Raw genomic sequence first — 41,593 nt, forward strand, 5'->3', positions numbered from 1 at the left:
ACCCCTTCTTATTCCGCATTCATCAAGAACATACCCGAAAACGTCAGTCCGGGATACCACAGCAGCGCCACTCCGATTCTCTGGGTGGACGGTCATACGACAATGTGGAAAAAACCTCATGAGACACTGTGGATCACTCAAAGATGGGATCCTTATTATCTGATCGGGTACAGTAAGTAATCCTGCTTTTTTCAACTTATAACAAGGAATTTTCTATGTCGCAGATTCATTCCGCATCGGCCGGCACCAGACTTATCACGGGCACTTTCCTGCAATTGGATCATTGGGATGACCAGGAGGGTCGACGCTTTCAAGAACAGTTGCGGTCACTTACCCCGGACCATTGGCGACAGATGCTTCATGATATGGCTGCCATCGGGATTGATACGCTGATCTTCCAACAAGGTACGGACGCCCGGGAGGGAGTTGAAAACACCCGGGCGTATTATCCGAGCGCGAATTGGCCGAATCCCGATTGGATGCGGGGAAAGGAGAGATTGTATTCTGAAATCATCGAAGAGGCGGATGCCTTGGGCATGAAGGTCTTTCACGCGATTTACTCGATGTATTGGCCCGATCCGACCACCCGGACGGCAGAGGCGATCACGCTTGCGGAACGGTTGCTTCTGGAGCTTCAGGAACTTTATGCGGCCCATCCGAGCTTTGCAGGCTGGTATTGGACTTATGAGTATCCGCCGTCCTCACCTGCCGGGCGCGATGCTTTACAGAAAATCGTTCCGGCTGTCCGGAAACTTTCAGAAGCTCCGTTTCTGATCGCACCGAATGCGGACCGATCCATGTGTGCAACGATATTGCAGGATATCGACGTCGACATCATTGCGTATCAGGACTCGGTTGGACTGGGAGTCGAACCGGATATTTTCAATCGGTATGCGCGTGCGGACCGGTTCCGCAGTCTGGCGCGGCTGCCGTTTCTGTACGAGGAACTGCGATATGCTCACAATGCGTGGAATGCTCCCAATGCGTGGAATTCCTACCGGCGGGCCCGGGGAAGGACCCGGCTTTGGAACGATTTGGAAATTTGGGAGTTTGATTGCCACAAGGAGCTGATTCCAACAGAGTTGTCACGCATTGCGGCACAATTGGAGCTGACAGCGCCGTTCGTTGATAAACAGATCATCTACCAATATCCGGGATTGATGCACCATCCGGATCATCCGGTGAAAGTCGGTGGCGAGCGCGCTGCGACACTTTACGAAAATTACGCCTTATACCGGGAGGCTGTGTTGGCCGGACGAAAATGACAACACGCCAACCAATACAGAGTGCAAGTTCCCAATACCGGGAATTCCGGTGCAGTTCGTTGTGAGCTGTACCGAAATCCCCGGTGCCGGGGCGGCCGGGTTATTTTGCGTCAGGGGCGGCCTGTTCGTCGCGCTTGTCAGTCTTGACTTTGCCGAGATAATCGGGCAGGTCGAGACCGGCCATGCCGGCGACGTCGTGCAGCGGAGGCAGGCTCTGCAGCATGCCGGAGAGGAAGTTCGCGGTCGTGGTCTTGCCGTCCGCGCCCTTGTTGCCGCCATCCCAGACGGTGACCTTGTCGATCTTGATGCCCTTGATCGCTTCGGTCTGCAGCGATACGATCTCCTGAAGTTTTTCGATCAGCAGCATCTTGCTGGCCGCATTGGAGTCGTTTTCGCAGGCTTCGATGATCGCCTTGTAGCCTTCGCCCTTGGCCTTGAGGATTTCAAAGTTGCCTCGCGCCTGGGCTTCGAGCTTGGCGTAGATCGCGTCGGCGGCGCCTTTGGCCTCGCGGCGGATTTTTTCGGCTTCGGCGTCGGCGGCGATTTCGACCTGGCGCTTGTTGATTTCGGCCGGGACGATCACTTCGGCATTCTGGCGCTCCATCTCCATCTTGGCGCGGGAGATCTGGGCTTCTGCCTCGGCTTCGAACTGCGCCTTTTCGATCTGGGCGGCCGCGATTTTGCGGGCGGCTTCGGCGCGCCGGTAGGCTTCGGCTTCCTGCTCCTGACGGGTCGCGTTGGACTGGGCGATTTCGATCATGGAGACGTTCTCACCCTGCGTTGCGGTCGAATCCGCCTGTTTGACCGCGATACGGCGGTCGCGCTCGGCGTTCGCTTCACCGGCGGCGGCTTCTGCTTCGGCCTTTTTCACCGCGATGCGCTGGTCGCGCTCGGCTTCGGCTTCGCCGGAAGCGGCGGTCGCTTCGGCGTGCTTGACCGCGATACGGCGGTCGCGCTCGGCGTTCGCTTCGCCTGACGCGGCTTCTGCTTCGGCCTGCGACACGGCGATGCGTTCGAGCTTCTTGGCCTCGGCGGAACCGATGCTTCCCTTGCGCTGTTCTTCGGCCACGTCGACGCGGGCCTTGTTGATGGCTCCGGCGGCGGCGCGCTGTCCGATCGCGGCGATGTAGCCGGATTCGTCGGTGATGTCGGTGATGTTCACGTTCAGGAGTTCGAGGCCGAGCTTTTTGAGCTCTTCGGCCACGTTGGCTTCGACGGCGCGCAGGAAGGTTTCACGGTCGGCGTTGATCTCTTCGATCAGCATCGACGCGATGACCAGGCGCAACTGGCCGAAGATGATGTCCTTGGCGAGCTCCGCGATCGCTTCCGGGGTCTGGCCGAACAGACGTTCGGCGGCGTTGCCCATGATTTCCGGGCTGGTGCTGACGCCGACGGTGAAGATCGACGGCACGTTGATGCGGATGTTCTGTTTGCAGAGGGCGTTGTCGAGGTTCACCGGAATCTGCAGCGGGCGCAGCGAAATGTAGCCGTAGTCCTGAATGATCGGCCATACGAATTTGGCGCCGCCGTGGATGCAGCGCGCCGCCTGGTTGCCGCCGGTTTTACCGTAGATGATCATGATCCGGTCGGACGGACACTTGCGGTACCAGGTGACCACCGAGATGAAGATCATCAGCAGTACAAAGGCTGCCAGAGCGCCAAGAACGGCAATAATCATGTTGGGTTATCTCCTATTTGGTTGTTGGGTTGTGGAAAAAAAGGTTGTGAAATCGGATGGATTCAATCGAGGCGCCGGACGAGGAACAGGCCGCCGCCCAGATCGCTTTCGATCACCACTTCGGTTCCCGTTTTCAGTTCTTCATCGCTGCGGGCGCTGATCTGCCGGGTCCGGTCGGGGAGGGTGACCGTCACAAGGCCGCCCGGACCGCGTTCGGCGGGAAGCGTCAGGTAGACCACGCCGCGTCTGCCGATCATATCCTGCGTGCTGACATTGCCGGACTGCTGCATCTTGAGCAGCAGCCAGAGCACCAGCGAAGTCAGCGCCATCATCACGGCGCCGGAGAGGAAGGCGATGCCCAGCCCGCCCCAGCCGCGGTCGGCGAAGAAATAGCCGGCCCAGCCGAAGAAGGTGATGAAAGCGACGATGCTTTTGATCGAGAAGAAGTTCAGGCCGTGAATGTCCGATACATCGTGCGCATCGACCTGAAAGTCGGCATCGAAATCCGTTTCGCCATGCAGTCCGGCCAGGCTGAGGATGAATTGCAGAATGAAAATCACGCTGCCGAAAATGGCGAGAAACAGGTAAATATTGCTGCTGTTGGCAAGAAATTCACCGATGTTTTCGATCATCAGTTCCCCCTCCATTCGTTGAAAGTTGAATGCACCCCACTGCATCTGCATTTAGAATAGTACAATCGGGGGTGATTTCAAATGAAAATCGGACGGGAAGGGGAAAAAAATCCGTATTTTTTCCGCAACGGTTGTTTTTCGGAGTGAAAACCGTTGCGGATACGGACAAAGTTCAGACGGTTTTCCCGGAGCGTATTCCGGCCTGGTCAATTGTTTCGGCGGGGTCGGGGAAGAACTCCCGGCGCAGCGCGGAATCCGGTTTCAGATGGAAATCGCGCTTTTCCGGCGACACGAAGCCGGGATCGAGAAATTTCGAGTGGCGGTCGAAGCCTCTGGCGCGCCATTCGGAGCAGGTGAGAAAGGCCTCCCCCACTTGGGCGAACTTCCGGCGGCTGCCGCCGTGGAAAAAGTTGCAGTCGGAGGAGAACTGCTCCGGATCGACCGCGAGCGGAGCCGCCGCCCGGAAAAACGGATGCCCCGGTGCCTGCAGAAACACATTGCCGAGCAGGTTCAGGTTGTTCTGGTAGTTCGTTCCCGGCAGTTCATAGAGTTCGCGGCGGTCGTTCCCTGAAGTGATTGCGAGGGCGGAGTTCGCGTTGAATGCGAAGATGTTGTAACGCACGATATTCTCGCGCCCGTAGTGCTGGTGGTAGCCGTCGCGGGTGCAGTTGAAGCAGACATTGCGCTCCAGCACCATGTGCGCCGAGCCTTCGTCGGTGTAGAGCGCCCAACCGCCGTAAAAGCGGCAGCTTACGTCGTGGATCAGGTTGTTGTAAACCCGGGTGCCGGGCTGGATGCCGAGCAGATAGACGCCGCCCATGTCGCAGAGCAGCTGTTGGCCGAGGTCGTGGATGTGGTTGAAGCCGATCCGGTTTTCGCGGGCGGCCTGCTCGGCGTAGCCCCAGCTCCAGCCGCAGGAGATCCCGGTGTAGTAGAGGTCGTGGATGTGGTTGTGTTCGATCAGGTTGCCGAAGGCGTGCCCGATCAGGATTCCGGCGGCGCTGTGCTGAAGGCGGCCCGCATGGGCGATTTCGCAGTCGGCGACCGTGACGCGCCCGGTGCGCCGCCGGACGGTGTCGGCGGAGGGCGCGCCGGAGATCACGATTCCGCCGCCGCCGAGGTCGGAAAAGCGGCAGCGCCGGACGGCGATGTCCGAGGAACCCGGACCGATGTTGAGCCCGTACCAGCCGCAGTGTTCGATCACGCAACCGGAAAGCTCCGCATTGCGCACTCCGCGCGCCATCAGCACCGCCGGGAACTGCACCGCCGCCTGTCCCGCGTTGGCGGCGTCGAGGCCGTCGAACGGGGACTGGTCGGCACGGTGGAAGGTGTTGCTCCAATCCGCGAGCCGCCCGTCGCCGAGGTCGTAGCAGGAGCCGCTGCGGGAGAAACCGGCGCCGCCGTAGCGGAACGTCAGGTTTTCCAGCCGGACGCCGGAGAGCAGGCCCGGTTCGCACGCTTCGCCGCCGCCGTCCAGCGCCAGCAGCGCGCCGACCGCCGGGACGACCGTATCGGCGCTGTCCGGCTCCACGCCCTCCGGCGGAATCCACCAGAGCTGCCGGGCGGTGCGGTCGAACCAGTATTCGCCCGGCCTGCGGAGCGCCTCCTTCACGTTTTCAAAGTGGAACCGGGCGTATTCCGGATCGGCCGGAAAGCGGGAGTAACGGCGGAAGGCGAGAACGTTTTCCCGCGCGTCGAAGCTCTCCACCGGCAGCCGCGATTCCACCCATTTGGTGAACAGCACCGTTTCGATTCCGGCTGGTTCGCTCCACGCCGGATCGAAATCACCGGCTTTCACCCGGAAGCTGCGGGTCGGCACGAAAAGCCGCCCCTCCGAAGCCGGAAAGGTTTCAGCCGGCGTCAGGTCGCCGTTTTCCGGCCACCGGCTCCGTTTCTGGCGGATTCCATCCGCGAAAAACTGGTTGACCGTGCCGTCGGAAACCGCCTGTTCCGGCACGGCGGCGCGCCAGGCGGCACGTCCGTTGATCCTGTCCCTGACCCAGCCGGTGAGGCGGCAGCCGCCATCCAGCACCGTGCTGCCGTCCGCCGCGCCGCGCACCGTCAGGCCGCGGCGGGAAGCGGGAATCACCAGAGGGCGGTCGAGGCGGTAAACTCCGGAAGCAAGTTCCAGTTCCAGCGGTTCGTCGATCAGGGCGGAATCGATGGCGGCGGCGATGTCGTCGGATGCGGTCAGTCGGATCAGCATGAAATTTCCTCCCGGCTAAGAGTTTATTCAGGGATAAGCTCTAAGTTGCACTTTCTTTCAACATATCGGAAGATTTCGGAATTGCAAGCTGCATTTCCGCATTTTCGGGGAATGCCCCGGAAAGCCATGCCGCTTTCGCGGCAGGCGGGTCTGCAACCCTGCGGTTTGCAGACCTTGTGCGCTACGCGGCCTGATTTGCAATCAGGCACCGGTAGCTGGGCGCTGTAGCGCACAAATTACCTCCGGTGGCAAGTGCGCTTCGCCCCTTGACCCCGACCGGGTAGCACCCGGTGGCGTATACCGCTGATAGACCTCTCGCTACCCATTATTAATCCTCCGGTTTTGAGATTTTTGCGCAGCAAAAAACTCGAAACCGTACTCGGCGCCGGCACCTTGCCGGTCGGGGGGACCGGGGGGCGAAGCGCCCCCGGCCGCCGGAGGCATCACTTGACGAAGCGGGTGAGATCGCGCTGAATCTGGAAGAGTTCGGCTTTGTTTTCGTTGTAGAAGGGGTCGAGCGAGGGCAGGGGATTGTCGTTGCCGTCGGTCAGCTTCTGGGTCGCGAAAGCGATGGAGTTGCTGGGGAGCAGGGTCTTGTATTTGGGACTGGCGTAGAAGACCTGCGACCAGTTCGCGATGATGGTGTAGGTGCGCTTCTGGGCGGGATCGAGCAGGTTGTAGCCGAGGGAATAGTCCGCGATCGGATTGGTGACGCCGAAGTAGGGGGCGAGGATCGGGACCACGTCGAGATGGCTGCTCATGCCGGTGTAGACCTGAGGCTTCATGCCGGGGATGTGGATGACCAGCGGGGTGCGGACCTGTTCCTGGACGAAAGTGGAGTTGTGGCCGAGGCGGCCTTTTTCGTAAAATTCCTCGCCGTGGTCGCCGACGAGCACGACGATGGTGTTTTCCCAGAGGTTGCCGTCGTCGAGTGCCTTGAAAACTTCGGCGAGGCGCATGTCGAGGTGGTGATTGGAGTTGATGTAGCGGTTTTTGATCATGGTGCCGTCGCCGCTGGAAACCTTGGCGTAGTTCAGCTCCTGGGCGTACTCCTTGCGGATGACCGCTTCCTCGGGGAATTCATACGGGGCGTGGGGGGATTCAAAGAACATGAAGGCCATGAAAGGGCGGCTGCGGTCGGCGTTGCGGATGAATTCGGTCAGCAGCTTCACGTTGCGCTGGTCGCGGGTGTAGGTCGGGCCGTGGTCGTCGCTGTGGAGCGCTTCGGAGGGGACGCGGCAGAAAACGGTCTGGTCGAATTCGGGATAGCTGAATTTGGCCGAGGTGATGCACTTGAAGTTGTAGTTGTCTTCGATCAGCCAGTCGATGAAGACGGGGCCGCGGCGGCTCTTGAGGAAGCTGTCCCAATAGTTGCCGTAGATGCTGTAGAACATCGTGAAGATGCCCTGCCGGGTGCCGTTGCCGCCGGAGTAGTTGTTCTTGAAATTCACAGATTTTTCGGCGAATTTGCTGGCGTTGGGCATGATTTCCGGGGTGAGCATGTCGGCGCGCCAGGATTCGCAGGCGAGCCAGACCACGTTGTATTTCGGCCGGTCGGCGCTGCGCTCGATCGGATGGGCGGGATAATTCAGGTTCTTGTATTTTCCGGCGTTGGCCTTGACCTGCATCACCTCGCGGTTCGGCGGGCGCACGCCGAGGCCGGAAAGGAACCGGGACATCGTCGCTCCCTGAAACAGCGGGATCGTGGCGGTCGCGACCAGCGGAGTCGAACGCAGCATGTAATGCTCGTATCCGTAGGCGAACATCGAAAAGAGCAGACAGACAAGGCACAGCCCCCCCAGCGCGTACTTGCGCCACGACTTCAGCACGGCGGCGATCACGCGCAGCTTCGGCAGCCAGACGAAGGCGGCCATGATTCCGGCATGGACCAGAAGCAGCAGCACGATGCCGCCGACCAGCGTCAGGATCGTCCCGGCGCGCAATCCCATCGAAGCGAAACCGCCGGGAGTGGTCAGCAGATTCCAGACCAGGAAGTTGAAGTGAAAACCGAAACCGTGGTACAAACCCGCATCCATCAACAGCAGCAGGTGCGACAGGAACATGGTGCCGACCGCGCATCCGGTCACCAGCCGCCGTCGCCACGCGGCTTCGCCCGCTTTCACGGTCGCGACGGAGACAAGCGCGGTCAGGAGCAGGCCGGGAACCATATACAAAAAGGAGTAGGAGAGGGCCGCGGCAGCCATGATGGCCACCGTGATGCCGTTCCACTCAGTCACGCGCGAAACGAAGAAACCGACGACGGCGAGCATCAGTACATAAACGACCATCAGGTACGGGGCGATCGCGTCCCAGCCGGGAAACCACAACTTTTTTTGCTTATCCATTCAATATGCTCCGGAAAATAAATGTGTATGCGAAACAAAACCCTAATATATCAGTGATTCGGAGATATTCCAGAGAAAATGACAAAAAGGTAATCACATCATCATTTCGCAACGGAAGGAGGCAATTTGAATAAAACTGAGAATCCGCGGTTGGCGCGCTTGCATTTCTCCGGTTTCCGGTTTAATTTGTGCAGGGGGGAAGAGTGGAGGAAGTATGAAACGAATTTGGTGTGGTATCGGCGGAGCAGTGCTGTTGAGTGTTTTGGCAGGGTGTCACTGGGGAGAAAAACAGGATACCGGGCGGCCGGAGGGATTTTTACCTCCCGAAGTGGTCACGAAGGACTGGTCCGCTTATAAAAAACGAACCGAAAAACTGGTCGTTGAAAAACGTTACGCCGAGGCGTTGGAGCATTATCAGTGGTTCATCGATCATATCCCCGGAGATATGGACATGGCCGGGGAGCGCCGGATCTGGGGACTGGGCGGCTGGGCCCGGCTCGGCAAGCTCTATCCGCCGGCCCGGACGGCTCTCGCGGAATTGCGCGACCGCAAGGAAGCAGGTCTGCGTTCACAGAAACCTGTGTCATCGGCTGAAACTGTAACTGTCCTCCCCGACCTGCAGGACATCGGTTCCATTAACCGCTATCTCGGCGAAGAGGAGCGTACTCTTGCCTTGTTCCGCCGGCTGGACGCTGAACAACCGGTATTGGCTCAACTCTACTGGCCCCACGTCGAAGGCTGGATGATCGATCACGATCAGATGGAGTTGGCAGAAAAGTACATTCCCGATATCAACGAACGCTGGGAAGCCCTGAAAGGGCATATCGGAAAAAATCCGGGATATCACGCCCGGATGATCGAAGAGGACGCCGTCCGGCTGGCCAAAGTCGCCCGTTCCGCCGGTCAAAAGGGGTTGGCCGACCGGATCAGGCGTGAGTTGAAAGAACAGCTTCAGAATACGGTTCCAACCGTTCCGAGTGAATAATTCTCCTCGCGCCTGTTCGCATCGGTGATTTCGCTCCTTTCGGAGCGACCAAGGCGCTTCGCCCTTGGAACCCGACCGGCAAGGTGCCGGCGCCGGGTACGAGAGCCGGGAAAGGCGGCACGCCTTTCCCTCCGGGAGGGGGAGGCTCCGGTAGAGACAGGCAAGGTTGTACAGGAGCGGCACACCGCTCCGGTCGGCGACCGCGTCGGCTTTTTTGCCGACGCCGGGCACTCCCTGCGGTGAGCTGCCGCCGGAGGTCACGCGCGGAACAGCCAGATGCTGACCATCTGATGTGAAGTTACCCTTATGGAGGCTGAACTCTGCCTATCCTCATAATACAGGCAAGGTTCAGTAAGGCTCGTACTCAAAGATATGCTTGCCTGTGATATGGCAATTGTATTGTTGCCTGACCGCGCTTTGCGTATACCGGCAGATAAATTCTTATCAGCCTCCATCAGGGTATCTTTCTATTACCCGGTCAGCATCTGGTTGTTCCGCGCGTGACCTCCGGCGGCAGCAGGCGCAGGGAGTGCCTAAAGCCCGCAAAAAAGCGGGCTTTGCGCCGACCGGAGCGGTGTGCCGCTCCTGTACAACCATGCCTGTCGCCATCAGGGCTCCCCCCACCCGGAGGGAAAACCGGAACGGTTTTCCCGGATCTCAAGTATTCGGCACCGGCACCTTGCCGGTCGGGTTCCAAGGGCGAAGCGCCTTGGTCGCTCCGAAAGGAGCGAAATCCCTGCTGCTACTGTTTGACGTTGACGCCGTTGGCGCGCAGATAGCTTTTGAGTTCGGGGATGTCGATCAGGTGGAAATGGAAGACGGAGGCGGCCAGCAGGACGCCCGCCCCGGCCTGGGCGGCTTCGAGAAAGTGTTCCATCTTGCCCGCGCCGCCGGAGGCGACCACGGCGGCATCCGGGCAGGCTTCGTGAATGGCGCGGATCACAGGCAGGTCGTAGCCGGTGCGGGCGCCGTCTCCCGCTTTGCTGGTCGGCAGAATGGTTTCCACGCCGAAGCCGCGCACTTTTTTCGCCCATTCGACCGCGTCGGCTCCGGTGGCGGTGCGGCCGCCGTCGATGTAGACCTCATAGCCGGAGGGCAGGGCGGGATTCACGTCGACGTCGATTGCGACGGTGACCCGGCCGGGGCCGAATTCACGGATCATTTCGGCGATCACTTCCGGGCGGCGGAAGGCGGCGGAGCTGGTGGAAACCTTGTCGGCTCCGGCTTCGAGCACGGCCGCCGCCGAGGCGACGTCGCGGATGCCTCCGCCGACGGTGAAAGGCACGGTGCAGGCCGCGGCGACCCGGCGGACCACATCGTGCAGCGTCGCGCGGTTTTCTACGGTCGCGGTGATGTCGAGCAGCGCGAGTTCATCGGCGCCGGCGGCGCAGTAGGCGCGGGCGCACTCCACCGGATCCCCGGCGTCGGCGATATCGACGAAGTGAACACCTTTGACGACCCGTCCATCCCGCATATCCAGACACGGCATGATCGAAACAATCTGATCCATAATTCAGCCTTTCCTGTACATCGTAAGATAAAATTATAAAAAAATAGTGCCGGAATCACTCTTTTTCAAGCGGATGAACCAGTTTTTTCAGGAGGAAACGGGTCGGAACGGAAAAAAGCTCCGTTCCCCCTGGGAGAAGGGGGAGCGGAGCCGGGAAAACAGCCGGAACCGCGGGGACGGCGCCGGCCTTGGGCATGGGGCGTGTTTCAAAATTCGCGAATCGCCAGATTGGAGTCCCGCCACTGCTTGACGCAGGGATTGCAGTATTTGGCGCGTTCTTCGGTCAGCTGCTGATAGCTGAGCGGCTCGGCATGGCCGTCGAACATCACCACGTTGGCGCGATCCGCATGACGGACATAGGCCGGATAGTAGGCTTTCGCCGAATCCTTCGGGGCGACCGGCGAAGTCGATTCGTAGTAGGCGGCCTGTCCGGCCCGGTTGCGGATCTTGCCGTTGTAGGCGTCGCAGACCGGCGGGGTGTCGATGAACATGATCAGCTGCGCGTCGCGCCCGAACTTGCTGATCTCATCGACCCGGTGCGGCACTTTCTTCTGGCCGTTGCCGAACGTTTCGCCGAAGGTCAGCACGTTCAGTCCGTAATTGAGTTGTTTGGAGTTGAACGCATAGTTCGTTTCGGCCGGACACTGGAACGCCTTTTTGTCCACCTGATAGTTCTTTTCAAATACCGCGAACCAGTTGCCGATGCCGCGGCCGAGGTAGCCGGTGACCGCCCAGCCGTCGGAATCTGTCGCATACTGTGCGGCTGCTTTGCCCATGCGGGAGAGATTGTCCCGGCAGCCGACCTCTTCCGCCGCCTCGCGGGCGGCAGCCAGCATCGGGTGAATCATTGCCGCCAGCAGCGCCACCACTGCAACGATAATCACCAACTCAACAAGCGTAAATTTCTTCATAAGTCCTTGCCTTCAATCCAAATACTTTTACTTTTTCCACTGGGCCCAGAAATAATTGGGATCCTTTTTCTGTTCACCGATTCCGGTTTGGGTGTCGCCGGGAATATCGTGATATCCCATCATTTTGGTATGACCGTCGACAAAAACGACATTCATACCTTTATTTTCCATATGCCGCCAGAGATCCAGCGGGGCAATGGAACTGCGTTGACCGACTTCCGGGCTGTCAGCATCTGCTCCGGCGGCTTTGCCCGTGTCCATGACGATCATACGGGAGGACGGAGTCTTTACCCGTGCAATCAGAAAACCATTGGGTTCATTTTGGCTCCAGCCATTTTTTCCGGCAGCATAATCGGAATTGCCATGGTGGGAATTCATGCTGTAATGCTGGGCAATTCCCTTATTGTAAGGAGCGACCAGCGGTTGGGAAGGGCAGGCAAAAAACGCTTTGGGGCGGTTGTTTCCCTTGATTTTATCCCGAGTTTCCTCCGGCCGGTCGTAGTGCATCAGGTCGAATGGAGTGAGATTGGGTTTGGAAAGGGCGTAAAGCATGTCCTGCCACTTTCCCTGGCCGTGCCATTCATAACTGGAGAGGTTGCCGTTGTATTTCGGGAACCTGCCGTTATTGTTGTCGGTGTAGATCACCATGTAATTGCCGATCTGCTTGAGATTGTTGGTGCAGGAGATGTCTTTCGCCCGGTTGCGGGCCTTGTTCAGGGCCGGCAGCAGCATGGCGGCGAGGATCGCGATGATCGCTATCACGACCAACAGCTCAATTAGGGTGAAGTTCTTAGTTTTCATAATTCTCTCTCCTGTTGTAAAACGCATTTGGGGTATCCATAATATAAGGGGTAAATTGTCTATTGGGCGACGGTTCCGGTAGCTCCCTGCTGATAGGGCTCATGGGCGTTGAAAGCGGTATTGTTGATACCGGAATTTCCGCTGTTCATCCAATGGCTCTGGCTGATTCCGCCCGCGTGTCCATCTACGAACAGCGTGCCGTTGGAAGTGCCGTGCGCGCCTTTCCGGTCCGCTTTGAAACTGGAACTGGTACTGGCGTTCTGCGGACGGAAGTACAGCTTATCGTTGATATTGCCTTTTACGGTATCCAGCGAATCGAACATCAGGATTTTGCTAGACGGATCTTTGGTTTGGGAAAGCATCCGGCTGCTTTTGGCATCCTTGGTGTAGAAAAGGTATCCGTTCAGCCATCTGCCGCAATAGAATTTGGTGCCCCATGTGGCGGTATAAGGAAGCCGCGGACATTCCCAGAGTTTGTCCACTTCCTCATTGCCGGAAATCATGAATTTTTTGGCTACGTAAGGAGCGACGGATTTGGGAATGGAGCCTTTGCTGTTGGCAAACAGCTGTTCCGAACCGCTGCCGTTTCCGGCAATATAGGGAAGCAGGCCCCGGTAGTCATCGGTATACATCTGGATGCCGGTTCCCAACTGCTTGTAACGACTGATGCAGTCGATGTCCTTGGCGCGGTCGCGGGCCTTGTTCAGGGCCGGCAGCAACATTCCCGCAAGGATCGCGATGATCGCTATCACGACCAACAGCTCAATGAGGGTAAAATGCCTGTTCGTTTTCATTTTTCGACTCCTTTTCTGCTTTGAATGGAAACTTTCGATCATTCTGCCAAAGGACCTTTTATTTTAATGAAATTACGGAGTTGCGCTCAATCAGCCGATTCGATAATCTTACTTTCTTCAAGGTGTCGGAGTCGTCGCTCAACACGATCTCCACCGCTTTCTCCGCGGCTTCGTGCAGCGGGCTGGCGATCGTGGTCAGGGAGGGACGCTGGAATTCGGAAATCCCCGGATTCTCAAAACCCATCAGCGAAATTTCCTCCGGGACACGCTTGCCGGCCAGCTCCTGGATCAGCCAGTTGACCTCCAGCACCTTCATATCTTCGCCGGTTACCCAGACCGCGGTGCACCCGGCATCGATCAACTGCTTCACCGCCAGGTGCAACGGCATTTTGTTGCTGATCTTCAGCAGGTTGGCCGCAGGATCGCAACCGCAGCTCCGCAACGCTTCCGCCACGCCGTCAACCCGGCCGAGCCCGGTGTAGTCGGACTCATGGATCACCGCGATTTTCCGGTGTCCCTTGCGGGTCAGGTAGTCCCCGGCCAGGCGGCCGGTTTCGTGGCAATCCACATAGATCGTGTGGAAAAATTCACTGAAATTGTCGCTCAGCCACACGATCGGGATATTGCGGATCGATTTGAGAATATCGATGGTTTCCGGTTCCCACGCGATACCGATGATGCCGTCGAACCAGCAGTCGGTCAGATTGCCGATCCGGTCTTCGGTGATCATCGTGATTCCGGCATCGGCACGGGAGAGCGCAAAACAGATATGCTGGGTCAGCGTGTTCACGTAGCCGCCCATCACGGTTTTGTGCGGCGGCTCGGTGACCAGCGCAATCTGTTTGCTGCGGACCCCGACGCGCGGCCGGAAGCCGAGTTCCCGCGCCGCCGACAATACCCGGCAACGGGTTTCCGACGGGATCAGAGAGCTGTTGTTGAAGACCCGGCTGACTGTCCCGGCGGAAACTTTGGCACGGTGCGCCACTTGCGCCAACACCCCTGAGGTTCCCGTTCCGTTTTGTGTTCTTACTTCCGCCATTTTTCCGAATCCTGTTTAATTAGTTCCGAGCTTTCACTAATATTATACCAAATTCTTATGCAAATGTCAAGAGTGAAAAACAAAATTTTTAAAGATTATGCAATTTTTGCACAGATATGGCAAGAAAAAACGGAGCAATGCCCCGTTTCCTCACTGTAATGTCAGCGTCTGCAGTGTTTCTGATCAGATGCGGCGCAGCCGGAACAACAGGCGCAACCGCCTTGTTTCACCTTGCGCCGGAAGTTCCAGATCATGCCGCCGATTGCGGCGGCGAGCACCAGAATTGCGACGGCGGTGCCGAGCCGGTCGGAATCGCCCTGCGCCCCGGCTGCGGGGGCGGCTTTTTCCGCCATCGCCGCCAAAGCCGCCGGAACCGTCAGAATAAAACCGGTTATTTTCGTATGATTCATAGGTTTGACTCCTGAAAAAAAACTTGTTAGCCTTTTCTAATAATATAGGCGGTTCCGACGTTTTTTCAAGTGGCGCCCCGGAATTTTACCGGGACGCAGGTGTGCCGCGCAGGATCACGGTGCCGAAAGGAGGGATGCCGAGCCTCCCGGCGGCGGACGTGCAGCCGGGCGAGGTGTAGACCGGCTCGAACCGCCCCGGTTCGGCTTCGGTGAATCCGCCCGCGTTGAACAGGAAACGGTATTCGCAGGACTCCGAATAGCGGGAGCAGCGCCACAGCAGGCTGTCGCATGCTTCCAATCCGGCGAGTTCCATCGCCAGCGTGCAGGCGGGCGGGATGGCGCTGCGGTCGGGCTGCCGGAAGAACGCCATCGCAAAGTTCCCGCCGCAGGTGACCACCTGTCCGTTGCCGAAGGCGTGCCGGACCGCCGCGGGGGAGCCGTCTTCCCAGCGCCCGACCACGTCGGCATCCTCGGCGGGGGCCAGAATCACCTGCCAGCCGGCGGCGGCCTGCATGGCGCCGTTTTCCCAGCGGATATTCCGGATTTCTCCGGCCGGAAGCGCGATGCGGAGGGTTTCGCGACAGCCGGTCAGGGCCTCCAGTCCCCGCGCGGGGCGCTGCGGCGTGACCCAGGTGCGTTCGTCGCGGCAGGCGAACGGGTAACCGATCAGCAGCGTCCCGCCGTCCCGGACGAATCCGGTCAGCCACGCCGCCGCCGCTTCGTCGACCAGCTCGACCGCGTCGGCCACCAGCAGCCGGCAGCCGGAGAGGTCGTCGCCGCTGACCACGAAATCGGCGGTGACGCCGAGCCTGCGCAGGATCGTATGGTCGGCCGCCGCGGCCTGCTTGCAGGAGTAGTCGGTCGAAGCGCGGATTTCCTCAATATGATTCAGTTCGCTGCGCATTTCCTCGATCCGCATCAGCAGGTCGTTGCGCAGGTCGAACCAGATCGCCGCCTTGCTCCGGGCCGGACGGCTGGCGGCGAAATCCGCGCCAAGCTCCTTCAGCACGCCGGCGATCCGGTCGCACCGCTCGCTGCGGCGGGTCGGGGAGCCGTCGATTTCGCGCATTCCCCAGCCATTTGACTCCTCGCCGAAGCGTTCGGATTTGTACTGCCAGAAGGTCAGGCCGCGGCAGCCGGAGGCGATCGCCATCCAGATGGCCTGCTCGATGAAATCCGGCTCCGGCTCTTTGTGCCAGTTCGCGTAGTTGGTGTAGAACTCCTGGCACCAGTAACCGGGATCGACCCGGCGCAGCCAGCTCGACTGGTAGAGCGGCGCATTGCGGTCGATCAGGTTCGCCGGATGCAGTTCGATCGGGAATGAACAGCCGTAGCGGTCGACCTCGGCGGCATTCAGGAAATCGTTGCTGGTATCGCAGGCCGGATCCTGGACCAGGCTTGAACAGCCGACGTGGCACATCACGGTCCGTTCCGGGTCCGCCGCGCGGAAGCCGCGCACCGAGAGCGCCACCTGTTCCGCCACCGCTTCGGCCGCCCACTGCCGCCACAGGAAAAGCTCCGCGTAGTCGGAGTGCGAGTGGGGCGGAAACACCGTGTCGAACGCGGTCCACGCCTTGCCGAATGCGGCGTTCAGCGCCTCAATGGTGCCGTAGCGTCCGCGCAGCCAGTCGCGGTAGGAGGCGACGGAGTGTTCACACCGGCACTGGCCGAGCGGACGGCTGCGCGGTTCGTTCCATGCGTTGTAGAACCAGAGCGCCGGGTGTCCTTTATAGCGTTCCGCCAGTTGCCGGGTGAATTCGGTCGCCGCTTCGGCCACGCGCGGATTGTCGAAGCAGGGCCACCAGCCGCCGACGTAGAAGGCGGCGTGGGCGATCGGGTCGAGCGGCTGGTTGTGGAAACCGATCCGGGTGCCGCCGAGCTCGGTGAAAACCCAGTCGGGCGCGTTTTCGAGCTGCGCCTTGAGGATGACCCGCAGCCGGTTCCGGGCGGCGAGGTCGAACAGCCGGTCGAGGTCGTCCCAGACGAATTCGCCGCGCCGCCGCTCATGGCACCGCCACTGCGGGCGGAACTGCACGTGGGTGTAGCCGGCCCGGGCGATCTCGGCGAGGTCGTCCTCCCATTCCTCGCGCGGCGGAGTCGGTGCGCGGTGGTACTGGCAGCCGTAGGGAAAGAAGTCGAAGGTTTCGGTTTTCATAAGATGGATTCTCCGGAGGTTGATGATACCGGATTGTGCCGCGACAGGCGGCGGTTTCCGGCGGTTTCGGTAAAATTACGGGAAAAAACAGGAAGCCCTGTGGACTTTTTCATTCTTTGTGTTATGGTAAAATCATGTATTATCAAGGATACCTGATTCGCATTGCACGGGAGGGCCGCACCATGTTTGAAGCATTTTCCGTCCGCCTGACGGACGACAAATCCTATCCGAAGTATATCCAGCTGCGCGACCAGCTCGCCGAATTCATCAAGGCCAACGACATCGCTTCGGGCGAACAGCTGCCGGACATCGTCAGCATGTGCCGGATCGCCGGGCTGAGCAACCGGTCGGTCGAACGCGCCTATATGATGCTGATCAACGACGGCATCTGCTTCCGCCGCCCCAAAAAGGGGACGTTCGTGCGCGGGGCGGTGTCGCCGCACCACGGCGGCGTGCGGCCGCGCATCTGCGCGATCTTCTCCCGGTACGACCCGATGCGCTTTGAAAAGGACGACGTGACCGGGCGCATCTACGCCGGAATTCAGGGCGAGGCGCGCCGCGCCGGAATCGACCTGCTGATCCTCTCCGAGCGCAGTCTGCCCTTCTATCTGGATAACGGCAGCTTCGACCTGGTCGGGATCGTGATGCTGTCGTGGTATGATTTCAAGGAGGCGCACGCGGTCGTCTCCCGGTATCCGGGCGTGCGTTTTTTGTTTGTGAACTATCATTTCGCCGGTTTTGAGAACATGCCGCCGAATGCGGGCGGCATCTTCAACGATGATTTCGCGGGCGGGTTTGAAGCCGCCGAATACCTGATCGGCCGCGGCTGCCGCAAGCCGCGCGCGATCACCGTCCGGCTCGACAGCGACGACAACTACCAGCGCCGTCTCGACGGCTTCCTGCTCTCCGCCCGGCTCAACCGCCTCGACGTGACCGAACGGGACATCTGTGTCTGCAACCGGGGAGCCAACCCCGCAAAGGAGGATCAGATTGCGATGGGGCATGAGTTTCTGCGACAGATTCTCGACGACGCGCCCGACACCGACGCGGTCTTCTGCACCAACGACCTGCTGGCCGCCGGAGCCGCTTCGGCGCTCGATAAACTCGGGCGCCGCGACCGGGTTGAAGTGACCGGTTACGACAACATCCTGCCGCACCTGAGCGCCGACGGCCGCTTCACCACCGTTTCGATCAATCTCGAACAGATGGGAAGCCGGGCGATCACTCAGTTGCTCGACGGCGGAGCAGTCTACCCGCGCGTGGTCAACGTCGCGCCGCAGCTGCTGCCGCGCCGCCCGTCGCCGGAAGCGTGAAGCGATCCTTCGCATGGAGGTTCATCCTTTGAGTCGGGTGAGGCGCGCCGAGGAGACGTTGCGGAATACGGCGGTCGCACCCCGTTCATCAAGCTTCACCTCGGCTTCCGGCGGCTCGCAGCCGACCGGGGCCGGGGCTTCCCCCGCGTAAAAAGGCAGCGTCAGCGTCAGCTCTTCGACCGGTGCTTCGGCTGTGAATTCGAGCTCGTGCGCGTCGAGCCGGAAGCCTCCGGCGACGCGGCGGCCGCGGTGAACGCCGAGCGCCCGGTTCCGCACCTCGGCCACGGCGGTTCCGGGCAGGCGCGGAGCCGCTTCGACCTTGCCGCCGCCGGCGGAAAAGCCGAGCACGTCGCCGGAAAAGCAGCCGAGAAAGACCGCACACTGTTCGCAATTGCCGCTGTCGACGGTGTAGTCCGCCGCCGGGTCTTCGGCAAAGCCGTTCCACACGCCCTCGAACTCTCCGAAGAACCAGTCCAGATAGGGGGACTGGCCGGGGGAGGGCAGGTGGTGCAGCCAGTATTCCGGATAGAGGTCGGCGGGGCGGCGGACGGTCCGCCGCAGGAATTCGAGCAGCACCTCCAGCCGCCGGTCGTCCCCCGAACGGGCGGCGAAGCGCAGCATCTGCCCGATCACCTTGCCCATCGTGCGCAGCTTCATGAAACCGGTTTCGCCGCTCGGCACGCGCAGGCCGCCCCAGTCGTTGCAGTGTTCGGCGCGCCACAGTTCTTCAAAGGCGCGGCGCCACGCGGAACGCCGCCCCGGATACCAGCGTTCCGGGTAGAGGTTGATCCAGTTGAGCGGCCGCTCCTCAGCCTTCCCGTCGGGGCGCAGCGCGGCGCGGTAGAGGTCGGCGGCGGGGTCGTAAAGCCAATGGTCGATGCCCCGGTCGAGCAGGGCGGCGCGTTCGAGATACCGTTCGGTGACGATGGCGGGGCGGTTCAGCAGCCGGGCCGCCTCTGCCATCGCGAGGCAGCCTCCGTACATCGCGCCGTTGGTGAAAAGATCCAGCAGCGGTTCGGTGCCGCCGCCGAGCTGTTCGTTGTAGTTGCCGGAATCCAGCAGCCGGAATGCCGCGTGGAAGTGATGGCGCCAGGTGTCGTCGAACACCCGGTCGAGCCGGTCGAAGCAGCGCGGCAGCGCCGGATCGTCCGCCCCCGTCTCCAGCAGCCGGGCCAGCGCCCGGGCCGGATGGGCCGGCGTGTCGATCTGAATTTTATTGTGCAGCGGCGTGCCGTCCGGGCGGTAGGCGTGGACGATGAAGTACTGCCCCTCCGGGATGTGCGACAGCGTGAAATCGAGGATTCGCGCCGCCGGTTCCGGACACCCCTGGTCGGCCAGCACCCCGGCGGCTTCGGCGGCATCGCGCGAATAGTGGCAGACGCCGTAACATTTGACGCCGTTCTCCTCGCCGAAGCTGGTCTGGCAGAAGCCGTCTTCGCGGGTGCGGTCGAGCAGGCTCTGCATGGTGCCGCGCCAGAGCGGGCCGAGGAAACCGTCAGAGGTTTCCAATGTGGCGAACGGGGATGGATGGTTCCGGTTCATGTTCAGTTCTTTCGGATTGCTGTTGTTCAGAGGGAGTTGGACCAGTAAGCCGCCGGGAGATTTCCTTCCTTATAGATATCGGCGGGAACGGAAAGGGTCACTTTGACCGTTTCTGCGCCGCCGTGGAAGAACAGCACATTGACGGCGCGGCCTCCTGCATGGCGCGCCGCCGGAATCCGGGCCGGGCCTTCGCCCGCATAGCCGACGATCAGCCAGCCGGGAGCATCGGCCAATACGATCATATCCGGATTTTTCACCTGGCTGCGCCTGACTCCCCGGCCGGTCCGGCTGTCCCGGCAGACGCCATAGCCGTTGATGCCGTAGCTGCTTTTCTTTTGGAGCAGCCCGGAGTAGGTCAGACGGGTTGATGTCGGATCATCCGGGCAGGTGAAGGCGGCGGCGGGCGCGCCCGGTTCGGCTTTCACCCCGACGTAAGGAGCGAGCGGCACGGTCCAGACGGCCTGATAATCCGGCGGCGAACCGGTCGGAAAATAGTCGTCGTTATCGGCGGCATACTGCAGAAATCCCCGGTTCAGCCGTGCCAATCGGTCGAGGCATCGGACCGTACCGGCTCCGGCGGCGCGGCCGGAGAGCGGCAGCGCCAGCGCGGCCAGCAGCGCGGTCAGTGCGAGGAGGCAGACGAGTTCGACTCTGGTGAAGCGGTATTTCATGGTTGGTTCTTTCTGCAAGGGTTATTCTGTATAGGTACACTGGTTCGGCATGAATTTCGACTTGTTGATCGCGTCGTCCATGCTGGTGGGGCGGCAGCTGCCGTCGGCATAGGCGGTGTTCGCGCGCTTGTTGTGGCTGAAGCGCCCGACGGCCTTGGGATCGCCCCAGTTGCGCGGGTCCACCATGTAATACTGCGTCCAGTCGGCGGTTTTGGGGTAGTTTTTGTTGACCGAATCCATGAAGATCGCGTAATCCGACGGCGAGATGCCGGTCTGCTTCTGAACGGCAGCCACATCGGTGTAGCCGTTGTTGATGAATTCGTTGGAAGGATTGCCCTTCAGGTAGTTGTAGCGGTAGACCACCCGGCCGTAGACCTGGTACATTTCGTTCATGATCCGCCCGTAGGGCTTGAAGGATTCGCAGGTGAACAGCTTGGAGTCGGCCATATACCCGAGGTTGACCAGCCGCTGCCACCAGATCGAATTGTCCCCGAACCGGTCGTCGATATGCCGGAGGATGTATTTGTGGTCGTTCGCATAGAACAGCCCGGCGGTGCCGATCTGCTTGAGGTTGCTGACACATTTGATGCTCTTTGCCTTGTCGCGCGCCTGATTCAATGCGGGCAGCAGCATCGAAGCGAGGATTGCGATAATAGCGATCACGATGAGCAGCTCAATCAAGGTGAACTGATCTTTCTGCAGGGGCAAGTCGGTCGGCGTGAATTTCCTTTTCATTTTTCCTCCGGGATGACGTTGGGTAATCTTACTATACCGGTGCGGCACGTTTTTGCAACATGCGTGATAAAATTTTGTTTCTATGTAATTATACCTGATTTTCTTTTAAAAAGCAACCGAAAATCCGAAAAAATTGAAAAAATTTAAAGGAAAGTTGGGGGACGGAGGTGGAAAACCAATATTTTCTTTCCGGTTTACCGCTTTGCTGTGATTGTTGTATCTTGTTTTATATCAATTTTTTAATTGGAATTATGCGCATGTTTTGAAGGAATCCGGAAGAAATTTCATCTTTTTTGAGGCGGGGACTTGACTTTATGGTGGATATCAGGTATAATTAGAACGTGAGCCGCCTGTAAATCGTCATTCATTCCAACCATTGAGGAGTCCGATGCAAATGTTCCGCACCTGTCTTGCCGTCCTGATCCTGTCCGCCGCCGCCGCGCTGTCCGCCGCGCCGCTCGACCTGACCGATCCCGCCGTAACCGGAGGGAAGGGCGTTTCGCTCTTCAACCGCACCGGGCGCGTGAAGGTCGACCGGCTCGGAGTGTGGAATGTCTGGCCGGATTATACCGGAATCCGGGTGGATGAAGTTGAACTGGATGGCGCTCCGGCTGATTTTGAATTCACCTTTTCGCCCGCCGACACCGCGCTGGCCTGGCTCGACGGCCATCTGTTCAGTCTGGCCGACGCTTCGGGAAACGAGGTGCTGCGGCTCGATATGGTGCGGCGCGGCCGTTTCCGGCTTGCGTTCGCCGGAAACAAAGCGGTTTCAAGGCCGCAGAAATGGGATTGCACGGTGGTCAACTGGGATAACCTGACGCCGCGCAAGCTCACGGTTCGGCTGGCTCCCGGCGGCGCCGCGCTGCTGATGGACGGCCGTACCGTCGTGAAGCTTGACGGCCCCATGCCCGCCCCCGGAAGCTATCGCGCCTTTCTGGGCCGGAAAGACGACGCCGGACGCGGCGCGCTCGGCTGGTACAGCAGTTTCGAGCGGAAACCGGCTCCGGCGGAGTTCCCGGAGCCGCAGCCGCTGCCCGGCAAGCCGGAGTGGTCGGCGCGGGTCGATGCGCTCGAACGGCTTTTCATCACGCCGGAGATGGACCAAATTCCCTTTGACAAGGACCGGATTCGGGCGAAAGACGCCCGCATCGCCGCGATCTATATCGCCGTCGACGGCCTCTGGTACCGGCTGCTCCGCGGCCTGACGCCCGGCTTTGAATTCTTTCTGGACGAGCTTGAAAAACTGGCCGCCGCGGTACGCGCCGGAGAACTGCCGGATGAAGTCTATCAGGTCGGCGGCGGCACTCCGCCGGACCGTTTCCTCACCCCCGGCGACACGGATTTCTACTACGGCGACTGCGGCTGGGGGCTGGCGGCCTACGCGCCGGAGCTGGCCCGGCTCGGGGTCAATCTGGTTTCGGAGCACATCTGGCCTGAAGCGGTGCTCGACGCGCAGGGAAAGCCGCGGGATGTGATGCTGATCCGCCGCACCATGCCGCAGCTGGAGGAGTTTGAGAAGTACAACATCGCCTTCGACCTGATGATCGCGCCCTATACGCCGAACTGCCTGTTGAAGAAACATCCGGAATGGGAAGGCGCGTTTTTCGGCCTCGGCACCGAAAGCGAAGCCGAGAACCTGAAGCGGCAGACCGAGGAGTGGAAGGGGCGGCAGGCCGGGCACGGTTTCCTGAAAGCCTCGGTGATCGCGCCGGACTACCGCGAGATGTGCCGCACCTTCCTGGAGTATTTGCTTCCCTTTGTGCGCAACAGCCGGATGCTGGTCGCGATCGATCTCGCCAACGAGGTGCAGCTTGAGGATTATTCGCCTCTGATGCAGCAGTATTTCCGCGACTGGCTGCGCCGAAAATACGGCTCCGCGGAAAAGCTGAACGCGGCGTGGCGGTCGAACTACGCGTCGATCGACGATGTGCTGATGGTTCGCCCGCTGGTGTTCGACCGGACGCATCCGGTCCGCTTCTGGGACTGGGTGCTCTGCAACCGCGAGGCGGGCACCGGGCACTTCCGGTTCCTGCATGAACTCTGCCGCCGGAACGCGCCCGGCGTTCCGACCCATGTGAAGCATCTGCCGCACGAATTCGGCACGCCGTGGTACGAGATGGGGAGCAACGCGCGCAACTTCTACGACTACGCCGACGGCATCGACCGCAAGGCGCTGGCCGGCCTGACCGAAATCATCGGCACCGACAGTTGGGCGGACAATGCGCATGACGAATCCGGCCGCCTCTCCTCGGACGTGCCGATGCAGAGCGCCTACTTCTCGCTGCTGCGGAGTTATCAGCCGGAAAAGTGGATTTTCGACAGCGAATGGCATATCCTGCGCTGCGACCCGCCCGCCACTCCTCCGGCCTGCCTCGACATGGTCATGCAGCAGAACGCGGTGCACGGATTGCGGGCGGGCACCTTCTGGCTGGTCTGCCCCGGCAACGGCCAGCACCTCGAATTGAGCAGCACCGCGCCGCTGATGCTGCAGAGCGGGCTTACCGGGGCGAAGATCCGCAGCAAACGCGAATATTTCAATGCGCTCGCGTCCCGTCCCCGCCGCTTCGGCGTGCTTTACAGCCCGAAATCGCGTTATGTCGGCGGCGACCTGCATTCGCTGCGGCTGCTCCGGTATTTCGAGGCGGGGATGTTCTCCGGCGCGGAACTGCGCATCGTCGACGAACGGCAGCTGATCGGCGGCGAAGTCACCGCCCGCGACCTCGATCTCTTGGTGGTGCTCGATACGCCGCTGCCGATGGAGGAGACGCCCGCAGCGTTGCGTAAATTCGCGGCGGACGGCGGCAAACTGATCCTGTACGGCGATTTCGCGACACGGCTTGCGGATGTGGATACGGCCGTGCCATTCCTGCGCCGGGAACGTGCGACGCCGTCGCAGGACGAATGGCTGCGGCGCATCCGCCGCGACGCCGCCGAATTCGGGCTGGCCGCTCCGGTCGATGTGACCGATGAGCAGGGCAGGCCGGTCTACGGTGTGGAATGGCATGTGGGCCGCCTCGCGGATGGCCGCAGGGTATTGTACATCGCCAATATGAGCAAAGAAACCCGGAAACTGAAGCTCTCCGGCATCACCGGATTGATCGACACCGATACCGGCAAAGCCGTTCCGGCGGGAAACATCGAATTGCCGAACTGGGGAACTTTCATCGGCATCTGCCGGTAGATGCCGGTCATTCGCGGCCGGGGGCCGCCGCCAGGTGGTTGATCTGGTGGGCGATGCTGGCGGCCCCGAAACCGTTGTCGATATTGACGACCGCCACCCCCTCCGCGCAGGAGTTCAACATCGTCAGCAGGGGGGCCAGACCCTGAAAACTTGCACCGTAGCCGACTGAAGTGGGGACGGCGATCACGGGCTTGTCCACCAATCCTGCGACGACTCCGGCCAGGGCGCCTTCCATGCCCGCCACCGCGATCACCGCGTTGGCGGCGCGGATTGCGTCGAGCTTGGCCAGCAGCCGGTGGATTCCGGCCACGCCGACATCGTAAATCCGGGTGACATGGCTGCCGAAAAATTCCGCGCTTTGCGCCGCTTCTTCGGCGACCGGGATGTCGGCGGTTCCGCCGGTGCAGACGGCGATATTGCCGTCTCCGGCGGGAAACTCTCCGACCCGGATGATCCGTGACAGCGGGTCGTAGGCCGCTGACGGGATCGCCTCGCGCACCAGCCCGGCCTGTTCCTCCGAGGCGCGCGTGCCCATCACCCGCGAACCCTGCTCGTGGAAGCGGCGGAAGATCGCGACCAGATGCTGCGGGGCCTTGCCCGGACAGAACACCACTTCGCCGCAGCCGCGCCGCAGTTCGCGGTGGTGGTCGAGCTTGGCGAACCCCAGTTCCTCATACGGAAGTTTTTTCAGAAGCCCGGCGGCTTCGGCCACTTCGACCTCGCCGGAACGAACCTGATTCAACAATTTCAAGACATCCATGACAATCAATCCTAGATCAGCCAGCCGTCGTCGCCGGCAGGAGCCGGTTCGGCGGGCTTGGCGTGGGTGCGGAAATACTCCTCCGGATCGGTGGACCGCACCTGAATCGGCACCGGCCGCACCACGATCGCCCGTTCCGGCCGCACCGGGCAGGCGTATTCGCAGCTGCCGCAGCCGATGCACAGCTCGGAGGTCAGCTTCGGGATGCGGATGCCCCGGCTGTCCGGCTCCATGCGCAACGCTCCGGTCGGGCAGTGTTCGGCGCAGGCTCCGCAGTCGGTTCCGTCGGCCACCGCGACGCAGAGCGGCGGAATGTATTCGGCCAGCCCGATCCGGCAGCGCCGCTTGTCCGGCAGCGCCATCGGCACGATGGCTCCGGTCGGGCAGACCCGGCCGCAGTTGTCGCAGTTGAATTCGCACATGCCGCGGTCGAACTTCAGGTGGACCGTGTCAGCTCCGTCTCCGGCCGGACGCAGCACATTGCCGCGGCAGTTCACCACGCAGAGCTGGCAGCCGGTGCATTTCGACCGGAAGCGGGCGGCGGAACCGGCCCCCGGCGGATAGACCGCCCCCTGATCGGCGGCGGCCTGCTTTGCGGTGGGCTTGAAACCGCAGACCGCGGCGACCGTGACCGCCGCAGTCGCCGCGCCGCCGATCAGCAGACGGCGGCGGTCCATATCCACCGGAGCCGCCGCCGGATGGCCGTAGTGAATCGCTCCGACCGGGCAGGCCGAAAAACAGTTCATGCAGCGCACACACCGCTCATTGTCGATTTCGCCTTTCGCCAGCGCGATGCAGCCGGAGGGACAGCTGCGCACGCATTTGCCGCACTTCACACACTGTTCCTTGTCCAGCGTCAGCCGGAACCAGCCGGATTTCGCGGCCAGCCCGAGAAGCGTCCCGACCGGGCAGACGGCGGTGCAGTAGATCCGTTTCTTCCAGACCACCAGCGCGGTCAGGATTGCCAGCGGAACCAGTCCGGCCGCCAGCGACCAGCCGAAACCGGGCCGCACCGGCAAGGTCGTCTCGGGATTCCAATGGTTGTAAAGCGCGGTATGGATCCGGGCGCCGACGCCGCCGGCGATCGCGCCGAATTCGGAAAAGGGATCGAGCAGCCGCCAGCCGATCGCCCAGCCCAGCGCCAGCGCCAGCAGCGCCGCCAGCAGCACCCAATAGCGCACCAGTGGAAAATTCTTTACCGGTCTGGACTTGCGGAACGACAGCGCGCCGATCAGGTCCTGCAGAATTCCCAGCGGGCAGAGCAGCACGCAGTAAAACCGCCCGAAAAGGAACGTCAGCGCCAGGATCAGCACCGCGATTCCGAGTGCGCCGAACGTGAACGCCGCCGCCAGCCGGGCGAGCGCCGGACCGAGCTGGAACGCCGCCCAGTTGCTCAGCGCCACGCCGGAGCCGCAGAAAAGCGACAGCGAAATCACCAGAGAGACCGCCGCAGCCACGATGCGGAGGATGCGCGGCAGCCTTCTCATGCGTCAATCCGGGCGATCTTGAGTTTGGCGGTATCCATGGTGCCGTAGCCCAGCTTTTCGCCGAGTTTCAGGTGCGGAATCGACTCCAGCGGGAAACCGATGATCCGCGCCGCCATCGTATCGACCGCGACGATGTCGCGGGAAAGCAGCTGGTATTTCGGAGTTTTCACATCCGCCGGCGTCACGCCGCGCGGTCCGTTGGAGGTCACGATGCGGTAGGCGTCCACCACGTTGAGGTCCGGCTTGCGGTAGAGCACCGCGTCGGCGATGCACTGCTGCAGATCGTTCCGGTGCATGAAGCCGCGGTCTTCGACCAGCCCCATGAAATTCTTCATCGCGCAGGACATTTTGGCTCCGCCGTGGTGTTTGAGCACCGGCACGTTGATGAACACATCCGCTTCGAGGATCGCGTTGTGGATCAGGGCGTTCTTCATTTTCACCGCTTCCGGACGCTCCACTCTGGAGTAGTGCTCCTTCAGGTTCGCCGGAAGCACCTTGCCGCCGGCTTCGGTCACGGCGGCCGCGATGCCGCTGTTTTTGTAGCAGCTCTGCCACTCGTTGCAGGTGTGGTCGAAAACGGTCACTTCGGAGGCTCCGGCGGCGAGCGCCTGCCGGACGATTTCCGCGACCAGCTCCGGATTGGTGTTGGCCGCTTCCTCCGGCTTCTTGTCCCAGCCGATATTCGGTTTGACCACCACCTTCTGGCCGGGCTTCACAAAGGCTTTCATGCCGCCGAGCGCCTCGATCCCTTTGCGGAACATCTCCGCCGGCGTGCCGTTGCGGACCGCGACCAGGTCCGGCAGCGGTCCGGCGGCGGGGGCTTCGGCGGCGGAGAGCGCCGCTCCGGGGAGTTTCGACATGGCGGCGACGGCAACGGCGGTCAGCGCCGAGGTTTTCAGGAATTCACGTCTGTTCATAGATGGGCCTCTCCTCGATGGTTCACGGTTGACGGGGCTTTGCAATTTGTTAATAATGTAGAATCCTGATTAAAAAAATCAAGATTTTATGCCGTGAAAATCAAAGAAATATTTTCCCGGACTTGCAATTCCGCGGCAAAGTTGTATTTTTATGGAAAAAGGAGTCCTGTTTTATGTCCATCGGTTTCACTGAAATTCTGGTCATCCTGGTCGTGATCCTGCTGCTGTTCGGAGCCAAGCGCATTCCGGAACTGGCCCGCGCTTTCGGCAAAGCCTCCTATGAGTTCAAGAAGGCCAAAAATGAGCTGACCCGCGAATCGCAGGAGTTGATCGACACCGCCGAGAAAAAGGCGGAAGCGGAAGACAAAAGTTCCAAGCACGATGCCTGAACTGCCCGACCAGCCGCTGATCGCCCATCTGGAGGCGCTCCGTAATGCGTTGCTGAATATGCTTTACATGACGGCGGCGCTCTATCCCGCCGCCTACTGGATCACGCCGGAGGTGATCGATTTTCTGGTCCGCTGGAGCTGCCCGCCGGAGATGGGGCAGCTCAACTATTTTACGCCGATGGAGGTCTTTATCGCGCGGCTCAAGCTCGCGCTCGTGCTGGCGCTGGCCGCCGCGTTCCCGTTCAACGCATGGCAGTTGTGGCGTTTTTTGATGCCCGCGCTGTACGAATCGGAGCGGCGGGCGCTCAAATGGTGGATCGGGGCTTCGACGCTGCTGTTTGTCATGGGCGCGGGGTTCTGCCTCGGCACGATCCTGCCGCTGCTGATGCGGTTTTCGGCCGGGTTCGCGACGCCGAACCTGAAGCCGGTGATCGGGCTGGCGGGCTTTCTCGAACTTTCCGGCTGGCTGCTGCTCTCCTTCGGGCTGATGTTCCAGTTTCCGCTGGCGGTGATCCTGGCGGTCCGCTTCGGGGCGGTCCGCGTCGAAACGCTGCGCCGGGGACGGCCCTATGTGGTCGTCGGGATTCTGATCCTCGCCGCGATCCTGACGCCGCCCGACGTGGTCAGCCAGCTGCTGCTGGCGGTCCCGACCTGGATTCTGTTTGAAATCGGCCTGCTGATCGCCGCCCGGCAGCAGAAGCGCCGCGAAGCCGCCGCCGCCGCCGAACTGGACGATGCCGTGCTCGACGTTTACCGGCAGGACAATGAATTATAAGGAACCGTGCCATGACCGAAGAAGAAGTGCAAAATCGCCTCGGCGAACTCGAACGGCGTCTCGCCGAAGTTGAAAAACTCCTGCCCGCCCTGATCCGGCTCGCGCAGTCCCAGCAGCAGCGGCTTGAGGTGATTTCCGGCGTGCTGCTGCAAAGCTCCGATACGCCGGAGGAGATCCGGCGGGTCTATGAGCTGGCCGAGGCCTCCGCTCCCGAAATCCGGCGGAAGATCATCGCCCTGATCGATTCCGTCGCGACAGACGACGCGGAGGGAATGAAAGCGATGGCGGAGCGCATCCTGCGGGAATTCTCCCCGGTTTCGCCGCGGGAGTGACCGCATTTTCCCCCGGCGTTATTTGCTTTTAACCGTTTTTGAATGTAAATTAGGCGGAATGGAAAATAACTGAAAGGATTGGAGTGGGGGAAATGAACAAAGCCGTCCTGCCGCCGTCACTGTGCGCCCTGCTGTTTCTGGCCGGGTGTGTCTTTGAACCCTACCGGGAGACCGCCCGGTTCGACCTGACCGTCGCGCCGACTGAAGCCGCGCCGGTCCGCCCGGTGATGGTGCTTGAGCTGCGCAACGATTCCAGTTCCGGCCTCCGCATCCAGTCCCGCGCCGCTTCCGGCGAAGTCATCGGCGATCCCTACAACCAGTGGGTGCTGCCTCCCGGCGAGCTGGTCAGCCGCGCGCTGAATCTGGCGCTGCTCCGCGACGGGGCGCAGAATCCGCTGCCGCTCTCCGGCTCCATCGAACGCTTCGAGGTTGACCGTGCGGAGCGGCTTTTCCGGTTCAGCGGCTTTTATGCCGTGGCCGGAACCGGAAAAATGCGCCGTTTTGAAATCGCAACTCCCGTCACCGGCGACGGCGCCGAACAGGTCGCTTCCGCCGCCTCCGCCGCCGTGGCCGAGCTGGCCCGCCGGATCGCCGCCGACCACTTCGGGGACGGAAAACAGCAATGAACGCCCGGAGTCCGAGATCGCTGAAACAGCTCTGCATCGAAGTCGCCGACTCGGCGATCGCGCTGCGCGACGATCTTTGCTTGTTCTGCACCTTCAGCCGCCAGCTCGGCAAGGCGACGCTCGACGCGATCCGCCATCCGCGTAAAATCCGCCGCTACGATGTGTACTATTACATGGACAACTGCGGCAGTGACGCGATGCCGATCATCGCGCTGCTCGGCTTCCTGATCGGAGTGATTCTCGCGTTTCAGGCGATCGTGCAGCTGCGCCGTTTCGGCGTGGAGAGCTATGTGGTCAATCTGGTCGGCACCGTGATTGTGACCGAACTCGCGCCGCTGGTGACCGCGGTGGTGCTCGCCGGGCGGACCGGTTCGAGCTTCGCGGCCGAACTGGGAACGATGAAGGCCGACGAGGAGATCGACGCGATGGTCACGATGGGGTTCGATCCGGGGAGGTTCCTGCTTTTTCCGAAGATGCTTGCACTGTTGCTGATCATGCCGGGGCTGACCATCATCTCCGACGTCTGCGGCATCGCCGGCGGCATGGTGATCGTCTGCTCGATGCTGCAGGTCTCCACCGGGGAGTACCTGACCAAGACCTTTGAAATCATCCAGCCGATCGACCTGGCGCAGGGGTTGGTGAAAAGTTTCGTATTCGCCGTGATCGTCGCCGGAATCGGCTGCATGAAGGGGTTGAACGCCGAACGCAACGCGCAGGGGGTGGGCCGTTCCGCGACCAGCGCGGTGGTCACGAGCATTTTTCTGATCGTTGTAACCGATGCGATTCTGACCAGTTGCTTCGGCATCGCAAGCTAAAGGATATTGAATCATGAATGAAGCCAACAAAGTCAAACTCGGCGCTTTTCTGCTGATTTCGATCACGCTGCTGATCACGGCCTTCCTCGCCGCCGGAATCAGCCAGATTTTTTCGCCGAAGTTCCATGCGGTCACCATTTTGAATACCTCGGTGGAGGGGCTGGCGGTCGGTTCGCCGGTTAAATACCTCGGCATGCCGATCGGCAAGATCACCCGCATGGCGATGCGCGAAAACGACGGCTGCGTGGCGGTTTATTTCGACATCTTTCCGGCGGCGGTCGAAACCGAGGATTCCGACGACGACACCGGTACGGTCGCCGACATCGCCAACATCATGCACCGTAAGAACCTGATGTGCTTCATCAACGCCGCCGGAATCATGGGCGGCACCTATCTGGAGCTTTCGATCAACGAAAGCAGCCAGCCGGCGCTGCCCCATCTGGAATTCAAGCCGCAGCCCGGCGTCAGCTACATTCCGTCGCGTCCGTCGCACATCGGCAACGCGATCCAGAACATCAGCCGGATGCTGGACGAGCTGGAAAAGGTCAACTTCATCCAGCTCGCCGACAAGCTGAACCAGACCCTCGACAATATGAACGACATCCTGAACCAGAGCGAGCTGCGCAGTACCCTCAAAAGCGTGAACAACATCTGTTCGACGCTGGAGAACACGGTGCAGCGGCTGCAGACGGTGCTCTCCGACGCCAACGTGGAAAAGCTGAACCGTTCGATCGACAACATCGACATCAGCGTGCAGAACCTGAAGCGTACCGTCTCCAGCGACGAACTTTCCGCGACCGTCAAGAACCTGAATCAGTTCCTGACCGACGCGCGGCGGGTGCTGAACAGCGCGGAAAGCTCCGGCAAACAGCTCGGCGCCGAAGCCGGCCAGCTCAAGCTGAGGCTGGAAATGAGTCTGACCCGGCTCGACAACGCCCTGAAGGAGTTCGCCGATCTGGCCCGCAACATCAGCGCCGATCCCGGCCAGTTTGTCCGGGGCAGGCAGGAAAAACCGGTCCAGCCGGCGAAATAACCGTCTGCAGAATGGGGCCGCCGGGGGAAGGGAAAAAGCAAAACACGGGGAGCGGAATATGGGGGTTCTGAAACACGGCAGGCTTTCCGCCGCAATAGGGGTGGCGGTGTTTCTGCTGGCGATGTTCGCAATCCTCGGCCCCCTGCGTCCCGTTGAGCTTCTGCAGGATGACAAATCAACGCAGTATTGTTTCGGCCCGGTGTTCCGGCCGCGTAAGATTCCGGTGATACCGGCGGATTCCGGCCCGCTCTCGCGGCTTGCGGCCCGCACGGTGGCCGACACGCTGGCAGAGGCGCTGCCGGACATTCAGGTCGAACTGCGGGAATTGCAGGATTCCGCCCCGGTTCCGCCGCCGGAACCGCTTGCCGGGGTGGAGCCGCTTCTGGTCGCCTGCAGCGACAGGTCGCTGTTCCCGAAAGATCACACCCCGCCGCAGTCCGTGGTCGCGGTGCGGCTGGATACGCTCGATCGCGCTCTTTCGCATCACTGCCGGGCGTGGCCTTTCGAGGCCAACAGCGGCAACGGCATTTATTTTCACGGCGTCCGGCTCGCCGGTTCCGGTGTCCTGATGCGGAATCGGGCGGTCCGGCAGGTGGCCCGCAAATTGGCCGGTGAGTTCCTGAAAGCATGGAGAGTGCCTCCTGATACCGTCTGCGATCTTACGGAGGAGCTGCAGGCGTTCGCCGCGCCGGAGAATCGCTTCGGAGAGCTGGGCGGGCAATTGCTGCTGGCCGGTTCCGATCCGACCCGGAGCTGTTTTGAAATCCGCCGTTATCCGTTGACCGGCACCCCGGAGGAGACCGGGGAGCAACTGACTGCCCTGCTGCAGCGCAACGGCTTCGAGCCGGTCGAACGCCGGAACCGTCCCCGCCACCACATGGCGGCGAGTTGTGAAATCGACTTCGAGGGTGGCGACCGGCTTCAGGCGCGGCTGCACCTGCCGGACTGGTCGCGTCCCCGGCCGGAGAAAGGGAGTTTCAGCATTCCGCTGGATTGTGCGCTGCTCTACCTCAGCGAAATCTCCTCCGCCAAGCCTTCCCCGGAGGCCGTGACGCGCTTTCGGAAGCTGAAACCGCACTCCTTTTTGCGGGCGGGCGGCTTCTGCACACTGACCGGACGGACTCTGGCGGAGGAGTTCGACCGGGTCGCTGCCGATCCGCAGTATTCGGTTGCGGAGCTTTTCACTCTCTATTACACGACGCGCGGAACCGGGCAGCTCCCGGTCTGCGGGGAACGCCGCTCCGGACTGCTGACCCGGATCGCCGACCGGCTGGCGGAGGACCGGCAGTCCGCCGCTTTCATGAACCACATGTCCTCTTTGCGCAGTGAGGTGGGGCTGGAGAAAAGCTGCACCCCGGAGCAGGAGGCGCAACTGGGCAGGCTGCGGCCGCTGCTGGTGAAGCTGGACGGTCCCGAACTGGCCCGGACCGGAACCGCCGAACTGGAAGTGCCGCTGGAACTGGGTGCGTTCCTGCTGCGGATTTCGCCGTTCCAGCCGACCTGGCCTGCCCAGATGCTGACGGTGCAGAACCGGCCCGCGCCGGATGGGAAGCCGCGGTGCCGATTTGAAGGATGGAGTTCCGACGAGCCGTCCGGCGCTCTTTGCTGTTATTCGCGTTATCTGGAAGCCGACGGCCGTGCGGGGAGTGTTTCGATAGGGCCTCGGCAGTCGTTGAGCGAAGGTGAACTCCATTTTGAAGGCTCCATCGACGCCGGAGCCGGAAAGTTCCGGCTCAAGGTCCGGTATGAGCCATTTCCCGTGCCGCCCGCTCCTCCCCGCAAAGTCGATGTGGGCGGGTATTCCAGCCGTATGGATCTTCCCGGTATTGCCGTTCGGCGGCTCGTTATTCAGCCCGGCCAACCTGCTCCCGATTGCCGGAGGGCAGCTGGAATCGTGGCGGAATGCCTGACTCGCAACCTGCCCGATACAATCCGGGTTGAGTACCGTGATCCGTTCCTGACGCCGGTTACCGGTTCCGACTGGTTGGCCGAGACCGTTACGGTCCAGCTTCTCCGTCTGGACCGGAAGCCCGACGAGCTGCGGCTGGTGTTACGCACTTTGCCGTTTACCGCACTGCCGTATTTATGGGCTGACCAGCCGTTGAAACTCTACGCCGGAGCCATGGAATCCAGCCAATGGGAAAGTATCTATACGTTCACCCCGGAAAATGAGGCGGAGGCCCTGAAATTGGCGGCTGCCGGGCTGTCCATCTCCTACCCGGATTTCGCCATCCGCCGCTCCCTGCCGGAATATCTCTCTGCGGCACCGTCGAAACATGCTTTTTCCGGTTGGCCGAGTGGAACGCTGTTGCAGCGTGGGCGGACACCGGAGCAGCGCAGCGTCGAAATCTATTTTATCCCCTTTGGCCCTTCTCCGGCGGAAACTTGGCAAAAGCAGATGGAACTGTTGAAACATCATGGTTTTCTTCCGTCTCGTGCGGGAAGAAAGCTTTCCGCTTCCTCCGTTCTTCCCGAACGGTTCCGGGTTGAACACGTGGATGGACGTGTCGCGGAGCTGACTCTGACCGACCGGAGGGAACCGCAGAATGCGGACGGCCTGTTTCTGACTTTTTCCGAACCTGAACCGCACGCGCCCGGCGGCGAACGCTTTGAACGGTTCCGGCGCGAGGAACCGCGTTCTTTTCTCGCCGCCGGCGGGATTCGCACACTGACCGGGCCGAAGCTGAGCGAAACATTCGGGCAGCTCTGCCGGAACCCGGAACTTACCCTGCCGGAAAAATTGCAACTCTGGAGTGATACCGGTTTGCCGTATCATGCGGAAATCGCCGGGGCGCGCCGGAAATTGCTCACCGAAATCACCGACCGGATCGCCGGCATCAACGATCTTGGAGAATTTTGCACACAGGCCCGGCGGCTGCTTTCGTCGCTCAAACTTGACCGGTCCGTCACCCCGGAACAGGAGGCGCAGCTCGGCAGCGTGCGACGCTACGTATTGATCGTCGACGGTCCGGCCCTGCTCGAACAACGGCGTCTTGACTTTCCGCTGGACAAATCCAAACCGCTTCCCCGAATCGTGCTGATTACTCCATTCAACGCGGAGCTGCCGCCGCTCACTTTGGTCGCTGCCGATTTCAACAGCCCCCTGCCGGACGCGTATCAATGGAATCTTCGCGACGACTTTTCCATGAATACTCTGCAATGTATCGCCGGCGAAGCTGTCAGGGATGAGCTGCCTCCCGGCACGATCCGCATGTCGTTCACCGGTCTTTCCGGGGATTGCCCGATCCTCCGGTTCGTTTACCGTCCCAAAAGCAAAGGGAAACAGCCATGAAACGCCGGATTTCGATCTTGTCCGCCATTGTTCTTATTCTTCTGGCCACCGGAGGGCTGCTTTGGCTGCACTGTTCCGGGAAGGAGGGGGGCCCGTCTGAAATTGTGGAAAACAGCAGTTACGGTTGCAGCTTCAACTCGCCGGGGCCGCGGCTCCGGCGGGTGCTGCTGCTGGCAGGAACTCCCGATCCGCTCAGCCGCCGGGCTGCGAAGTATACCGCGGAGGAGCTGCGGCGTATTGTTCCGGCGGATGTCCGTGTCGAATACCGCGATCCCTTTACTGCCTCCGCACCTCAGGAACGGCTTGCCGACACCCTGACGCTGCTGGTCAGCGCGGCGGAGCCGGTCGAGGCGGCTGCTGCGGAAAACGCAGATAGGCTTTCATTTCGCTGTGATGCCGCATTCCGGAACTACGGCGGCTTTGTATTCCGCAACTGGAAAGGGCTTTCCTACAGTTCCGGTGATGGACACTATCCGTTCAAAACGGTGACGGTTTCCGTTCCGCCCGGGGCGCGGATGGCGGCGATCCGGCTGGCCGCCCGGAAATTAGCCGGGGAGTGCCGGCGCACTGTGAGCGGTACGATGGACAGATACCGGATGCCGGAGCTGCTTTACAGCCATCTCGCCGCTCCGGAAGGCTTCCCGGAGATTCCGGGCGGAATTTTGCTTCAGCGCGGCACCGCTCCGGATCTGCGCTGTATGGAGCTGTGGTACGTTCCCGCCGGAAACGATCCCGCCGCCCGGCGGGATGAGCTGCTCGCTTTCCTGCAAAGACAGGGGTTTGAACCCCGTGAACCCGAACGCCGGTATCTGCCGGAAACCGGAGAGCTTACGGCGATCCCGCTGCGCGGCGGCGACCGTTTCTCCGGGGCGCTGATTACGCCGCTGCCGTTCCCGGAGCAATGGCAGGGCCGGGCGACTCTGCGCCCGCCCGCCTGTTTCCTGCTGTATCTGATGGAGCGGGAGAGCGCCGTCCCCGCACCGGAAACGGTGCGCCGGCTGCGGCTGCAGCATCCGCTCGCGTTTCTGCAGTTGAATGGGGTGCGGAGCGCATCGGAGCAGGAGTTGCCGGAATGTTTCGACCGGCTCCTTGCACTTCCGGAGCTGACGCTGGACGACCGGCTTTTGCTTTACAGCCACAGCGAACGCAAATCCCCCTCTCCAGCCATAATCGATCGGCGGCAGCGGCTGCTTGCCTCGATCATCGACCGGATTGCCGCAAAACAGGGGAATCCGTCGCAGTTTTCGTCGGATGTTTCCAGTCTGCTGAGTACTTTGCAGTTCAATCGCCGCACCACTCCCGAACAGGAAAAACAGTTGGGCCGACTTGCTTCGCTGCTGCTGAAAATCGATGAAAAAGAGTTGTGTCCGGAAGGACGGACTTTCTTCGTCCCGATCTCCGGCAGGCCCTGTGTGGCTCTGCTCATCCCTGTGCCGCAGACTGTCGGGCAGTACTGTCTGGTTATCGCGCCGGAACAGGATGTCGTTTATCCGAAGGTCGCCTTCCGGCATCAGAATTTTGATCAAAGGGGCTTTGAATGGGGAGGAAGCAGCGGTGTCAAGTCGGAGTTCGGCATAGATTCCACTGCGTCCCAATACGCTCTTCGCGTGGAATGGACGCGCCATTCCGAGCGGGGACAATATGAAATCCGCATCGCCTACACGCCGCCGGACGCCGGGAAGAAAGGAAATTGATCATGCCGTTTCAAACAATTGATTTGGAAAACAACGCGTTCCAGCTTCCGCAACGAATGGAAGATGTGAATTGATCCGAATGACAACCAGAAAGAATGTTGCGATGTCCCAGATGAAATCCCTTATATCGATTTTCGCCGCCGTGCTGCTGCTGTTTTCTGCCGGGGCGGTCCAATCCGGACCGGCCCGGAAGGCGGCGCCGCAGGTGTTGTATTCCACCGCCTACAATTACAGCAGCGGACTTTCCGGCATCCGCGTCCGCCGGATTCTGATCCTGCCCGGCGCACCCGACGCACTGAGCCGCACCGCGGCCGAATATGCGGCCGAAGAGCTGCGCGTCCGATTGGGAAAAGCGGCCGAAGTCGAATACCGTGATGCTTTTACCGCGCCGCTGAAACTCGAACGGCTCGGCGATACCCTGACGCTGCTGGTTTCGCGGCTCTCACGGATACCGGAGACCCGGAAAACTCCGGCTGCCGCTTCCCCGGCTGCCGCGCCGCGCCTCGCTTTCCGGCTGGACCTGCTGCTTCATCCCTCCGGCGGCCGCCTCCGTTCGCGGCAGTTGCGCATCGCTCCGATGAACGGGAACAACCGTTCCGCTCTGGTGGTCGTTTCCGATCCCGCCGGAAACCGGGACGCCGCGGTGCGGCTGGCCGTCCGGCGGCTGGTCGCTCCCCTGCGGTTGCCTCCCGAAGAGAGCGTGCTGTACGAGATTCCCGATTACCTCTATGACCATGTCACGGTGATCAAAGAGCCGCTGATCGAACTGGACGGCACTCTGCTTCAGGCCGGTTTTACGCCCCAGCTGCGCCGCTGTGAGGTGTGGAGCATTCCGCTTGAGGAAAATGTCGCGGCGGACAGGAAGGAACTGCTGGAAGCGTTGGAGGATCAGGGATTCAGCGAAGCCGACGCGCCGCGCCGCCCCTTCGCCGGAAAGGCCGATCCGAACCGGATCGATCTTCAGTATGACGATCTGCTTCGGGCAACGCTGGTGATTCCGCCGTCCGCCGTTCCGGCCGGGGACGGCGTCACGCCGGACGGTTCCAACCGGTTCCTCCTTTACGTGTCGGAAACGGAGACCGAGCCGCTTTCCGGGAAAGCCGTCCGCCGCTACCGGAAGGAGCAGCCCCGCTCCTTCCTTGCCGCCGGCGGTTTCCGTTCTCTGGACGATGCGGAACTGGCCGATACATTCGACCGGCTGGCCGCGATTCCCGGCCTCACGCTCGGCGAACAGCTCCGGCTGTACCGCGATACCGCCGGTGAGGAACAGCGCGCCATTCTCGGCGACCGCCGCGCAAAGCTGCTCGCCGCCATCGTCGAGCGGATCGCCGCCATGCAGGCGGAACCGGCTTTCCCCGGCTATATGGCGCAACTGCTGGAAGCGATCGATTTCGCGACGCCGTCGCCCGGGCATGAAAAGCAGTTGGGCAAGCTGTGGCCGCTGGTTTTCAAAGCGGATGCGAAGCTGTTGCTCAAGGAGGGCAAACTCGCATTCAGCACGCCGTCCTCGAAGGATCCGAACCTGCTTCTGGTGATTCCGCCGCTGCGGCCGGGGGGGCGGCAATATTACCAGCTTATCACGCCGTCGCGCAAAGCCTCCGACGTTTCCCGGCTTTATTTCTCCTATCGGAATCTGGATCCGCGCGGCCGCGAGATCGGCAACTATGCCGGAAGCCGGGCGCGCGACGCCAAAGCTCCCTCCCAGACTTACAACCTGATGCTGGAGTGGGCCCGCAACCCGGAAAAGGAGTGTTATGATGTGCAGTTACGCTACACCGCCCCGACCCGGCGCTGGAACCGGTTCCGCCGCTGGCGCGACCGCCGCCGCCCGGATGCGGGGCGCCCCGGTCAGCGGGGCAATTTCAGCAGAACGGAGCCCAGAGCCGGAATTTCCAGTTCCGCCTCCGGCAGTTTCCGGGCCGGATGAACCGCAGTCGGAAGCGTTCCCCGGAACGGCGTATCGTCGGTATTTTCCACCAGCAGCCATTCGCCGTTGCGCATCAGCCGCAGCGGGCCGGAAGCGGGGTAGTGTTCGATGCCGCAGAAATTCAAAATACCGGCGAAGAACCGTTTCTCCTGCTCCGGCGAGAACAGCCGTTTCTCCGAGCCGTCGGCATTCAACTGCCACGGCAGCGCCCCGAAGTGGATCACACGCCGCCCGTTTTCCTGCTGAACCGCATAGACGGTTTCGCCCTGCGCGTCAGAGGCGAGCGCATCGCCCCGCATTCCGGCCACATAGGCGAGCGGCCTGCCGCCGATTCCCGGAGCGTCATACTCGAATGTCGAGCCGCTCAGCCCTTCCAGCAGCGGATGGGCGGACTGCGCAAAACGGATGCGCGTTCTGCGTTCCCGGACCGTTCCGCCGGTGGCGAACATGGTTTCCGCCGGCTCCTCTCCACGCGCCCAGGCGGCGCGGCTGGTGAAGTCGAAGGTTTCCGGCGCGATCGGGGCCAGCAGTTTCCGGGGGCCCGGCGCGGTCACGGTGCCGCCCCAGCCGAGCACCAGCAGATCCGCCCGGGTTTTCGCCAGTGCTTCGCGCATCCACGGATAGACGGCGGGCTGCTGTACGATTACGAGTTTGTAGCGGTCGAGCAGTTCCGGCGTCACATATCCCTCGGTCAGGAAGTCGAAAGAGGCGTTGAGTTCCAGCAGCGGCGCAAGCACGTGGAGCTGCTGCTGGATCAGGCGGTGCGGCAGCCAGCGGTCTTTTTCCAGCAGCGCGTGCAATGAAATCGACGGCAGGATCACCGCAACCTGGCTGAACTTTTCCGAGGTGCGCAGTTCCCGGACCTGCCGCATGTTGTCCGCCAGCATCCGCAGCAGCGCCGGGGTGACCGCCGAGCCTTTCATGCCGTGGTAGCGCGTCAGGTGGTTGGAAGGGGTGTTCTCCGGAAAATTTCCGAGTACGATCGGCATCGGCAGCACTCCTTCAAGCGCCGCATAGCGGGCATAGGTCAGCGCGCGCGGCGCGTCGATGTAAGGCGACCAGAGATCGTATTCCAGTAAATTGCGTTTGCGGGAGTGTCCCTCCACGTTGAGCCGGGTGTAGCTGAAAGTGGTGCCGCCATCCAGACCGTCTTTGCCGGGAACGCGCGGATAGAGGTTCGAGGAGTAGTAGAAGTCGAAATCGGGATTCAGCTCGATGAAACCGGGTTCAAGTCCGCGCAGGCTCATGGCGCCGACATAGTGCATGGTGCCGATCTGAGCGGCGGGGTCCTCTTCCCGGATGATCCGGGCGAGCGACGCGATGTAGTCCGCTCCGGCCCGGCTGCGCCAGTACGCCCACAAATAGGTCTGCGGGTCGAGCAGGATGTCGCCGTCGGAAGGTTGCGGCCAGCCGTCGGCGGGACGGCCCAGCTTTGCGGAGAACTCCCGGTATGCGGCGAGCGCCTCCGGGCTGAATCCGCTCAGATAGGTCATCTGCGGCCACGGTTCGGTGTCGTAGAAAAATTCGGGCGACATCAGCGTGTAGCCGAACACATAGGGATTGTGTTCCCTGTAATAGCGGACTGCTGCCCGCAGGCCGGTGCGGTATTCGTCGAGGAAGCCGCGGTCGAAGAAGTTGACGGTGCGGTGCTGTTCGCGCAGCCCGGTTTTCTCGCGCCCGTCCTTGGCCCGCAGGATCACGTCGCGCGGATACATCGACAGATTGCTGAACGTCGCCACCGGGTGGAACCGCGCCAGAATCCGCGTGCCGTACCGCATCGGCAGGTACATCTCGTTTTCGCCGGGCTGATAGCGGTAGTCCGCCCCGATCCTGCGTTTCGGCGCGTTGCGGAGTACATAAAGTCCCCGCTCCGAGGCATCGTAAGGCAGTTGCGAATAGACGTGGAACAGCTTCTCCGGCGTGACGCTGTAAAGCATCATCATATTCAGCTTGTCAAGCTCGGCCTGTCCCAGGCCGTCGGCCTTGAACTTCTCCGCCGGGGTGCGGGTCGAAACCAGCAGTTCACGCAGGAACGGCGGTTTCTTCCCCTTGCGCGTTTCAAGCCGCGCGCGGTACTGGAAATACCGGTTGCCGTCGGCGGCGGGGATGGCTCCGTTGACCGCCTTTTTCCACGCGGGGGAGGGGGCGTCCGGCGCGAACGGCTCCGGCGCGGTGCGGTATTCCACCTGTACTGCGGTTCCCGGGGGCTGTTCCGCGACCCAGCCGGTAAACCGGGCGGAAGCGTTTTCCCCGAGATCGATCACGCGCGTACTGAATACGCCCGCTCCGGAACCGTCGGCGGGGCGGATCACGCCGTCTGGCCCCAGCTCCGCCTGCTGTAAAATTCCCTGCGGAAAAGTTGCCGCGTTTTCCAGAAATTCCGCCGAGGCGCAGCAGAATGCCCAGCCGGCCAGCAGCATCAGGTAAAACTGTTTCATCGTCATTGTTCCTTACTGTTTGCTCAAATCCCACGCATCGCCGCTGCCGCGCAGCGGTCCGGACTGCGTTGTGGAGGCGTGTCCGTCCCAGTAGGCGATATTGGCTTTCAGTTCATGGCGGTAGGCGATCCGGTAACCGCTGCCGTAAACCGTGCCGGCCGGTCCGCTTTCTTCTCCGTTCAGAAGCGTGATATAGTCGTCGCGGTAACTCCAGTGCAGCTGGAAATCGAGGCCGTCCGCAAACTGGATTTTATTGGAGGGACGCTTCACCGAGTTGAGCTTGAAACCGCGAAACGTCAAAGCACCGCTCGTATTCGGCGCGCTGGTGTAGTTGAGTCCGAAACTCTTGTCCAGCAGATATCCCGCCGAGCCCGGAACGCTTCCTTCTAGCAGTGAAAAATTCGCTTTGGGGCAGATGAATTTGCGCGGCACCCGGCGGGTGGAAGAGATGTCCGGGTTCACTCCGAGGTAACTGCGGAATGGTGAAATCCGGTCGTATCCGGTCTGCGAACCGGCCGCCCCATAGGAAACCGGCACCGACCACCCGTCAAAATCGTTGCCGTACAGGATATTGGCCATTCCCAGCCCCTTGACCAGGCTCACGCAGCTTGCGGTGCGCGCCTTGTCACGGGCCTTGTTCAGCGCCGGCAGCAGCATACTCGCCAGTATCGCAATAATAGCAATCACTACGAGCAATTCAATCAATGTAAAATAATGTCTATTCATCTTTTCCCTCCGTCTTATAATGCCAAGTATGTTAATGTGCCGGGCATGTTTTTCTCGCTGCATTTGCTTGTCCTTTATCTTGTTACGCATCTTTATCTCCGCTGCAAGTCGGTCGTGTTTCTTTCAAAGGCCATTACAGGCAACAACTTTTATATTATGTTTACTTGTCCGGCCCGATGCCGTACGCTTTCAAGTCTCGCGTGGTCATG

At 61.2% G+C, this 41,593-nt stretch carries 33 protein-coding genes (1 of these 33 only partly in view); 14 read left to right on the top strand and 19 right to left on the bottom strand.

Annotated elements, in window-relative coordinates:
• Together C8D82_RS02185 and C8D82_RS02190 are read left to right on the top strand one after the other, a co-directional pair.
• On the top strand, nucleotides 1–180 hold the 3' end of the coding sequence (locus C8D82_RS02185; protein ID WP_116882628.1) for a type II secretion system protein. It extends 612 nt beyond the left edge of the window; 180 of the gene's 792 nt are visible here — the last part of the coding sequence; the start codon falls outside the window, past its left edge; its stop codon occupies nucleotides 178–180.
• Between the two features lie 35 nt (nucleotides 181–215).
• Complete coding sequence (locus tag C8D82_RS02190) at nucleotides 216–1,265, top strand: DUF4434 domain-containing protein (protein ID WP_116882629.1); 1,050 nt, start codon at nucleotides 216–218, stop codon at nucleotides 1,263–1,265.
• Nucleotides 1,266–1,365: 100 nt separating this feature from the next.
• On the opposite strand, the gene C8D82_RS02195 is transcribed toward C8D82_RS02190, so the two are convergent.
• The 4 genes from C8D82_RS02195 to C8D82_RS02210 form a co-directional block, all read right to left on the bottom strand.
• The gene (locus tag C8D82_RS02195) at nucleotides 1,366–2,943 is read right to left on the bottom strand and encodes a flotillin family protein (RefSeq protein ID WP_116882630.1); all 1,578 of its coding nucleotides are present in this window, start codon (nucleotides 2,941–2,943) and stop codon (nucleotides 1,366–1,368) included.
• Between the two features lie 62 nt (nucleotides 2,944–3,005).
• Nucleotides 3,006–3,575, bottom strand: coding sequence for a hypothetical protein (locus C8D82_RS02200; RefSeq protein WP_116882631.1), 570 nt, complete (start codon nucleotides 3,573–3,575; stop codon nucleotides 3,006–3,008).
• A 172-nt stretch (nucleotides 3,576–3,747) separates the two neighbouring features.
• Entirely contained in the window at nucleotides 3,748–5,781 is a 2,034-nt protein-coding gene (locus tag C8D82_RS02205; protein ID WP_116882632.1) for a right-handed parallel beta-helix repeat-containing protein, read from the bottom strand.
• A 443-nt stretch (nucleotides 5,782–6,224) separates the two neighbouring features.
• Nucleotides 6,225–8,126: a sulfatase-like hydrolase/transferase gene (locus tag C8D82_RS02210; RefSeq protein ID WP_116882633.1), complete on the bottom strand. Its 1,902-nt coding sequence runs from the start codon at nucleotides 8,124–8,126 to the stop codon at nucleotides 6,225–6,227.
• A gap of 214 nt (nucleotides 8,127–8,340) precedes the next feature.
• Here C8D82_RS02210 and C8D82_RS02215 point away from each other — a divergent pair, with 214 nt between their 5' ends.
• Entirely contained in the window at nucleotides 8,341–9,111 is a 771-nt protein-coding gene (locus tag C8D82_RS02215; protein ID WP_133245021.1) for a hypothetical protein, read from the top strand.
• 742 nt (nucleotides 9,112–9,853) lie between these two features.
• Here the strand turns inward: C8D82_RS02215 and hisF are convergent.
• From hisF to C8D82_RS02250, 7 genes are all read right to left on the bottom strand, one after another.
• Nucleotides 9,854–10,621: an imidazole glycerol phosphate synthase subunit HisF gene (gene hisF, locus C8D82_RS02220; protein WP_116882635.1), complete on the bottom strand. Its 768-nt coding sequence runs from the start codon at nucleotides 10,619–10,621 to the stop codon at nucleotides 9,854–9,856.
• Nucleotides 10,622–10,827: 206 nt separating this feature from the next.
• A complete protein-coding gene (locus C8D82_RS02225; RefSeq protein WP_116882636.1) occupies nucleotides 10,828–11,532 on the bottom strand; it encodes a prepilin-type N-terminal cleavage/methylation domain-containing protein in 705 nt (234 codons plus the stop codon).
• Nucleotides 11,533–11,559: 27 nt separating this feature from the next.
• Nucleotides 11,560–12,333, bottom strand: coding sequence for a DUF1559 family PulG-like putative transporter (locus C8D82_RS02230; protein ID WP_165832777.1), 774 nt, complete (start codon nucleotides 12,331–12,333; stop codon nucleotides 11,560–11,562).
• A gap of 59 nt (nucleotides 12,334–12,392) precedes the next feature.
• A complete protein-coding gene (locus C8D82_RS02235; protein ID WP_116882638.1) occupies nucleotides 12,393–13,127 on the bottom strand; it encodes a type II secretion system protein in 735 nt (244 codons plus the stop codon).
• 58 nt (nucleotides 13,128–13,185) lie between these two features.
• Entirely contained in the window at nucleotides 13,186–14,166 is a 981-nt protein-coding gene (locus C8D82_RS02240) for a LacI family DNA-binding transcriptional regulator (protein ID WP_116882639.1), read from the bottom strand.
• Nucleotides 14,167–14,327: 161 nt separating this feature from the next.
• Nucleotides 14,328–14,576, bottom strand: coding sequence for a FeoB-associated Cys-rich membrane protein (locus C8D82_RS02245; RefSeq protein WP_116882640.1), 249 nt, complete (start codon nucleotides 14,574–14,576; stop codon nucleotides 14,328–14,330).
• A gap of 85 nt (nucleotides 14,577–14,661) precedes the next feature.
• Complete coding sequence (locus tag C8D82_RS02250; protein ID WP_116882641.1) at nucleotides 14,662–16,731, bottom strand: beta-galactosidase; 2,070 nt, start codon at nucleotides 16,729–16,731, stop codon at nucleotides 14,662–14,664.
• A gap of 182 nt (nucleotides 16,732–16,913) precedes the next feature.
• On the opposite strand from C8D82_RS02250, the gene C8D82_RS02255 reads away from it, so the two are divergent.
• Nucleotides 16,914–18,044, top strand: a complete 1,131-nt coding sequence (locus C8D82_RS02255) for a GntR family transcriptional regulator (RefSeq protein WP_165832778.1) — start codon at nucleotides 16,914–16,916, stop codon at nucleotides 18,042–18,044.
• Nucleotides 18,045–18,065: 21 nt separating this feature from the next.
• Here the strand turns inward: C8D82_RS02255 and C8D82_RS02260 are convergent, their stop codons facing one another.
• From C8D82_RS02260 to C8D82_RS02270, 3 genes are read right to left on the bottom strand one after another with little or no spacing between them, the layout of a single operon-like run.
• Entirely contained in the window at nucleotides 18,066–19,586 is a 1,521-nt protein-coding gene (locus C8D82_RS02260; RefSeq protein ID WP_133245022.1) for a hypothetical protein, read from the bottom strand.
• A gap of 26 nt (nucleotides 19,587–19,612) precedes the next feature.
• Nucleotides 19,613–20,257 carry a hypothetical protein gene (locus C8D82_RS02265; RefSeq protein WP_116882644.1) on the bottom strand — a complete coding sequence of 215 codons (645 nt, stop codon included), beginning with the start codon at nucleotides 20,255–20,257 and terminating at the stop codon, nucleotides 19,613–19,615.
• A gap of 21 nt (nucleotides 20,258–20,278) precedes the next feature.
• The gene (locus C8D82_RS02270; RefSeq protein WP_116882645.1) at nucleotides 20,279–20,992 is read right to left on the bottom strand and encodes a type II secretion system protein; all 714 of its coding nucleotides are present in this window, start codon (nucleotides 20,990–20,992) and stop codon (nucleotides 20,279–20,281) included.
• 394 nt (nucleotides 20,993–21,386) lie between these two features.
• Between C8D82_RS02270 and C8D82_RS02275 the strand changes: the two genes are divergently transcribed.
• On the top strand, nucleotides 21,387–24,173 hold the full coding sequence (locus tag C8D82_RS02275) for a beta-galactosidase (RefSeq protein WP_165832779.1): 2,787 nt from the start codon (nucleotides 21,387–21,389) through the stop codon (nucleotides 24,171–24,173).
• Nucleotides 24,174–24,180: 7 nt separating this feature from the next.
• On the opposite strand, the gene larB is transcribed toward C8D82_RS02275, so the two are convergent.
• Genes larB through C8D82_RS02290 form a run of 3 tightly spaced genes read right to left on the bottom strand, consistent with a single transcriptional unit; the run spans nucleotide 24,181 to nucleotide 27,337 of the window.
• Entirely contained in the window at nucleotides 24,181–24,933 is a 753-nt protein-coding gene (gene larB, locus C8D82_RS02280) for a nickel pincer cofactor biosynthesis protein LarB (protein WP_116882647.1), read from the bottom strand.
• A gap of 11 nt (nucleotides 24,934–24,944) precedes the next feature.
• Nucleotides 24,945–26,420 carry a 4Fe-4S binding protein gene (locus tag C8D82_RS02285; protein ID WP_116882648.1) on the bottom strand — a complete coding sequence of 492 codons (1,476 nt, stop codon included), beginning with the start codon at nucleotides 26,418–26,420 and terminating at the stop codon, nucleotides 24,945–24,947.
• A complete protein-coding gene (locus C8D82_RS02290) occupies nucleotides 26,417–27,337 on the bottom strand; it encodes a DUF362 domain-containing protein (protein ID WP_116882649.1) in 921 nt (306 codons plus the stop codon). The genes C8D82_RS02285 and C8D82_RS02290 overlap by 4 nt, the downstream gene beginning before the upstream one ends.
• Nucleotides 27,338–27,510: 173 nt before the next feature.
• Here C8D82_RS02290 and C8D82_RS02295 point away from each other — a divergent pair, with 173 nt between their 5' ends.
• The 9 genes from C8D82_RS02295 (at nucleotide 27,511) to C8D82_RS02335 (ending at nucleotide 38,220) form a co-directional block, all read left to right on the top strand.
• Nucleotides 27,511–27,726, top strand: coding sequence for a Sec-independent protein translocase subunit TatA/TatB (locus tag C8D82_RS02295; RefSeq protein ID WP_116882650.1), 216 nt, complete (start codon nucleotides 27,511–27,513; stop codon nucleotides 27,724–27,726).
• Nucleotides 27,719–28,501: a twin-arginine translocase subunit TatC gene (tatC, locus tag C8D82_RS02300; RefSeq protein WP_116882651.1), complete on the top strand. Its 783-nt coding sequence runs from the start codon at nucleotides 27,719–27,721 to the stop codon at nucleotides 28,499–28,501. The genes C8D82_RS02295 and tatC overlap by 8 nt, the downstream gene beginning before the upstream one ends.
• 11 nt (nucleotides 28,502–28,512) lie before the next feature.
• On the top strand, nucleotides 28,513–28,833 hold the full coding sequence (locus tag C8D82_RS02305; protein ID WP_116882652.1) for a hypothetical protein: 321 nt from the start codon (nucleotides 28,513–28,515) through the stop codon (nucleotides 28,831–28,833).
• A 92-nt stretch (nucleotides 28,834–28,925) separates the two neighbouring features.
• Complete coding sequence (locus C8D82_RS02310; RefSeq protein WP_116882653.1) at nucleotides 28,926–29,459, top strand: ABC-type transport auxiliary lipoprotein family protein; 534 nt, start codon at nucleotides 28,926–28,928, stop codon at nucleotides 29,457–29,459.
• On the top strand, nucleotides 29,456–30,274 hold the full coding sequence (locus C8D82_RS02315) for an MlaE family ABC transporter permease (protein WP_116882654.1): 819 nt from the start codon (nucleotides 29,456–29,458) through the stop codon (nucleotides 30,272–30,274). Before C8D82_RS02310 ends, C8D82_RS02315 begins: the two co-directional genes overlap by 4 nt.
• 13 nt (nucleotides 30,275–30,287) lie before the next feature.
• Nucleotides 30,288–31,307, top strand: a complete 1,020-nt coding sequence (locus tag C8D82_RS02320; RefSeq protein WP_116882655.1) for an MlaD family protein — start codon at nucleotides 30,288–30,290, stop codon at nucleotides 31,305–31,307.
• Between the two features lie 58 nt (nucleotides 31,308–31,365).
• Nucleotides 31,366–34,599: a hypothetical protein gene (locus C8D82_RS02325; protein ID WP_116882656.1), complete on the top strand. Its 3,234-nt coding sequence runs from the start codon at nucleotides 31,366–31,368 to the stop codon at nucleotides 34,597–34,599.
• Nucleotides 34,596–36,293 carry a hypothetical protein gene (locus C8D82_RS20970; protein ID WP_165832780.1) on the top strand — a complete coding sequence of 566 codons (1,698 nt, stop codon included), beginning with the start codon at nucleotides 34,596–34,598 and terminating at the stop codon, nucleotides 36,291–36,293. Before C8D82_RS02325 ends, C8D82_RS20970 begins: the two co-directional genes overlap by 4 nt.
• A 103-nt stretch (nucleotides 36,294–36,396) precedes the next feature.
• On the top strand, nucleotides 36,397–38,220 hold the full coding sequence (locus C8D82_RS02335; RefSeq protein WP_116882657.1) for a hypothetical protein: 1,824 nt from the start codon (nucleotides 36,397–36,399) through the stop codon (nucleotides 38,218–38,220).
• Here C8D82_RS02335 and C8D82_RS02340 read toward each other — a convergent pair.
• Both C8D82_RS02340 and C8D82_RS02345 read right to left on the bottom strand, forming a co-directional pair.
• Nucleotides 38,142–40,658, bottom strand: a complete 2,517-nt coding sequence (locus tag C8D82_RS02340; RefSeq protein WP_116882658.1) for a hypothetical protein — start codon at nucleotides 40,656–40,658, stop codon at nucleotides 38,142–38,144. The two genes, C8D82_RS02335 and C8D82_RS02340, sit on opposite strands and share 79 nt — an antisense overlap.
• Nucleotides 40,659–40,670: 12 nt before the next feature.
• Nucleotides 40,671–41,384: a type II secretion system protein gene (locus tag C8D82_RS02345; protein ID WP_187144157.1), complete on the bottom strand. Its 714-nt coding sequence runs from the start codon at nucleotides 41,382–41,384 to the stop codon at nucleotides 40,671–40,673.
• Between the last annotated feature and the right edge of the window lie 209 nt (nucleotides 41,385–41,593).

Source organism: Victivallis vadensis, assembly GCF_003096415.1.
In the GTDB taxonomy this organism is placed as follows: Bacteria; Verrucomicrobiota; Lentisphaeria; order Victivallales; family Victivallaceae; genus Victivallis; species Victivallis vadensis.

What these genes read in the sequence shown, in the direction of transcription:
- C8D82_RS02190 (WP_116882629.1), top strand. Translation starts at nt 216, where the DNA reads ATGTCGCAGATTCATTCCGCATCGGCCGGCACCAGACTTATCACGGGC.
- C8D82_RS02195 (WP_116882630.1), bottom strand. Translation starts at nt 2,943, where the DNA reads ATGATTATTGCCGTTCTTGGCGCTCTGGCAGCCTTTGTACTGCTGATG.
- C8D82_RS02200 (WP_116882631.1), bottom strand. Translation starts at nt 3,575, where the DNA reads ATGATCGAAAACATCGGTGAATTTCTTGCCAACAGCAGCAATATTTAC.
- C8D82_RS02205 (WP_116882632.1), bottom strand. Translation starts at nt 5,781, where the DNA reads ATGCTGATCCGACTGACCGCATCCGACGACATCGCCGCCGCCATCGAT.
- C8D82_RS02210 (WP_116882633.1), bottom strand. Translation starts at nt 8,126, where the DNA reads ATGGATAAGCAAAAAAAGTTGTGGTTTCCCGGCTGGGACGCGATCGCC.
- C8D82_RS02215 (WP_133245021.1), top strand. Translation starts at nt 8,341, where the DNA reads ATGAAACGAATTTGGTGTGGTATCGGCGGAGCAGTGCTGTTGAGTGTT.
- hisF (WP_116882635.1), bottom strand. Translation starts at nt 10,621, where the DNA reads ATGGATCAGATTGTTTCGATCATGCCGTGTCTGGATATGCGGGATGGA.
- C8D82_RS02225 (WP_116882636.1), bottom strand. Translation starts at nt 11,532, where the DNA reads ATGAAGAAATTTACGCTTGTTGAGTTGGTGATTATCGTTGCAGTGGTG.
- C8D82_RS02230 (WP_165832777.1), bottom strand. Translation starts at nt 12,333, where the DNA reads ATGAAAACTAAGAACTTCACCCTAATTGAGCTGTTGGTCGTGATAGCG.
- C8D82_RS02235 (WP_116882638.1), bottom strand. Translation starts at nt 13,127, where the DNA reads ATGAAAACGAACAGGCATTTTACCCTCATTGAGCTGTTGGTCGTGATA.
- C8D82_RS02240 (WP_116882639.1), bottom strand. Translation starts at nt 14,166, where the DNA reads ATGGCGGAAGTAAGAACACAAAACGGAACGGGAACCTCAGGGGTGTTG.
- C8D82_RS02245 (WP_116882640.1), bottom strand. Translation starts at nt 14,576, where the DNA reads ATGAATCATACGAAAATAACCGGTTTTATTCTGACGGTTCCGGCGGCT.
- C8D82_RS02250 (WP_116882641.1), bottom strand. Translation starts at nt 16,731, where the DNA reads ATGAAAACCGAAACCTTCGACTTCTTTCCCTACGGCTGCCAGTACCAC.
- C8D82_RS02255 (WP_165832778.1), top strand. Translation starts at nt 16,914, where the DNA reads ATGTTTGAAGCATTTTCCGTCCGCCTGACGGACGACAAATCCTATCCG.
- C8D82_RS02260 (WP_133245022.1), bottom strand. Translation starts at nt 19,586, where the DNA reads ATGAACCGGAACCATCCATCCCCGTTCGCCACATTGGAAACCTCTGAC.
- C8D82_RS02265 (WP_116882644.1), bottom strand. Translation starts at nt 20,257, where the DNA reads ATGAAATACCGCTTCACCAGAGTCGAACTCGTCTGCCTCCTCGCACTG.
- C8D82_RS02270 (WP_116882645.1), bottom strand. Translation starts at nt 20,992, where the DNA reads ATGAAAAGGAAATTCACGCCGACCGACTTGCCCCTGCAGAAAGATCAG.
- C8D82_RS02275 (WP_165832779.1), top strand. Translation starts at nt 21,387, where the DNA reads ATGTTCCGCACCTGTCTTGCCGTCCTGATCCTGTCCGCCGCCGCCGCG.
- larB (WP_116882647.1), bottom strand. Translation starts at nt 24,933, where the DNA reads ATGGATGTCTTGAAATTGTTGAATCAGGTTCGTTCCGGCGAGGTCGAA.
- C8D82_RS02285 (WP_116882648.1), bottom strand. Translation starts at nt 26,420, where the DNA reads ATGAGAAGGCTGCCGCGCATCCTCCGCATCGTGGCTGCGGCGGTCTCT.
- C8D82_RS02290 (WP_116882649.1), bottom strand. Translation starts at nt 27,337, where the DNA reads ATGAACAGACGTGAATTCCTGAAAACCTCGGCGCTGACCGCCGTTGCC.
- C8D82_RS02295 (WP_116882650.1), top strand. Translation starts at nt 27,511, where the DNA reads ATGTCCATCGGTTTCACTGAAATTCTGGTCATCCTGGTCGTGATCCTG.
- tatC (WP_116882651.1), top strand. Translation starts at nt 27,719, where the DNA reads ATGCCTGAACTGCCCGACCAGCCGCTGATCGCCCATCTGGAGGCGCTC.
- C8D82_RS02305 (WP_116882652.1), top strand. Translation starts at nt 28,513, where the DNA reads ATGACCGAAGAAGAAGTGCAAAATCGCCTCGGCGAACTCGAACGGCGT.
- C8D82_RS02310 (WP_116882653.1), top strand. Translation starts at nt 28,926, where the DNA reads ATGAACAAAGCCGTCCTGCCGCCGTCACTGTGCGCCCTGCTGTTTCTG.
- C8D82_RS02315 (WP_116882654.1), top strand. Translation starts at nt 29,456, where the DNA reads ATGAACGCCCGGAGTCCGAGATCGCTGAAACAGCTCTGCATCGAAGTC.
- C8D82_RS02320 (WP_116882655.1), top strand. Translation starts at nt 30,288, where the DNA reads ATGAATGAAGCCAACAAAGTCAAACTCGGCGCTTTTCTGCTGATTTCG.
- C8D82_RS02325 (WP_116882656.1), top strand. Translation starts at nt 31,366, where the DNA reads ATGGGGGTTCTGAAACACGGCAGGCTTTCCGCCGCAATAGGGGTGGCG.
- C8D82_RS20970 (WP_165832780.1), top strand. Translation starts at nt 34,596, where the DNA reads ATGAAACGCCGGATTTCGATCTTGTCCGCCATTGTTCTTATTCTTCTG.
- C8D82_RS02335 (WP_116882657.1), top strand. Translation starts at nt 36,397, where the DNA reads ATGTCCCAGATGAAATCCCTTATATCGATTTTCGCCGCCGTGCTGCTG.
- C8D82_RS02340 (WP_116882658.1), bottom strand. Translation starts at nt 40,658, where the DNA reads ATGAAACAGTTTTACCTGATGCTGCTGGCCGGCTGGGCATTCTGCTGC.
- C8D82_RS02345 (WP_187144157.1), bottom strand. Translation starts at nt 41,384, where the DNA reads ATGAATAGACATTATTTTACATTGATTGAATTGCTCGTAGTGATTGCT.